We start from the raw sequence: 57,671 nt of genomic DNA on the forward strand, positions 1-57,671 counted from the left end.
CGTCTGCGCCAGCCACGCGGCATAGCCGTCCGTGTCGATGCTCCCGTCGAAGAGGCGCCGCGCCGCCGGGTGCGTGTCCAGGGTCTCCACCAGCGCACGGGCCTCGTGCTCCAGCGTGCTCGTCCAGTCCATCGGGTTCTGTCTCTGCGTCTGCATGTACGTCTCCTGTTCGGGACCGTCGCCGGTCCCGCTCGAGTGGGGTGAGGGTGAAGGGGAGAGGGTGCTGCTCAGGCGGCGCGGGGGGCGCCAGCCTCCAGGGCATCGAACAGGGCCAGGGTATTGGCCGGGATCTCATCCAGCGCGGCGATCAGCGGCATGGAGAAGCGTCGGAAGTGGGAGTCGTAGTGGGGCTCACCGATGAAGCGAGCGCCCATCCGGTGCGCGAAGAGCGCCAGGGGCCGAGGCATCCGCAGGCCGTCGAGCTGTCCCGCGCGTGCACGGGCGCGCGCCGAAGGGGAGTAGAGCTCGGCGCTGGGGCTGGCGGGTGGCGCCGGGTGCTCGCGAGGCTGCACCTTCCAGCGCTCGCTCACCCACTTCTTGTGCGCGGCCAGCTGGAAGACGAGGGAGGCGTCCTCGGCCGAGTCGGTCTCCGTGTTCGCGGAGGCGATCCAGTGCGTCACTCCGAGGCGTCGGCTCTCCTGATACAGGCCGGCCTGCAGGTGGACGAGCGCCTCGGAGTGGCGCCATTCCTTGAGGATGCAGAAGCGAGTGCTCTCGGCGAGCTGGATTCCCGGTCCTCCTACTCCCGACAGATCGAGCTTCTGCTCCAGGGCAATGCCGAGGGGGGCGCCGGTGGACTGGGCCACCTCGGGGCTGGGAAGCAGCAGGCGGGAGGTGGCCACGGGCCGGGAGCCCGCGTACACGACGAGGTGCACGGTGGTGTCCAGGGTGTCGAAGCAGTCCACCTCGCGGGGGGCCGCGGGCAGTGGGCCGTCGATGAGCCGCAGCTCTTCGCCGAAGACGGCCCAACGAACGCGGAGCGCATCGTCGAGCTGACGTTGGGTGGTAGCAACCAGGCAATACACGGGCGTCACGGGTCCTCTCCTCCAGAGGGCACATGGGTGAGTACGGAAATGGAGCGACGAGAGATGGACGGAGCGCGCGCGGGCACGCTCCGCCCGAGAGGGCGCGGTTCATGGCCGCGGCCCTCTTGCTCTCTTCGTCGTCGGACCCGAATTTCGTGGGAATTATTTCTGCTTCGTGAAGGACACGTGATCCACGTACACGCCCTTGGGCGCAGCGTCCTTCAGGGGTAGGTCCCTCTTCAGCGCCTCCATGGCCCAACCCAACTCGAAAGGCTGGGTCGAGTAGAGCGCGTAGACGTCCTCGCGGCCGAGGGTGCCGTCCAGGATGATCTCCACAGGCAATCGCGGCTGGAGCGCATCGAAGGGGACCGCTTCCTTGCCGTCGTAAGGGTGGTAGACGCTGACGACACCTTGGGCGTTCCTGCTCAGCACCGCGACGAAGCCGCTCGCTGCGGCGCGCACCTTGAAGTGCAGGGAGGTCTCGGGTGCCAGCGGCACGTCGGGAGAAACCGGGACGAAGCTGCCGTCGGAAGCTACGTAGAACAGCGTGAGAATCACCGAACCCTTCGCGGTGTACGGACTGGAAGGGAGCGGGCGTACCAACCAGACGGCTGTCGCGGCGAATGCGGGAACGAGCAGCGCGAGCCACATCCATCCCCCCGACCGCCAACGTTTCTTCTGGAGACGCTCCACGATGGTTCGGGAGGGGTGCTGGAGGAGGACCGCGGCCGAGTCCGCGCGCAGCTCCGCCAGGCGCTGCTGGTCCTTGGGCGAGCGCTCCAGTGTGGCTTCCAGGCGCGTCCTGGCCTCGGCCTGGAGTGAGTCCGTGAGATAGCGCTCCAGCAGTGCATCCGGGATGCGTCTCGTTCCTGTCGTCATGGAGAAGCCTCCTCGAGCCGGGAACTACGCCTGCGGGCGCGCTCGGCGAAGTCGCGAAGCAGGTCCGCCACTTGCTTACGGTCGAGATCCAGGATCTCGCCCACCTCCGACTTCGTATGTCCCTCCACGAAGTGGAGGACCGCGGCGGTGAGCACCTGAGGAGACTCTCCCTCGGTGAGCAGCGCCAGGTCTCTCAGCGCCTCGACTCGCGACAGTCCTCCTTCGTGTGACGTGGCCCACGAGCCTGGGCGCCCATCGTCGTCCTCCGATGGCTCGAGCGAGCCCAGGACGCCGGACCAGCGGGCGTTTCGGCGCAGCCGGTCCACCGCTTTGTAGGTGGCCATCTGGTAGAGGACGGTGAAGGCAGAGGCTTCACCGCGCAGGGACGCCTGGGTGCGCATGTACGCGAGGAACGTGTCGTGCGTCACATCGAAGGCCTCCTGGTCGTCTCGAAGCAGCGCACGGGCGCGGCGGTGGATGGTGGGCCCGAAGCGCCGGTACAGCGCATCGAGCGTGTCGATCTGTGAGTGAGCGAGCATGTCCTGCCGTGGACTGGGAGCGAGTACCTGAGGGGAACCAATCGGCCGGAGTCAGGGCTGATACAGCTCCGCGCTGCTCAGGGGCGTACTGCCGTTGCGTCCTCCAACGATCAGCACTTCTCCCGTGCGAAGCAGGGTCGCTGTGTGCCGGGTGCGAGGCGTCGCCATGTTGTCGGTGGGGGTCCATGTGCCTGAAACCGGGCTGTAGACCTCCGCGCTTGCGGCAGCCTGGTCGTTGCGCCCCTCTCCACCGACCACCAGCACGGCGCCCGATGGCAACACCGTGACCGAGTGAGCGCTGCGGCCGATGCTCATCTTGGAGATGCCAGGGGTCCACGCCCTCGTGTCAGGATCGTAGATGACCGCGATGGTCTGTGTCGTCTTGCCGTCATCCCCGCCCATCAGCAGGACCCGGTTCGAATGCAGCAGGACGGCCCTGTGCGCGAACACCCCCGCGCTCAGCTCTCCGGGCACGGGCGTCCAGGCACCCGAGTCCTGCGCGTACAGCTCCGCGCTGGCGAGATTGCCATTGCTGGAGACACCGCCCACGACGAACACTTCGCCAGACGGCAGCAGGACCGCTTCGTGATAGAGGCGCTCGGACGACATGTTGCCGGTGCTCGACCAGCTGCCTTTGGCAGGATCGTACACCTCCGCGCTCGCGAGCTTGTTATCGGAGGCGTCCTCTCCGCCGGCGAACAGCACCTTCCCTGAAAGGAGCGCGGTGGCCGTGTGGTGCTGCCGGCTGGTGAGCATGTTGCCCGCGGGCTCCCAGGTGCCCGTGTCCGGGTCATACAACTCGGCGCTGGACAGAACACCTTCCTCGTTCTCACCTCCCGCCACCAGCACCTTTCCAGAGGGGAGCAGGGTGGCCGTATGGTGATGACGGCCAGTCTTCATGGTGTCGGTGGGTGACCAGGTGCGCGTGGTGGGGTCGTAGAGCTCGGCCTCGGCGAGACTTCCACTCGAGTCCACTCCCCCAGCGACCAGCACCTTGCCCGAGTTCAGCAGGGTGGCCGTATGGCCTTCACGGCCTTTGACCATGCTGCCCGTGGGCACCCAGTGGAGCTGGGCATTCGTCGCGACGGTGGCTGCAGGAGTCTCGAGCTCTTTTCGGACGCGTATCCGCTCCTGCTCGAGGACGCGCCCTACTGGAGGGGAACTCACCACGGGCGTCTTGATATCGGGGAACAACTTGAGCGCCTCACGAAAAGCTTGCGTGGCTCGGGCTTTTTCGTGCTCCCCCGTGATGGCGTTGAGGACTCCTTCGTAGAGGGTCAAGGTGACGCGTTGTTCGTCGTGCCGGACAAAGGGTTTGGCCTCCTCGACGTTCTTGAAGCAGGCGTCATACTCCCGGTTCTCGATGCACCGGTCGAGTTCGTCCTTGGCATTCCCGAAGTTCTTCTGCACGTGGCCGCGGATGGGGGGGACAGAGAAATCCTGCATGGAGGACTCTCGTGGATAAGTGCCCGCGTTGACGTCTGCCTGTGCCTGTTCGAACTCACGCTCCACCTCGGGGGAGATCGATGTCTTCGTCGGCAGCTTCGCCCGGGGAGACAGAAACAGCGCTTTTCGAAAGGCAGCGGCAGCGCGAGCCTGGTGTTGGTACCCCAGGCTCGCGAGCACGAGCCCTTCATAGAGGGCCACCGTGGCGATCTGCTGCTCTCCCTTGGCGAGCTCCCTCGCTTGTCCCAGGCTCTTCAGTGCCTGGTCGTATTCCTTGGTTTCGAAGAGTTGCCTGCTTTCGTTGATGGCGGATTCGAAGGTTGCCTGGGGCTGGGCCTGGGCCTGGGCGGCAGGAGCGTTCATAAGTAAGAGCAACCCACTGGCTATGACGGCTGGGACGTGACGTAATAGGTAGTCCATGAGCCGATGCTATGAAGAATGCAGGAGCGCGTCCACCCCTCGCGAGAAGGGTTGGCCGCTGCGGAGAAGAACACCCGGTGGATTCAGCGGTGGGAGAGCACACATGAGGGCCCAAGCGTTCTGGGGGCTCTTTCTGCTCACCTTCCTGCTCTCTGGGAATGCGCTCGCAGCCAATCGCCTGGCGGTGGTCGTGGGGGCCAACAAGGGTTCGACGGCGGATCTCCCGCTGCAATACGCCGAGGAGGATGCTCGCCGAGTCGGTGCCGTCCTCACCGAGCTGGGAGGTTTCGCCGCCGAAGATGTCGCGATCCTCAATGGACCAGACGACAAGCGCCTTTTCGAGAAGCTGGACGAGGTGGGGAAGAAGCTCGCCGGTGCTCCCGCGGAGGGCAGCTTGTTCGTCTTCTACTATTCAGGCCATGGGGATGCCGAGCAGCTGCACCTGGGCGGAACTTCGGTGCCCTTGGACAAGCTGTACCATCGCCTGCGTCAGCTGCCCGCGAAAGTGAAGGTGGGAATCATCGACGCCTGCAGGAGCGGCTCCATTCTCGCCACCAAGGCAGGGCGCCGCGGCACCTCGTTCGGCGTCAGCATGACCGATGAACTGAACGCCACGAGTTCCGAGGTGAGTGGCACCGTCTTTCTGACCTCCTCGGGAGAGGACGAACTGTCGATCGAGGTTCGTGCGCTCAAGGGCTCGTTCTTCACGAACCACCTGGTGAGCGGACTCCGCGGCGTGGCGGATAGCAATGGCGATAAGCAGGTCAGCCTCGAGGAGGTGTACACCTACGCCTACGAGCAGACGGTCCGCGACACGATCGATGCGCCCGCTGGCGCGCAGCACCCGTCCTATAAGAAGGAGCTGAAGGGACACGGCAACCTCTATCTCGCGGCGTTGCCGGCCCGCTCGAGGCTGCAGTTCCCAAGTGGAAGCCAGCGTTGCTACGTCACCTCGTCGGACGAACTCCAGCTCGTCGCGGAGGTGATGGCGAGGCAGCAGCGCAGCACGGAACTCGCACTTCCTCCGGGGAACTACCTGCTCAAATGCCGCGAGGACACGACGCTCAAGGTGGCGTCTTTTCGGGTCAAGGCAGGAGAGGCAGTGGACACCACCCAGCTGTCCTTCAACCAGCAGAAGCCCTTCTCGGAGGGGGTGCTCAAAGGGGCTCTGGGGAGGCTGGACAAGCTCACCGCGATCAACTTGATGCGTGATGCCAGGCAGATACTGACCTCGGATCCCCAGAACATGGACCGCGGAGTGCTGCTCGCCGTGCAGTCGCTGAAGGTGAATCCGTCTCCAGAAGCTCATCAGGTCCTCGTCCAGGGACTGGAGCAGCTGCCTCGCTCCAAGCTCTGCTTCAGCCACGACGCTCCCGTGCTCGCTGCCGCGTGGAGCCCGGACGGGGAGCGCCTGGCCACTGTGACCTCGGGCAATGTCGTCCGCGTCTGGAGTCTGAAGACTCGTGAGACGCTCGCCGAGCTCTCCCTCGACGGCAAGGTGAAGGAGCTGGCCTGGCGCAAGGATGGAACACGCCTCACCCTTCGAGACCCCGAGAGCAGGGTCATGTACTGGGACGTCAAACCGGGGCAGCGGGATTCGCATACGCAGAAGGAGAGTGCTCTCTACGCTGTCGCCTTGGATCCCACAGGCGTGCATGAGGCCCTCATGGATCCGGGCGAGGCGCTCCTCCTCAGAAGGCAGTCGGACGGCGTTGGGGTGCTGCGAGAGAGTTCCATGCGGCCGACCGCGCGCTTCAGCGCGAATGGACGGTTCCTGGCGGCCATGAGCATCTCTGGCCGGGCGCGGGTCTGGGAGGTGGGCACCTCCTGGAAGGAGGAAGTGGCTGTGAAGCCCTTCGAGTCGTCCTCCAAGGCCATGCTGGCCATCGGTCCTGACAGCAGGTTTCTGGCACTGGGGCAGGAGGGGGAAAGAACGGTGCAGGTCTGGGATGTACCCGGTGCGCGCCAGACCTCGCCTCTGAATCATGATGGGCCCGTCACCGCCCTGGCCTTTGCTTCAACCATCAGCCTGCTGACCGCGAGCGAGGACAAGACAGTCCGGCTCTGGGAATCAACCACGGGACACGAACTCCGCCGGTTGTCTCACGAGGCGGCGGTCAACTCCATGGCTGTCTCTTTGGACGGACAGTGGCTGGCGACCACGTGGCAGGAAGGAAGCGCGGCCGCTCTCTGGAACCTCCGCACCGGCATCCAGACGCGGCTGAGCCATGGTGGCGCTGTGACGGCTGTCGCCTGGAGCCCTCGTGAGGAGCGGGTGGCCACAGCCAGCGAGGATGGAACGGCTTGCGTGTGGGAAGTCCCCAAGGCGGAGGTGGCACGGGTGACGAGCCTGGGCCAACACACGGGCATGGTCTTCGCCCGGGGAGGACGGCTTCTGGTGATCGCCAAAGCGGCTGAACCCACCTGTATCCTGGATGCTTCCACTGGCAACAAGCTGGCGTGCCTGAACGACTCAGAGGGGGCACACCTCCTCACGGTCAGCCCGGATGGAAAGCGCCTGGCCACCGCGTCAGGAACTCTTGCGCGGGTGTGGGATGCGTCTTCGTCAAAGGAGGTCTCCCGCATGCAGCATGAGGGCTTCATCCATGCCCTGGAGTTCAGTCCGGATGGCGCTCGCATGGCGAGCGCGAGCCGGGACGGGACGGTACGGCTCTGGGATGCAACCACGGGACGCGCGTTGCCATGGGGGATGAAGCATGAGGGGCCCGTGAAGACCGTGGCCTTCAGCGGGGACGGCAAGCGTCTGGCCACGGGAGGGGAGGACACGACAGCCCGTGTCTGGGATGTGGAGACAGGCAAGGAACTGCTCAAGCTGGCGCACCCGGCCTTGTCCTGTGATGAGCCCATCGGGGTGGCGCAGGAGTCCTGTGAGCAGCCGCACATGGCAGGCACCCCCGCGGCGGTGGAGTCCGTGCGCTTGAGTCCTGATGGACGGCGTCTGGCCACCGCGACCCTGGATGGTGTGGTACGGCTCTGGGACACCCAGAGTGGGAGGCTGGTGCTGGATCAGCCCCAGGCCACGCGCATCCGGAGCATGGTCTTCACCCCGGACGGCCAGGGGCTGGCCATCGCCAATAGCGAGCCCGTGGTGAGCATCTGGGAGGCGGAGACTGGACGAGACCTGCCTTCCGTGGAGGCGCAGGAGAGCATCTCCTTCCTGGAGTACAGCCAGGATGAGAAGTACCTGCTGACTCTGAGCGAGAAGGGGACGGTGAGCGTCTGGGAGGCGGGTTCTCGAGTAGAGATCTCTCGGACCTTGGAAGGAGTGAGTACGCACCCCCCTCTCCTCAGCCCGGACGGCCAGTTCCTGGCCACCGTGCATGATCCGGGCACCGGGAGAGGTCTGACCTACTCCATCCACTCCTGGCGTACGGAGGACCTCATCAAGAAGGCCTGCGAGCGCCTCGAGCGTAACTTGAGCCAGGAGGAGTGGAACTCACACGTGTTGGAGAAGAATTACGAGAAGACGTGCGCGAATCTACCTTGAGTGCGTTCAGCTCGCTCACGACTCCAGGGCCAGCGCCACTACCGCCTCGGTCACGTCGCCCGGGTGGTAGTTGGCGAAGCCCGGCAGCCCCACCAGCGTCGGCTCCGCGTGGTCCATGTCGCTCAGCCGCACCACCCGCGAGCCCGGAACCTCCGCGTCCACCTGCGCCACCAGCCCGTCAGTCGCCAGCCCGTAGCGCTCGGACATGTAGCGGGCCACCGGCCACAGCATCGAGCGGCGTGAGGAGCGCGAGGTGGCCAGCGACACCGTGGGCACCTCCCCCGCGTACGGGTAGCGCCCCACGAACTCCCTGCGCGCCGAGTAGCTCAGGTCCTCCACCGAGCGGGACACCCCGTAGAACAGCAGCGGGAACGCGAGGCTCAGCATGCGCCGCAGCTCCGGCGTGTCCGTCAAGTCATGCGCGATGGGCGAGCCCCCATACGGCGCCTGGATGGCCACCACCGCGCGCACGTGCCGCCGCAGCTCCGGGTACATCGCCAGCGTGGACAGGCTCTCCACCGCGCCCTTGCTATGGCCCACCAGCACCACCGAGCGCTTGAAGAAGGCCGCGTCCTCCAGCGCGTGGCGCACCACCTCGATGTTGTCCGCCAGCGAGGCCTCCGTGTCCACCTGCACCTCGCGCGTCTCCAGCCCCCGGCGCTCCAGCCTCCGCTGGTTGTCCTCCAGGTAGCCGAACATCTCGTCCCCCAGCAGCCCCTTCACCATCAGGTACAGGTGGCCGCGCGCCTCGGACGGCAGCACCGGCTCGCCCCGGCGCACCCGCGTGTAGAGCTCCTGGAAGCGGGGCGTCACCTCCCGGGTGGGCGCGGACTCGGCTCGGAACCAGCCGGCCATCCCCGCGCAGCCCGTCCCCCGCCAGCCCTCGGCCGGCGGCAGGCCTCGGATGGCCTGTACCAGCCGTGCGATGGCTCCGGGGGCGGGGGCCGGAGCGGCGGCCGGCTCGGCGGAGGGCAGCGGCTCGGCGGGACGGGGCTCCGGCTTCGTCATGACACCCGCAGCGTACCGGGTGGGGGCCCACATCCGCCAACCCCCCTCCGCAAGCCCTCGCCCCTGCGGGCCGGGCTCGTGCTAGAAAGCCCTCAGTCTGGGAGGTTTCCACGCTGACCACGGGACAGGAATGGCTGGTGGACGCGAGCGGCTGCGTGCCCGAGCGCCTCAAGGACCGGGCGGCCCTGGCCGGCCTCTTCGAGGAGCTCATCGTCCTCTTGGAGCTGAAGGTGGTGGGACAGCCCCAGTGGCATGTGTTCCCCGAGCCCGGCGGCATCACCGGCCTGACGCTCCTGGCCGAGAGCCACCTGGCCATCCACACCTTCCCCGAGCACGGCTTCGCCGCGCTCAACGTCTACTGCTGCCGCACCCGCCCTCGCCCGGACTTCGAGGCGCTGGTGGCCCGGTACCTGGGCGCCCGGGAGTGCGTGGTGCGTGAGCTCGCACGGGGGGTGAAGGCGTGACGCAAGGGCCTTGTCCCTCGTGTGGTGCTCCGGTCGAGTTCACGGCGGGCTCCGCGCAGGTGGTCGTCTGCAGCTACTGCCAGACGGTGGTGGCCAGGAAGGGCATCAACCTCGAGGCGCACGGGAAGATTGGCGCCATCGTGGACACCGACTCGCCGCTGCGCCTGGGGCTCGAGGGCCGCTACAACAAGGTCGGCTACAAGCTGGTGGGCCACATCCAGAAGGACCACGGCGCCGGCCCCTGGGACGAGTGGTACGTGGAGTTCGACGACGGCCGCACCGGCTGGCTCAGCGAGTCCGAGGGCGCCTTCCACCTCATGTTCGAGTCCGGGGTGGAGCGGGGGCTCCAGCTGGATGACATGCACCCGGGCCAGCGCCTGCGGCTGCAGAACCGCCCCTTCGTGGTGGAGGAGCGAGGCCACGGGCGCGTGGTGTCCGCCGCCGGCCAGCTCCCCAGCGACGTGGATCCGTCCCAGGACGGCTACTACGTGGACGCCACCGGCCCCAAGGGCGTCTTCGCCACGCTGGACTTCGGCACGCGCCTGCAGGATCCCGAGCTGTTCCTGGGCCAGCGGCTCAAGCTGGAGCAGCTCGGCATCCCCCTGGACCAGGTGCGCCCCCGGGTGCGCAAGGTGTCGCTGCAGCAGGCGCGGTGCACCCAGTGCAACGGCGCGCTGGAGCTGCGCGCCCCGGACAAGACCAGGCGCGTGGCGTGCCCGTACTGCGGCGCCCTGCTCGACGCCAGCCACGGCAAGCTGGCCTTCCTCCAGCTGCTCGAGAAGCCGGACCACCCGCCGCTCATCCCCCTGGGCGCCAAGGGCCGGCTCAAGGAGGTGGAGTGGATCTGCATCGGCTACATGGTGCGCTCGTGCACCGTGGAGGGCACGCGCTACCCGTGGGAGGAGTACCTGCTCTACAACCGGGAGCACGGCTTCACCTGGCTGATGCTCTCCAACGGGCACTGGGTGCACCTCACGCCCATCGACGCGGGAGACGTCGCCCTGGTGCCGCAGGTGGCCGCCCACTACGATCACCGCCGCTACAAGGCCTTCCAGTCGGTGTCGGCCGTCACGGAGACGGTGCTGGGCGAGTTCTACTGGGAGGTGCACGAGGGCGAGCGGGCGCAGGCCATCGAGTACGTGGCGCCGCCCTACTCGGTGAACGAGGACGCCACGGACACCGAGGTGTCCTTCACCCACGGCGAGTACCTGCTGCCCTCCGTCATCCAGGAGGCCTTCAAGCTCAAGGAGCCGCTGCCGACGCCCCACGGCATCGCTCCCAGCCAGCCCAACCCCCACAGCTCCGGCTCCTCGTGGAAGTGGGCCGGCATCTGGGCCACGGTGCTGCTGCTCCTGACGGTGCTCGTCCACGCGAGCGCCGCCAACCAGCAGGTGCTGGACATGACGGTGAGGCTGGGGCCCGAGGCGGCGTCCGGAACGCCGAGCGCCATGCAGTTCAGCGAGCCATTCCGCATCGAGAGCCGCGGCAACGTGCGCGCGGACGTGGTCGCCGGCGCCTTGAACAACGACTGGCTGGGCGTGCAGGGCGATCTGGTGAACCAGGAGACGGGCGAGGTGACCAGCTTCTACGAGGAGCTCAGCTACTACAGCGGGCGGGACTCGGAGGGCTCGTGGTCCGAGGGGAACACGATCGGGACGGCGTACCTGTCCGCGGTGGAGCCCGGCACCTACGTGCTGCGCACCACGGCGGCCTTCCCCGGGGGCGGAGCGCTGCAGCAGATGGCGGGGCGCAACTACCGGGTGGTGCTCACCAGCGATGTGCCTCGCGGCATGTGGTTCTTCTTCGCGCTGGTGCTGCTGCTGGTGGGGCCGCTCATCGCGTTCATGCGCCACTCGGGCTTCGAGTCCACCCGGTGGTCCGAGAGCAACCTGACGAATTCATGAGGAGGGGAGCAAGGAGATGAAATTCTTTGGCGGGCTCGTGGTGCTGGCCTACGCGTTCATGGCCTTCACCGGCTGGGAGCCCTTCGCGACAGAGGAGCGAGGCAAGGTGCCGGATGACGTGCGTCGCGGGCCGGGCGGTGTCCTGCTCTGGACCGGTGGATTCCAAGGAGGCAAGTGATGCTGCTACTGGGTGTGGTGGTCAGCTGGCAGGGGCTGCTGGCGAGCGTCATCTACTCGCTCATCGGCCTGGCGGTCTTCGTCCTGGGCTTCTTCGTCATGCGCTTCATCCTCCCGTATGACATCCACAAGGAGATCGAGACGGACCAGAACACGGCGCTGGGCATCGTCATCGGCTCCTTCATCATCGGGCTGGCCATCATCATCGCGGCGGCCATCTCGGGCTGAGCGCGCGCCGTGGAGTGAAGTGAAGACTTGAACAAGACGCTGCTGTTCGTCACCGTCCTCGTCATCGCCACGTGTGGGCTCATCTACGAGCTCATCGTGGGGGCGCTCGCCAGCTACCTGCTGGGGGACTCCATCACCCAGTTCTCCACCGTCATCGGCGGCTACCTCTTCGCGATGGGGATTGGCAGCTACCTGTCGCGCTTCCTGGAGAAGGGGCTGGCCCAGCGCTTCGTGGAGATAGAGCTGGCCGTGGCGCTGGTGGGCGGCCTGTGCGCCCCGATTCTGTTCCTCACGTTCACGGTGACGAACGTGTTCCAGGTGGTGCTGTACGGCAGCGTGTTGGTGATTGGCACGCTGGTGGGGCTGGAGATTCCCCTGCTGCTGCGCATCCTCCAGGACCAGGTGAAGTTCAAGGACCTGGTCAGCCAGGTGCTGACGTTCGACTACCTGGGGGCGCTGTTGGCGAGCGTGGCCTTCCCGCTGTTCTTCGTGCCGAAGCTGGGGCTGGTGCGCACCTCGCTGTTCTTCGGGCTGCTCAACGCGCTGGTGGGCCTGTGGAGCACGTGGCTGCTGGCGCCGGTGCTGGGCCACCCGCTGCGGCTGCGGGTGAAGGCGGTGGGCCTGTCGCTGTTCCTGGTGGTGGGGCTGGCGCTGGGCGATCGGCTGACGACGTTCTACGAGGAGCAGCTGTTCGCCGACGAGGTGGTGAGCGCCTCCAGCTCGCCGTACCAGCGCATCGTCCTCACGCGGGGCAAGCGGGGCTTCTCGTTGTTCCTCAATGGCAACCTGCAGTTCGCCAGCGTGGACGAGTACCGCTACCACGAGTCGCTGGTGCACCCGGCCATGGTGCGGGCCGGCTCGGTGGCGCGGGTGCTGATTCTGGGCGGCGGGGACGGGCTGGCCGCGCGCGAGGTGCTGCGCTACCCGGAGGTGCAGTCGGTGACGCTGGTGGATCTGGATCCCGCCATCACCGGGCTGGCCACGAAGTACGAGGAGCTGGCCCGGCTGAACCACCATGCGCTGACGCACCCGAAGACGCGGGTCATCAACACGGACGCGATGAAGTTCCTGGAGGAGGGGGACTCGCTGTTCGACGTGGTCATCGTCGACTTCCCGGACCCGAACAACTTCGCGCTGGGCAAGCTGTACACCACGGGCTTCTACAAGCTGCTCAAGAAGCGGATGGCCAAGGATGGGGTGGCGGTGGTGCAGAGCACCAGCCCGCTGTTCGCGCGGCGCTCGTTCTGGTGCGTGGAGGCCACGCTCAAGGCGTCGGGCTTCTGGACGCTGCCGTACCATGCGCTGGTGCCCTCCTTCGGCGAGTGGGGCTATGTGCTGGTGGCTCACGAGCCCGCGCTGAGCCGCCGCTCGCTGCCGGAGGGCCTGCTCTTCCTGGATGAGCCCACCATGGAGGGGCTCTCGCGGTTCCCGCCGGACATGGACCGGCTGCCGGCGGAGGTGAACCGGCTGAACAACCAGGTGCTGGTGCACTACTACGAGGAGGAGTGGCGTCGGTGGAACTGACGCGGCGGGAGCTGGTTGCCGCGTTCCTGGGCTCGGCGGTGGCGGCCAGTGCGTGCAAGCGGACGCGGCCTCGCGAGCCGGTGCCGGGCGCCATCGTAGACAAGGCCGTGGAGGTGGGGCACCGCCTGCGTGGGGGGCCGCTGCCACGGGCCGAGACGGTGGAGCCGGTGGAGGTGCTCATCGTCGGCGCGGGCGCGGCGGGCCTGTCCGCGGCGTGGCGGCTGATGGGGGCGGGGCTGAAGGACGTGCGGGTGGTGGAGCTGGAGGATGAGCTCGGGGGGACGTCGCGCTCGGGGAAGAACTCGGTGTCCCAGTACCCGTGGGGCGCGCACTACCTGCCGGCGCCGATGACGGAGCAGGGCGCGGTGCTGCGGCTGCTGCGGGAGATGGGCGCCGTCACCGGGGCGGATGCCGAGGGCTACCCCACCTTCGCGGAGGAGCTGCTCATCCGCGAGCCGGACGAGCGGCTCTTCTACCAGGGCGAGTGGTACGAGGGGCTGTACCTGCGAGCGGGCGCGAGCGCGGAGGACCTGGCGGAGGTGCAGCGCTTCGAGGCGCGGATGAACGCGTTCGCGGCGGCCAGGGATTCAAAGGGGCGCAAGGCGTTCGCGGTGCCCACGGCGCTGTCGAGCGATGACGCGGAGTGGACGGCGCTCGACAAGGTGAGCATGGCGCAGTGGATGGAGGCCGAGGGCTTCCGCTCGCCGCGCCTGAAGTGGGTGGTGGACTACGCCTGCCGGGATGACTACGGCACGACGGCGGAGGGCGTCTCCGCGTGGGCGGGCATCTGGTACTTCGCCGCGCGGCAGGTGGGGAAGGGCGAGCGCAGCGAGGGCTTCCTGAGCTGGCCCGAGGGCAACGGGCGGCTGATCCGGCAGTTGCTGTCCTCGCTGCCTCCGGGGCGGGTGGAGCGCAACGTGCTGGTGCACACGGTGGAGCCGGGCGCGGAGGGCTGCCGGGTGGAGGCGCTGGAGGCGGGGACGGGGAAGCCTCGGGCGTTCCAGGCGCGGCAGGTGGTGTTCACGGGGCCGCGCTTCGTGGCGGGACGCGTGGTGGCGCCGTGGCGGGAGCAGCGGCCCGAGTGGATGGGCGCGTTCGAGTACGGGCCGTGGGTGGTGGCCAACCTCACGCTGTCGAGCCCGCCGAAGTCCAGGGGCTTCCCGCTGTCGTGGGACAACGTCTTCTACGAGAGCCGGAGCCTGGGCTACGTGGTGGCCACGCACCAGACGCTGCGGCAGTACGAGGGCGGCCCGACGGTGCTCACGTGGTACCTGCCGATGGCGGGCAGGGACGTGAAGGCCGAGCGCGAGAAGGTGCTGTCGGCGGGGTACGGGGAGTGGGAGGGGCTGGTGATGGCCGACCTGATGCTGGCGCACCCCGGCATCACCGAGCAGGCGCTGCGGCTGGAGGTGATGCGGTGGGGGCACGCGATGATCCGGCCCTCCCCGGGCTTCATGTGGGGCCCGGCACGCTTCGCGGCGCAGGAAAGCCTGGGCCGCTCGCTGCACTTCGCTCACACGGACCTGGGAGGCATGGCGCTCTTCGAGGAGTCCAACTGGTTCGGGGTGAAGGCGGCGGAGCGGGTGCTGAAGGAATTGGGGCACTCCGCCGCGAGCTGGCTGTAGTCCGGGGCTCGCCGAGGCCACCCTCCCGGCTCAGTTGGACTGAACCTGTCTGCTTGTATGACAGGTTGGTCCAGCAGGCGGCACCGAGGCGTACTCCCAGTGGATCCAACCGGCCTCAAGTTCTTCAATGACACCGAGAAGGCTCCGCGCGGCATCCCTGCGAGTGGAGCAAGAGTCGTGGGCTGGTAGCTTCGCGGCACTCGGGAGGCACTGGGATGAAAGCAGGGCGTGCGAGTCAGACGGCGTCGTTGGTGGCGTTCCTGCGAGCGCTGGCGGATCTCGGCTTCTCCTCCGTGCCCGGGTTTCGCGACCCCACCGCTCGCCACCTGCTGGCTCCTCCCTGGTCGCTCCTGCTCCGCCTCGCCGAGCGGCGGCGGCAGAGGGCTGTTGCCATGGCTCGCAAGGGCTCCTCGGTGGGGGTCGATCAGCTCGCGCTGCGGACCATGCTCATCGATGCGTACCTTCGCGAGGCGCTCGCGCGGGGGGTGCGTCAGGTCGTCATCCTGGGCGCGGGGCTGGATGGCCGTGCCTACCGCATCCAGGAACTCGCGGGCGCCGCGGTCTTCGAGGTCGACCACCCCGCCACCCAGAGCTTCAAGAGGGCACGCCTGGGCTCGCTGACTCCGACCACCCAGCGCCTTCACTTCGTCACCGTCAACTTCGAGAAGGACTCTCTCGACGAGGCGCTCCAGCAGGCCGGCCATCGCCCCGATGAGCCCACGTTCTTCATCTGGGAGGGCGTGGTGATGTACCTCACGGATGAGGCGGTGCGCCGCACGCTCCAGCGGGTCGCCGCTCGCGCTGCTCCCGGCTCTGGCCTCGTCGTCAACTATGCGACCCCCGGCGCAAGCGGCGGAAGAACGATGAGCTTCGTCCTTCGCCTGTGGAGCGAGCCCATGCTGGGTGAGCGGCCCACGTCCACGATGAAGGCCCTGCTCGAGGAAGCCGGCTTCGAGGCGGTCGAGGATTCCGGTATCCCCGAGTGGGCAAAGCGCTTCGGCGCCCAGTCCCATGGCGCGACCCACTACCGGCTGATGCTGGCTCGGACTCGAAGCTCCGACGCGAAGCGCTGAGGCGCTCGGTCAGCCCTGCTCCGCCGCTCGCCGGAGTTCACGGAACAGGCGCGCCAGATCCTTCAGCTGATAGTGCGCGTTGAGCCCGCTCGGGTTGGGCAGCACCCAGAGCCGCGAGTCCTCCAGCGTCTCTGGCTGGAGCCCCAGCGTGGCGTCAGGCCTCCCGAAGGCGGCGCGGTAGGCGCTGATCCCCAGCAGCGCGATGAAGCGCGGACGGTAGCGTCGGACCTTGGTGACCAGGCGCCGGCCGCCCTTGACCAGCTCCTTCGGCGCGAGCTGGTCCGCCGTCGCCGTGGCGCGATCCACCACGTTGGTGATGCCGTACCCGAGCGCGAGCAGCTCCTCCTGCTCCGAGGGCGCCAGCAGCCGTCGAGTGATGCCGGCGGCGTGCAGCGTGGGCCAGAACCGGTTGCCCGGCCTCGCGAAGTGGTATCCCACCACCGCGGAGTACAGGCTCGGGTTGATGCCGCAGAAGAGGACCCGCAGCCCTGGCGCGATGAGGTCCGGCATGCTTCGCCCGATGGCGGCGCGCAGCTCTTCCGGAGTGGGTTTTCGAGGTGAGGGCATCGGCAGGCAACCTAATGGGTAGGCGGGCTGGCAGTCTACCGGGTCCGTTTCCTGGTCGACGTCTGGCCGGGACATGGGTTGCCGGTGACATTCCGTGCCCGTGCCGCATAATCGGCCGCGCATGTCACGCCTCTCGCTCCTTTCGCGCGCCGGCCTCGTGTCCGTGCTCGTCCTCCTGGCCTCGTGCCGCATCGAGTCGGCTGCGCCTTCGGATGCGTCCGCCTCGACGGCTCGCGAAGGGACGCCCGAGGGCGATGTGTGGGTCTACACCTCCATGTACCAGCACGTGCTCGATGCGTTCGAGCCGCTGCTCAAGGAGAAGCTCCCCAACGTGCGGGTCCACTGGTACCAGGCGGGCAGTGAGAAGGTCGCCAGCCGCCTCGAGGCCGAGCGGGCCGCGGGCGCTGTCCGCGCGGATGTGATCGCCACCTCAGACCCCTTCCTCTACGAGCGGCTCGCTCGCGAGGGGGCCTTCCTCCGCTACGCTTCTTCAAACGTGCTCCGGGTTCCTCGCTCGCTGCTGGAACTCGATGCGCACTACGCCGCGATGCGGCTATCCACCATGGTCCTCGTCCATCGGACGGGCGCCGCGGCTTCGCCCGCCTCCTTCGCCGGGCTCGTGGGGGAAGGGTGGAAGGGGCGCGCTGCCATTGGAGATCCGCTCACCTCGGGCACAGCGTTCACGTGGGCCGTGTTCATGCAATCGAAGTATGGCGACGGGTTCTTCTCCCAGCTGCGCGCCAAGGGCGCCATCGTCGCGGGTGGCAACGCCGCCGTTCTGCAGAAGGTGGAGAGTGGAGAGGTGGACGTCGGTGTCCTGCTGCTCGAGAACGCTCTCACCGCCAAGGCACGAGGCAGCCCCATCGAGATCGTCTGGCCTGAGGACGGTGCTGTCGTCATCCCCGGTCCCATCGCCATCTTCCGCTCGACGCGCAATGCAGTGGCTGCCAAGGCGCTCGTGGACCTGCTCCTGTCGCCCGAGGGCCAGCGCATCATCGCGGAGAAGGGAGACATGCATGCCGTGGATCCCCGGCTCGGAGGGCCTCGTGGTGAGTTCGGGCTGGAGACGCTGATGTCCCGCTCCCAGCCGTGGAGCCCCGCCCTCGTCGAGCTGGGCCTCACGCGCGGAGGGGCTCTCAAGGAAACGTTCAGCAAGGCGTTCTCGCGATGAGTGTGCGTGCGCACGCCTCACGGTGGCTCGGGCTCGGCGTCTGGCTGGTGCCGCTCGTGTTCTTCGCCATCGGTCCGGTGGTCCTGCTGATCCTGCGAAGCGTGGGCTCTTTCGATTCCGTCCCGCTCTCCTCCCTCTCCGGCGAGGTAGGGGCATTCGTGAACACGCTCAGCACTTCGCTCGGGGCAGCGTTGTTCGCGTTCGCGCTGGGAACTCCCCTGTCGCTGCTCCTGTTTCGGACCGACCTTCCGCTCCGAGGCGGCTTTGCCGTGCTCTTCACGCTGCCCTCCGCCATCCCGCCGTTCATCTGGGGCATGGGGTGGATCTCCCTGGCCAGCCCGCGTGCCGGCTATCTGAACCGGCTGCTGGGGGAGGGAACACTCGACATCTATGGGCCGGTGGGAATCGCGTTCGTCATGGGCCTGTCGGGGCTTCCGCTCGTGCTGCTCGCGGGAGCCGCCGCGCTCCGGCGAGTCGATCCCGCTCTGGAGGAGGCCGCGCGGGTGTGTGGCGCTTCTCCCGTTCGTGCGCTGCTCGCGGCGACGGTTCCTCTCACGATGCCATCGCTGCTCTCGGGCGCGGTGATGGTGTTCCTCATGGCGGCGTCCGCGTTCGGCGTCCCGTACATCCTCGGCGTGTCCGCGACGCCCCCCACGCGCGTCCTCACCACGCGCATCTTCGAGCTCGTCCTCATGGGCGGGGAGGGGAGCCTCTCTCGTGCCGTGGTGCTGTCCACCGCGCTCCTGGTGCTCACTCCCGTCGCGCTGTGGGCCACCTGGGCACTGGGGCGCTCCGGCCGTGTTCGGCTGAGCGCGGGCAAGGGCGTCTCTCCCCGGCTCTTTCCCCTGGGGCGGGCCCGGCTCCCCATCACCGTCGCGGTGGGCTTGGTGTGCACGCTCCTCGTCCTGCTCCCGCTCGGCGCCGTGGCCCTCACCTCCGTTCAGCGCAGCTTTGGCGCCGCGCTGGCGTGGGAGAGCTTCACGCTCAAGAACTGGTCCGGTGTGCTCCTCGAGCCGCGAACCCTGCACGCCACTGGACGCAGCCTCCTGCTCGCCGCTGGCGCGGGCCTGCTCGTCTGTGGCTTCGGGCTCGCCAGTGCCGTGCTCCAGCGCCACTTCAGGCGCCTCGGGGCTGGCATCGAGGCGCTCGCTGTGTGGCCCTACGCCGTCCCCGGGACGGTGCTCGCCATGGCGCTCCTCATCGTGTTCTCGAGGGACTTGCGGTTCATCCTCCTCGATCGGGTCGCCTTCGTGCTGGTGCTCGCCCACACGCCCTGGCTGCTCCTCATCTCCTATGCGGCGAAGTATCTGGCGCTGGGGACTCGCAACAGCTCTGAGGCGCTGGCGCAGATTGATCCCTCGCTCGCGGAGGCCGCGCGGGTCAGTGGTGCCGGTCCCCTGCGGGCCTTCCTCGACGCGCCCCTGCCGCTGCTCCGGCCCGCTCTCTTCGCCGCGTTCCTCCTGGCCTTCCTGGCTTGCGCCACGGAGATCACCATGTCCGTCCTCCTCGTCCCGGCAGGCTCCCAGGTGCTCGGCACGCTCCTGTTCGAGCTCCAGAGCTACGCGGACCCCGCCGCCGCCGCCGTGCTCGCCTGCGCGTTCGTGGCGCTGGTGCTGGTCGGACAGGCTCTCCTGGCGCTCGCTCGGCGCCGAGCCTTGGAGGTGCGGTGATGGCCGCCATCGTCCTCGAAGGCCTGTTCAAGGCGTTCGGCGCCACGCCCGTGGTTCGCGGCCTCTCCCTCGAGGTGAGTGAGGGGGAACTCGTCTCGCTCCTCGGGCCTTCCGGGTGTGGCAAGACGACGACGCTGCGGATGCTGGCCGGCCTGGAGCATCCGGACTCGGGCGTCATCCGCATTGGCGGTGAGGTGGTGGCGGGCCCCGGCGTCCGTGTTCCTCCCGAGCGGCGCGGACTCGGCATGGTGTTCCAGAGCTATGCCGTCTGGCCGCACCGCTCCGTGGAGGCGAACGTCGCGTATCCCCTCTCGTTGCGCCGCCTGCCGAAGACGCAGATCGCCGAGCGCGTCCGGGAGGCCCTCCGCTGGGTGCGGCTCGAGGCGCTCGCCACCCGGATGCCCCACGAGCTGTCCGGCGGGCAGCTCCAGCGCGTCGCGCTCGCCCGGGCGCTCGTGTCCAGCCCTCGGGTGCTCCTGCTCGATGAGCCGCTGTCGAACCTCGACGCCGCGCTCCGTGAGGAGCTGCGCGCCGAGATCGCCGCCCTGCGCTCCCGTCTGGGCACCACGATGGTCTTCGTCACGCACGATCAGGCGGAGGCGCTCGCGCTCTCGGACCGGATCGCGGTGATGAACCGCGGCGTCATCGAGCAGGTGGACACTCCCGAGCGGTTGTATCGAGAGCCCCGGACGCCCTTCGTCGCCGCCTTCGTGGGCGGAGCCAACGTCTTCGCAGGAGAGGCTCGCCAGGGCGCGTTCCACTGCTCAGGCCGGGAGGTCGTGTTCCCACTGCCGGAGGAGCTGCGCGGCAGCACCGGGCCCGGCACGCTGATGTTCCGCCCGGAAGACGTCGAGCTCGGTACCGAGGGCACGCCGCTCCCGCTCTCCGCGCGCCTGTTCCTCGGCCACGCGGCGGAGTACCGCTTCCCCGTGGGCGACACGCTCCTGCGTGCCGTGGGTCCCTCCATCGAGGCCCGCGCCGGGCAGGTGCTCCAGGTCCGCATCCGCAAGGCGAAGCTGTTCCCCGCCCAGGGCTGAGATCCTCGGCCACGAGCCTGCTCCTGGTGGCACAATGGCGCCCGACGCCCTCCGCGCCTTGTCCTGGGAGCCTGCCATGTCGAATCACCTCGAACAGATCTTCTCCGCCGCGGTCGAGCCCCCGGCCTCCGCTCGCATCCCCGACTTCACAGAGCAGCGCGAGTACCTGATCGACGGAAAGCTCCTGACCTGGCAGGGCGACCTGGCCCCGGTGCGCAGCCCCATCTGCGTGAAGACGGACAAGGGGCTCGAGCAGAAGATCATCGGCTCCACTCCGCTGCTCACCTCCAAGGAGTCCCTGGCCGCGCTCGACGCCGCCGTGCGCGCGTATGACCTTGGTCGCGGCGCCTGGCCCACCATGCGCGTGGCCGAGCGCATCGAGCACGTGGAGCGCTTCATCGCGCGCATGCAGGAGCAGCGGCAGCTCGTCGTGAACCTCCTCATGTGGGAGATCGGCAAGACGCAGAAGGATGCGGAGAAGGAGTTCGACCGCACGCGCGACTACATCGTCGAGACGCTCAACGCCCTCAAGGAGCTGGATCGCAACTCCATCCGCTTCGTCCAGGAGCAGGGCATCATGGGGCAGGTGCGCCGTGTGCCGCTCGGCGTGGCCCTGTGCATGGGCCCCTACAATTACCCCCTCAACGAGACGTTCTCCACGCTCTTCCCCGCCCTCCTCATGGGCAACACCGTCGTCTTCAAGCCGGCCAAGTTCGGCGTGCTCCTCATCCGCCCCCTGCTGGAGGCCTTCCGCGACAGCTTCCCTCCCGGCGTCATCAACATCATCTACGGCCGGGGCCGCGAGACGGTGGGAGCCCTCATGGAGAGCGGCAAGGTGGACGTGTTCGCCTTCATCGGCACCAACCAGGGCGCCAGCGAGCTCAAGAAGATGCACCCCAAGCCGCACCGCCTCAAGGCCGTGCTCGGCCTGGACGCGAAGAACCCGGCCGTCCTCCTGGAGGACGCGGACCTCGACAACGCCGTGAGCGAGTGCGTCACCGGCACGCTGTCCTTCAACGGCCAGCGGTGCACCGCGCTGAAGATCCTCCTGGTGCACCGGAAGATCCTCCAGCCCTTCCTCGAGAAGTTCACCGCCGCCGTCGGCAAGCTCAAGCCCGGCATGCCCTGGGAACCCGGTGTGGCCCTCACGCCGCTGCCGGAGCCGGGCAAGCCCGCGTTCCTCAAGGGGCTCGTCGACGATGCCCTCCAGCACGGAGCCCAGGTGCTCAATCCCCACGGCGGGGAGATCCACGGCTCCTTCTTCTCCCCGGCCATCGTCTCGCCGGTGAACGAGCGCATGCGCCTGTACCACGAGGAGCAGTTCGGCCCGGTCATCCCCATCCTCCCCTTCGATGACGATGAGGAGGCCATCCGCTACGTGGTGAACTCGCAGTTCGGCCAGCAGCTGAGCATCTTCGGCAAGGACTCCAAGCGCATCGCGCGCCTCATCGATGCCAGCGCCAACCAGGTCGGTCGCATCAACCTCAACACCCAGTGCCAGCGCGGGCCCGACACCTTCCCCTTCAACGGACGCAAGGACTCGGCGGAGGGCACGCTCTCGGTCTCGGACGCGCTGCGCGTGTTCTCCATCCGCACGCTCGTCGCGACGAAGACGACGGCCGAGAACAAGGCCATCGTCCACAACATCCTCACCCAGCGCGAGTCCTCGTTCCTCTCGACGGACTACATCTTCTGAGGCACTCGCCGCTCGGCGCTCAGTCCCGGTAGCCCGGGTCGAAGCTCATCGCCGGCTGGCCCGGCAGGCACATCGGCCCGGGCCCGAGCGAGCCGTACCAGGCCGCCGCCATCATCGGCCGTGCACGGTGGCCGGGCCTCTCCGCGGGCTCCAGCTCGCGGGTGGCCGGGTGGGGGGCGAAGAGGCTCTGCTCCTTCACCCAGGCCCCCAGGCGGCTCAGTGCCAGCAGGAACTGGGACTCACGCCGGGGCAGCGGCGGCGCAAACCCCGGAGAAGTGCTCGTGGTGACATGACTCATGGGAGGGTTCCTCGAATCTGCCCAGTGGTTCCAATCGCTTAACGCGGTGCGTTAGCGCCTTCAACCCATTATCGGGCGACAGCCACGTGGGTTTCGTGCTGTCGCGGAAGACGGGTTTTACTGGATTGGGCTGACATCACACCGGCCGGAGGCCTGGCGGGTGAGGTCCTCGGCCACGGTGCGCAGCAGGTTGCGAGTGACGGTGGAGCGCTCGTCCTCCGCGGAGGGGCTCTTGGTGAGCCAGGAGGCCACCTTGCCCAGGCTGGACGCCGTCACCACCTGGAGCCGTACGCTCACCTGCACCACGAAGGCTTCGCCGGGCTCGGGGGGCTCCTCCAGCGTCCAGGCGGTGCGCTCCAGCTCCAGCGTGGTGGTGCTCGCGGGCAGGGGCCGGCCGTCCAGCAGGTACACGCCCTGCGTGAACGAGAGCACCTGGGTGAGCCGCGCGGTGTCCACCTGCTCGTCGAACCACAGCTTGCGGCGGCGCAGCAGCGTCAGCTCCACCTCGAGCCGCCCCGCGAGCCCCAGCCGCAGCAGTCGATCCAGCTCCGTGGGCAGGAAGGACTGTGCCTCGGGACGCACCACCACGCGCCTGCCGCTGAGCGTGGCGGTGCACTGCGCGCGGGGCTCCTCCGCCCAGGCCTCGGGCGCGAGCAGCCCCAGCGTGGCGAGCAGCGCCGCGCGGAGTCCTCGTGCCTGTGTCCCGAGCCGTCCCATGCGCATCAGAAGGGCCGTGTGAAGAGCAGCCGGGCCTCGGGGACCCAGTCCGCGCGGTCGTCCAAGCGCCAGGCCGCGGTCAGCTCCACCTCGTCTCCGAGGTGCAGGCTCGCGCCCAGTCCCAGCTTCGCGTCCGTCCAGCCCTCCTCCTGCCGCACCGAGCCCACGTCCACGAAGGCGCCCAGCGCCTCCCACCGGTACTCGGCGCTGGCGAGCACCGAGGCGTCTCCGCGCAACTCCTTGAAGCCGTAGCCACGCAGCGCGCTCCACCCGCCCAGGCCCTCCAGCTTCTGCAGGGGCAGGTCCTCGCCTCCCGCGGCGCGCAGGCGCAGGCGCAGGGACTCGTCATGTCCGGTGGGCACGTAGAGGACGGTGTCGCTCACCAGCTTCCAGAAGCGCGTGCCCTCGTCGCCTCCCAGGGAAGGATTGCCCACCTCCACCGTGGCGAAGCTCCGCAGCGTGGGCCGTCTGGGCCAGTCGTCCTCATGGGAGAGCAGGGAGAGCTCCGGGCTCCGGAAGAGCGAGCCGAGCTCCTCGCGCTGCGTCCCGTCGCTGGCGTACTCGAGCCGGGCGATGACGGAGGCGAAGCGGCCCTCGGTCGCCGGGGCGTTGGGGAAGGCCGGAGAGTCCCTGCGGAAGAGGGACAGGGGCGGCGAGAGGCTCACCAGGGTGGCGTAGGTGTCCCGGCGGTACTCGCCTCCCAGCAGCCAGTGGCTCCCGAGCCGCCACGTCGCGAAGGCCGCGGCGCCCTTGCGGCGGAAGTAGTCCGCGTCCGGACGGTTGAGCAGCGCCGAGTAGAGGAACGAGTCGATCGCGCCCATCCGCCAGCGATCCAGCGTGTCGGTGAAGTCGTGGAACTGGCCGCCCAGCTCCGCCAGGCCGAGCGAGGGCACCCGGCCCTTGGCTCCCATCAGCCAGTTGAGCCGGCGCTGGCGGCGCGTCTGCTCGGGATCCTCCGGGATGCGCTGGCCGCCCAGGCGCCAGGGAAGGAAGAGGGCCGTCTCCAGCGTCAGGTGCGCGCGGTCTCGCGGATCCCATAGCTGGAGCGCTCCCTCGAGCCCCGGCGCCAGCCCCGTCACCTGCGTGTGCACCGGGAGCAGGTCCAGCTCGAAGTCCGGCCGGCGGGCCCGGACGCCCACCACCACGCGACGGCCTCGCGTGACGAGGCCCGAGCTCGTGCCGTGCTCTCCCCAGTCGTTCCACCACGCCTCGGCGAGCTCCTCCCAGTTGAACTCGGCATGCTCGCGTCGGCGCTTGCTCCGCGGCTCCTGGCGCTCCTGGCGGAGGGTGCGGTAGCGGCGCGTGCCGTCCTCGGCCTTCTCCTCGACGAGCTGGACCTCCTCCGAGGGCCGCTCCACGGTGCTCACCCGGAGGAAGGGCAGCGTCTTCTCCAGGCGCCTCACCGCCTGGGAGGCATCGCTGCGCAGGAAGGTGTCCCCGGGCTGGAGCCCCAGCGCCTCCCGGACGCGCGGCACCATGTCCGCGTCCACGCCCTCCACGTCCACGCCCTCGATGCGGCCCTCGTCCACCTCCACCTCCAGGCGGCCGTCCGGGTGGAGTGTCGCGGCGATGCTGGCCAGCAGGTAGCCGTCGTCGCGCAGCTCATCGAGCGCCCGCTCCAGGGCTGCCTTCAGCCCTCCCGGGATGATGCCGGGCAGCAGCTCGCCTCGCTCGTCGAGCCGGGCGAGCCACTCCCGCGGCGGACGGGGAGGAGGACACAGGGGAGTGACGGGCGTGACGTTCACCGTCAGGCTCCGGTCGGTGATGCGCAGCACCACCTCTTCGTCATCCTCATCCGGAAGCCTTCCGGGTGGCGGCCACGTCCACGTGCGGAACATCTCCTCGCGCAGCTCGCGGGGCGTGACGTCCCGCGGGCCTTGGAAGGAGATGGAGGTGATGAAGGGATGCTCCTCGAGGGCTACCTCCAGCGATGGCGCCGAGCCCTCCGCGAGGCGCAGCGTGGGCGTGATGCGCGCGAAGAGCTCCGTGCGCGCGAGGCGGCGAAGACCTCGGGTGGCTTGCTCCACGGTGAGCGGGCCTGTCTCCGGGAGTCCGGTCAGCGTGCGCACCTGATCGACCGTGAGGCGCTGGAGCCCCTTCCAGTCGAGCCCCGAGAGCGTCTGGATCTGCCCGTCGATGCGGAGCTGGAGCGTGCCGAGCTGCCCCTCCGGCGTGTCGTCGTCGTCACGGCACACCTCGGCAACCGTCGAAGGCCCGGTGGTCGCGGGAGCCTGAGTGCCGGCAGCGGGCTCACCGCTGGTCGTTGGGGAGCTGGTAGGCGTGGGGACCGAGGCCGGGCCCGCATCGGGGCGCTCGGTCTGGGCGCCCGCCACGAGCGAGAGGAGACAGGAGAGAAGGAGTGCGATGCGGTTCATGCCCACCTGGAGAGCACGCGCCGTTCCAGCCGAGGCCGTGCCGTAAGTGCCCGGAAGGACGAGGAGCGAGTGGCTGGACAGATGTCATTTCCACATCGCGATGTCACGGCGTGATGTGAGGGTGACATCGCCCTCATGACACCGGTAGGCCCAGGGCCTTGATGCGGCGGTGGAGGTTGCCCCGGTCCATGCGCAGCAGGCGGGCCGCCGCGGCGATGCTGCCTCCCTCCGCCAGCGCGGCGCGGATGAGGTCCCTCTCGAAGTCCTCCACGTGCTCGCGGTAGCCCTTCTCTCCGAAGGTGAGGGGGCCGGTGCGCGGAGGCTGCGGCGCGGAGCCCTCGAGCGACTCGGAGGTGAGGGTGAGCGGACCCGTGCCGCGCAGCAGGTTCAGGCGCTCGATGTAGTTGCGCAGCTCGCGGACGTTGCCCGGCCAGCGGTACGCGCGCAGAGCCATCTCGGCGCCGGGGGCGACCTCCAGCGCCACGTGCGGCCCGGCGATCTCGGCGGCGAAGGCTCGGGCGAGCGGGAGGAGATCCTCGGGGCGCTCGCGCAGGGGCGGCACCGCGAGCGGCATGACGTTGAGCCGGAAGAAGAGGTCCTGCCGGAAGCGTCCCTCCTTCACCGCGCGGGAGAGGTCCTGGTGCGTGGCCGCGAGGATGCGGACGTCCACGGCGATGGGGGCGGTTCCGCCCAGGCGCTCCACCTCCTTGGTCTCCAGGGCGCGAAGCAGCTTGGCCTGCAGCTCCAGCGGCATGTCGCCCAGCTCGTCGAGGAAGAGGGTGCCCCCGTGGGCCTGCTCGAAGCGGCCGGGGCGACGCGCGGTGGCTCCAGAGAAGGCGCCCTTCTCGTGGCCGAAGAGCTCGCTCTCCAGCAGCGTGGCGGGGATGGCCGCGCAGTTGATGGCCACGAAGCGCCCCTTGCGCCCCGAGGCCAGGTGGAGGGCTCGGGCCACGCGCTCCTTGCCGGTGCCCGTCTCGCCGGTGATGAGGACGGCCGCGTCGCTCGGGCCCACGCGGGCGATGAGCCTACGCAGGTTCTCCATGGCGGGGCTCTCGCCGACGAGGTGGCCGGGGCGGGCCAGCTCCTCCAGCAGCCGCTGGCGCTCCTCTCTCAACGAGTCCAGCGCCAGCGCGTTGCGCAGGGCGGTGAGCAGGCGCTCGGGGGAGGGCGGCTTCTCCACGAAGTCGGTGGCGCCCAGCTTCAGGGCCTGGACGGCCTCGGCGGGAGAGGCCTCGCCGGAGAGCACCACCACGGGAGCGGGCAGGGGACGAGGCAGCCGCGCGAGCAGCTCCAGTCCCGTCTCCCCGGGCATGCGCAGGTCCAGGAGCACCAGGTCCGGCGGGCCCTCGGGAGCGTCGAGCAGGCGCGAGGCCTCGGCGGCGGAGCGGGCCTCCAGGGGCTGGAATCCTTCGTCCGACAGCAGTCCGCGCAGGCCCTTGAGGACGCCGGGGTCATCATCGACGAGGAGGATGCGAGGTCCGGGCTTCATGTCACGGCCCTGTCAGGGAGAGGTCCACGCAGGCCAGCGTACCCCCATCGGAGGCGAAAGCCGTGCCATGTGGTGCCCGTCGGTGGCCGGCCTCGACACCCTTCGGACGCGACAGAGGCCTCCGAGGGCCCGGTGGCGGCGAGCATCCGCCGAACTGGTATGCCTGTCATACCAGTTGGGCCAGCTTTCGGCCGGCAGGGGGAGGCGAGCATCCGCCGAACTGGTATGCCTGTCATACCAGTTGGGCCAGCTTTCGGCCGACAGGGGGAGGCGGAGGGGGCCACCCGGTGGCTCGTGAAGCCCGTGCCCTGGCCTCATGGCGTGGGCGGTGCCAGCGGCAGGTCCACGAGCGCCAGCGTTCCGCCTCCGGGGGCGGGCTCGAGGCGCAGGGTGCCGCCATGCTCGTGGGCGATCTTCTGCGCGATGGGCAGGCCCAGCCCGCTGCCCTCCGGCTTGGTGCTGAAGAGGCCCCGGGTGAGGGCGGCGCCTTCCAGCACGGCGGGGATGCCCGTGCCCCCATCCCGGATGGTGACGCGGAGCCTGGACGGCTGGGGCTCCACCGCGATGCGGACCGGAGAGGCTCCCGGAGCCGAGGCCTCCGTCGCGTTCTTCACCAGGTTGCCGAACAGTCGCCGCAGCCCGTCTGGATCCGCTTGGAGGGTGAACTCCCCACCCGGCGCCAGCTCCACGGGCACGGGCGAGGTGCCCTGGTACAGCGTGCACACCTCGGCGAGCAGCGGCCTCAGGGCCACGGGCTGGAAGCGGGGCGCGGGCAGGCGGGCGAAGGCGGAGAAGCTCTGCGTCATCCGCATGAGCAGCTCCACCTCCTCCTGGAGCAGCGCGACGGCCTCCGAGATGCGCGCCGCGTCGGGAGGTGAAGACCCATCCGAGCGGGACAGTCGGGCCAGCGAGAGCTTCATGGCCGTGAGCGGGTTCTTCAGCTCGTGGGCCAGCGCCCGGGCGATGTCCTGCCAGGCGGCGATCTGCTCGGCGGCCTTGAGGCGCTCGCGCTGGGCGAGCAGCTCCTGGCCCATGCGGTTGAAGCCGGCGAAGAGGAACTGGAACTCGTCACGCGGGTGCTCGGGCGCCGGCAGGCGGATGGACAGGTCTCCCCGCGCATAGGTCGCCATGCCCTGGGTGAGCGTGGTGACGGGACGCGAGAGTGCCCGCCCGAGCAGCGCCGCGGCCAGGGCGAGCACCACCGCCGAGACCAGCACGAGCGCGGCGATGAACATGGGCACCCGCCGCACGAGCGCCCCTCGCGCCAGCTCCGCCTGCGCCAGGTTGAGGCGTGCCTCGTCCAGCGGAGCCTGTGAGATGCCCCGGCGCTCCAGCTCGCCCGACACCTCATCGAGGACGCGCTCCACGGGGGCCACGGACACCGACAGGAGCCGCTCCAGTGCGCTCCGCGCGAGCAGCCCCATCAGCACGAGCGGGACGAGCCCCGCCACCAGCATCACGGCCAGCAGCCGACGACGGAAGCGGTGAGGAGGCGCCGAGAGGGCGGGAGGAGCCATGGAGGACACACGGACCGCGCAGGAGAACGCGGCAGTGCTACCACCAAGTGCCCCGCTTCAGGGCTCGAACGGTGCTCCTCCCGAGAGGGCCTCGCGGCTCAGGCGGCCTTCAGGCCGGGCCGGGTAGAGGCGGTGGTGGCCTTCGTCGTCTCGAGCAGGAAGTCCACCAGGCTGCCCACGGTGTCCTGCCCGGGGCGCAGGGCTCGGATGAACCACGGGGTGAACGCGCGACCCTCGCCTGTTACCTCGGTCTGGAGCCGAGACATCAGCGAGTCCAGGTGGCTGGGGGTCAGGTCGAGATCGCCCGTCAGCGAAGCCGCCTCGGTGACGCGGCTCGGGTGGAGGCCCGGGCGGCTGTCCAGGATGATGCGGCGGACGTGATCGAGAGTCTTCTGCCGGTACATAGATTCCTCAGGTTGTGGTGCAGGGGCCGTCCCCCCGTGCAACCGGGCACATTTCTAAAAATTCCTCGAATTCATGTCAAACCAGTAATTTGAGGAAAATTAGCCAGACTTGCTCAGTGGATAATTCCAGTAAGACGGGTGGCGCTGCACGCAGGTGGGCTGCCCTCGTGGGGCTGGGACGCGAGGCCTGATAGCCTCGGAGCGGATGGCTCGCCTTCTCGCTCCGTCCCAGAGTTGGCTGTTCGGCCGCGGAGTGGATCTCACCGTCTTCGCCGGGGTTGCACTCGTGTCCGTGGCGCTGGTGCTCGCGGCCCCGTGGCTCGGCGCGGTGGGCGATACGCCCCTGTGGGCCTGGGTGCTGCTCGTCGTCTGCGTGGACGTGGCCCACGTCTGGTCCACGGTGTTCCGCACCTATCTCGATGGCGAGGAGCTGAGCCGACGGCCCGCGCTCTACATCATCGCCCCGCTCGGGGCCTATGTGCTCGGCGTGCTGGCCCACCTGGTGTCCGCCGGCCTGTTCTGGCGGCTCTTCGCGTACGTGGCCCTGCTCCACTTCGTGCGCCAGCAGTACGGGTGGGTGGCCCTCTATGATCGGAAGGCCCGCGTCTCGGACTTCGAGCGCCGCCTGGATGCCGCCGCCATCTACGCGGCCACGCTGGGGCCCGTCGTCTGGTGGCACGCCCACCTCCCGCGCGCCTTCTGGTGGTTCGTGGAGAACGACTTCATCTCCGGGCTGCCCGCGTGGGTGGGGACGGTGGCGCTGGCCGTCCACGGGCTGGTGCTGGTGGCCTGGGCCGGCTTCCAGGCGGCTCGGGTGGTGCGCGGCGAGGGGCTCCAGGTCGGCAAGGTGCTGCTCGTGCTGGCCACATGGGTGACGTGGTTCGGCGGCATCGTCCTGGCCCAGGATGACTTCACCTTCACGGTGATGAACATCCTCCTCCACGGCGTGCCGTACTTCGCGCTCCTGTTCCGCTACGCGCGCGGGCGGCAGGCCGAGGGCGGGTATGGGCCCTTCTCCCTGCTGGTGCGCGCGGGGCTGCCCGCGTTCCTCCTCTTCCTCGTGGCGCTGGCCTGGGGGGAGGAACTGCTCTGGGATCGGCTCATCTGGCACGACCGGCCCGCCCTCTTCGGCGACAGCGGCCTGTCCCTGCCCCCGGACCTGCTGGCGCTCGTGGTGCCGCTGCTCGCGCTGCCCCAGGCGACGCACTACCTGCTGGATGCCTTCGTCTGGAAGCCGAGCCGGGATCCAGCGCTCCTGGCCCGCCTGGGGTGGGCTCCCGGGGCGCGAGAAGGTTCGCCACGTGGCACCGTGACACCGTCGCCGGTAGCCATGGCGCGTCCCGCCGAGTAAGTCGGAGGTCGCCTATGTCGCGACTCCTACTGGTCTCCAATCGCCTCCCCGTCACCGTCAAGGCCGAGAAGGACAGTGTGTCCGTGGTGCGCAGCGCCGGCGGCCTGGCCACGGGCCTGAGCCGTCCCCATGAGCGCTCCGGGGGCCTGTGGATCGGCTGGCCCGGGGACGTCTCGCGGCTGTCCGGTGCGCAACGCGCCAAGGTGGAGTCCCAGCTCGCCGAGCTCCGGTGCGTGCCGCTGTACCTCAGTGCCAGCGAGGTCAGCCGCTACTACGAGGGGTACTCCAACCGCGTGCTCTGGCCGCTGTGCCACTACATGCCGGACCGCGTGCCGCGCCAGGACAGGGACTGGGAGGCCTACGCCAAGGTCAACGAGCGCTTCGCGGAGCTGGTGGCCCGGCACTATCAGCCAGGCGACACCATCTGGGTGCATGACTACCAGCTCATGCTGGTGCCCGGCCTGCTGCGCCAGCGGCTGCCCGAGGCGCGCATCGGCTACTTCCACCACATTCCGTTCCCGTCGAGTGAGATCTACCGCATGCTGCCGCACCGCGAGGAGCTGCTGCGCGGCCTGCTCGGCGCGGACGTGGTGGGCTTCCATACGCCCAGCTACGTGCATCACTTCTCCAGCACGCTCTTGCGGCTGCTCGGGCTGGAGACGGACCTCGACCACGTCACCTACGAGGGGCGCGCCGTGCGGCTGGGCGCCTTCCCCATGGGCATCGACGCGGCGGCCTTCGAGGGGCTGGCCACGCACCCGGCGGTGCTCGAGGAGGTGCGCGTCCTGAAGGAGCGCAGCGCCGGGCAGCGGCTGCTGTTGGGCATCGATCGGCTGGACTACACCAAGGGCATCCCCCGGCGCCTGCTGGCCGTGCAGCGGCTGCTGGAGCGCGAGCCGTACCTGCGCGGGCGCCTGAGGTTCATCCAGGTGGCCGTGCCCAGCCGCACCCAGGTGGAGGACTACGCCGCCTACCGCGACAAGGTGGACGAGCTGGTGGGCCGCATCAACGGCCTGTACGGCACCGTCCACAACGTCCCCATCCACTACCTCTACCGCTCCTTCAACGAGCGGCAGCTGGTGGGGCTCTACAGCGCGGCGGACGTGATGCTCGTCACGCCCGTCCGGGATGGGATGAACCTGGTGGCCAAGGAGTTCTGCGCGTCCCGGCCGGATGAGAATGGGGTGCTCATCCTGAGCGAGTTCGCCGGCGCCGCCACCGAGCTGCGCGACGCCGTCATGGTCAACCCCTTCGACGTGGAGTCCATGGCGGACGCCATCCTCCAGGCGTTGGAGATGTCGGAGGAGGAGCGCCGCAAGCGGATGCAGTGCCTGCGCGCCCAGGTGAAGTCCCGCGACGTGCACTGGTGGGTGGGCCACTTCCTGGACACGCTCCAGTCGGTGCCCACGCCCACCGTCCGGTCCACCCCCGGAGTCGCGGAGGTGAGCGCGCGCCTGAGGCAGGCCCCGCGGCGCGTCCTCCTGCTGGACTATGACGGGACGCTCGTCGGGTACGCGCCCCGGCCGGAGCTGGCCGCGCCGGATGCGGAGCTGAAGGAGCTGCTGGCTCGGGTGGTCGCCCTGCCGGACACGGCGGTGCACATCGTCAGCGGTCGGTTCCGGGACAAGCTGGAGGCGTGGATGGGAGACTTGCGGGTCGGGCTCCACGCCGAGCACGGCCTCTGGTCCCGCTCCGGGCCCGGCGCGCCCTGGCGGATGCTGGAAGGCGTCTCCCCCGAGTGGAAGGAGCAGGCGCGTCCGATGCTGGACCTCTTCTCCTCGCGTGTCCCGGGCTCGTTCGTGGAGGAGAAGACGGCGTCGCTCGCGTGGCACTACCGGCAGGTGGATACGGGCTTCGGCGCGTGGCAGGCGCGCGAGCTGCGCCTGAAGCTGGGCGAGGTGCTGGCCGGCGGCCCGCTGGAGGTGCTGCCCGGGGACAAGGTGGTGGAGGTGCGTCCCCGGGGCGTCAACAAGGGGCGCGTGGTGGCCCAGGCGCTGGAGGGCATGGCGCCCGGGACGGTGGTGGCGGCATTCGGAGATGACCGCACCGACGAGGACCTGTTCGCCGCGCTGCCCGAGGGCGCCCTCTCCGTGCACGCGGGGGGCAAGCCCTCGCGCGCCACGTACCGGGTGAACGGACCCGCCGAGGTGCGCAAGGTGCTCGCCGCGCTGCTGGAGCCGTGAGCGCGCTCAGCCGAGCTTGTAGCGCTTGAGCTTCTCGTAGAGGGTCCGCAGGCCGATGCCCAGGCGCTCGGCGGCCTCGCGGCGGTTGCCGCCCACGCTCTCCAGCGCCTGGACGATGGCGCGCCGCTCCAGCTCCTCGAGCGACAGGCCCTCGACTCCGGGGACGGCCTCGGCGGCAGGCGGGGGCGTCCGCGCCGGCTCGATCAGCAGGTGCCGGGGCTCCAGGGTGTCGCCGTCCGCGAGGATGGCCGCGCGCTCGAGTGCGTTGGCCAGCTCGCGGATGTTGCCCGTCCAGTGCCCCCCGAGCAGCGCCTTCCGGGCGGGCTCCGACAGCTTCAGCACCGGCCGCTTGAGCTCGTGGCAGGCGCGCGCCAGAAGCACCTCCGCCAGCGGGAGGATGTCCGCCGGCCTGTCCCTCAGCGGTGGCAGCCGCACCGGGAACACCGACAGCCGGTGATAGAGGTCCTCGCGGAACGTGCCCTCGGCGATCTTCCCGCGCAGATCCTGGTGCGTCGCGGCGATCCACCGCACGTCCACCTCGAGCGTCCGCGTGCCGCCCACCCGCTCGAAGGCGCGCTCCTGCAGCACGCGCAGCAGCCGGGCCTGGAGCGCCGGCTTGAGCTCGCCCACCTCGTCCAGGAAGAACGTGCCGCCGTCGGCCAGCTCGATGCGCCCGCGCTTGCGCTCCGTGGCGCCGGTGAAGGCGCCCTTCTCGTGGCCGAACAGCTCGCTCTCCAGCAGGTTCTCCGAGAGCGTGGCGCAGTTGATGGCCACGAAGGGGCCCCTGGCGCGATCGCTCATGCGGTGGATGGCGCGCGCCGCCACCTCCTTGCCCGTGCCGCTCTCGCCCAGCAGCAGCACCGTGGCGTGGGTACGCGCCACCTTCTTCAGCGCCTCCACCACCGGCTGCATCGCCGGGTCTCCGTGGCTCAGCACCGGCTCGCCCGCGGTGGCCCGCGTGGCCTCCGCGTGGTCCCTCAGCTTGCGCCGCTCCAGCGCCCGCGCCGCCAGGAGCCTCAGCTCCGCCGGGCCGCTCACGGGCTTCTGGATGAAGTCGAACGCCCCCAGCTTCATGGCCTGCACCGCGCTCTCCACGTTGCCGTGCGCCGTCAGGACGATGAACTCCACCTCGGGCTGCTCGGCCTGGACCTTCTCCAGCAGCTGCATCCCGTCCATCCCCGGCATGCGCAGGTCCGTGAGCACCAGGTCGAAGCTCTTGGCCCGCAGCAGGGCCAGCGCCTCCTCGCCGCTGGCGGCCTCCTCCACGTGATGGCCATCGAGCTCGAGGCTCTCGGCCAGGAAGCTGCGCACGCCCTCTTCATCGTCGACGACCAGGATGCGACCCATGAGAACCACCTCCCGCCCGGCGGCACCCGCTCAGGCCGTCTGGGGAATACGGACACGGAACAAGGCTCCACCCTGGGGGTGGTTGCTGGCGTGGATGCTGCCACCATGGAGCTCCACCACCCGCCGGGCCACCGCCAGGCCGAGCCCGTTGCCCAGCGGCCGGTGGGTGTGGAACGGCTCGAAGATGGCGGCCTCCTGACCCGGGGGGATGCCCGTGCCGACATCCCGCACCTCATAGAGCAGCGCCTGCTCTTCCGTGGAGATGCGCGCGAACACCGGCGCGCCCGCGGGAGAGGCCTGCACCGCGTTGCGCAGCAGGTTGCTGAGCACCTGCTGCATGCGCGGCGCGTCCAGGGACCAGGAGGCAGGCGCGGACTGGGAGTCCAGCTCGATGCGCCGCGGGTCCACCTCCTCGGCCGCGGCCCGGACGATGGCCACTGGATCCGTCTGCTGGCGGTGGATGGTGCCCGTGCGCACGAAGGCCAGCAGGCTGCTGGTGAGATCCTCCAGCCGCACGGCCTCCTTCACCACCCGCTCGGCCTTGGTGCGCGAGCGTCCCTCGGGCAGCGCCTCCGCGAGCAGCTGCGCGTGGCCCTTGAGCGAGGCCAGCGGGTTGCGCAGCTCGTGCGCGAGCACCGCGGACATCTCTCCCAGCATCGCGAGGTGCCGCTCGCGGGCCAGCTGGTGCTCCATGGCCTCGCGTCGCTTCAGCCACCGGAAGGCGAGCCCCGCGCCCAGCAGCATCGCCAGCGCCACCACCCCGCTGATGAGCAGCGAGCGGCGGGAGCTGGAGACGAGCTCGCGGGCCAGGAGGGGCTCGAACTCGAGCACCGTGGGCGGAAGCTCCCGCCTGCGCGGACGAGGCTGCGCGGCGGGGGGCGGCCGAGGCTCGTCGGGGGGAGGGGGCCTGGCGACGGGCGGAGGAGGCGGAGGCTCCCCGGGGGGAGGCGGGGGCGCGCGGAACACGAGGCGGATGCGCGTGCCTGCCTCTGACAGGAGGATCTCCGGCTCCGAGCCCGCGGGCACGAAGTCCGCGCGAGGGGGACCGCCGAGAGCCGTCCCGGCCTCGACAGGCCTGGAGGGCGCAAGCAGGGCCAGGTAGCGCAGCTCCTGGTCCTGAAGGTTGGCGAGCAGCCGGGCCGTGCTCTCAGCAGTGGGCGGACTGCCCACGTCCCGCAGTCCCTGGCGGACCCCGTCGAGCAGCACCTGCCCCTGTCCGCGGATGAGGTTCCAGGCGATGTGGTGCACGCGGGAGTGGTTCACCGCCGCGGAGAGCACCATGCCGCTGCCCAGGAAGAGCGCGGCGATGAGGATCCCCCAGCGCGACCATCTCATCAGGCGCACGGGATCGCCGACACGCATGTGGGACATCCTAGCATCCCCCCTGGGCGTCTCTGGAGGAGGCGGAGCCATTGCGACAGGCGGGCTGCTTCATGGCGGGGCTCCGGAGGGGGACGGCGTCCGATCATCCGAGTCGGGCACCCCACCTCTGGAGCAACCGTCGTTCCAGCGCTCCGGTAGTCCCGAAGCCAAGTCTTTTCCAGGGTTTTGCCCGGCGAGGGCAGAAGCCTCCCAGGCACGTGCTGCGCAATCCGCAGTCCGGTGGTGCGGGATTCGCATGCCCCCGGCTCGGCGGCTCCCATGGGGCGAGGGCCGCGCGGGGCACCTCGAAGCAGAGGCTACAACCTGGTGAGTCGTGCTCCAGGCGGGCTACCGTAGACGTCATCTTTCGTCCCCAGGCAGCGCCAGAGTCGGTAAGGTGGCCCCGTGTCCACCACCGCCATTCCCGACCTGTTCGGCCGTGTGCCAGCGGCGCTCTTCGCTCCCCTCTCGGGAGCGCTGGCGCCGCTCTACTGGGCCATTCTCGCTCGGTACTACCAGTATGAGTTCGAGCGTGAGCCGGTCGCGCTCGTGAAGCCGGCGGCCATCGAGCTCGCGGAACAACTCCTCCAGGCTTCCCCGGCCTGGCAGGGGCGCCACGAGGAGTTGCTCTCGCTCGAGGAAGCCGGCGCGCCGCCCGAGGCGGAGCACGGGCTCGAGGAAGGTGCCATCACGAGGACCATGGCCCGTCGGCTCGTCTCCCGCCTGGAGGCCACGGGGTGGTTCCACTTCGAGTACCGCAGCACGCTGGGCCAGGTGCTGAGCTTCCACCCCTGGGCCGCCCGGGTGCTCGACACGCTGGTGCGTGTGGCCCGGGACGAGCAACCCATCTTCCAGGGCTACGCGCACTCCATCGCCATCCTGCTCAAGCCCGACACCTTCGCCAGCCGGCCGGGCGTCTCCCTGCGTGAGGCGCATCGCCACACGCTCGAGCTCGTCCGGGAGCTCAAGATCCTGAACCGCAACATCCACGCCTTCACCCAGCGGCTCCTCGAGGAGGTGACCACCGCGTCTGGCGTGCTCGAAGAGGGCCTCGACCGCTACCGGCAAGCCGTCATGGCCAACTACCACCGGCTCAAGACGGTGGAGAACCTCTATCGCTGGCGCAGCGACATCCTGCTGAGGCTCGACGCCATCGAGCACGACGCCGGCTCCATCGCCGCCGCGGCGCGCTGGTACGCAGAGCAGCTCGCCCTCGACCTGGCCGCCGCGACGCGGCAGGTGGAGGAGGATCTGCGGCTGATGCGCATGCGGTTCGAGACGCTCCCGGAGATCACCGACGACATCGACGCACGCAACGCGCGCTTCAGCGGCGTCGCCCTGCGCAAGCTCATGTACCTGCTGAGGCAGGACCGGCGGACGGAGGGGCAGCTCCAGTATCTCGTCGAGAAGCTCGCGCGGGACGAGGCGCCGGAGCTCGAGTTCGATGTGTACCGGTGCGAGCTGCTGCGAGATGGCTTTCTCTACACGCCGCCCACGCGCCGCGCGAAGGCCGCGCCGCAAAAGCTCCCCATGCGACGACGGGCGTTGTCCGAGGCGCAGCGGCGGCAGCTCGCCGAGCGGTTGCGCAGCCCGTACGCCCGAGCGCGGATAGAAGAGTTCGTGAGCGAGCTGCTCGGTGCGCGGCAGGCCGGGACGATGGAGGAGCTGCCGCTGCGAGACGATGAGGACTTCGTGCGGGCCATCCACCTGGTCGGCTACGGGCTCGACGGCAGGGGCCGCTATCGCTTCCGGCCGGCCGAGGCGCCCGCGGCCCACGTGCGCGGCGGGGCTTATGGGGTGCCAGGTGGGAGGTTCGAGCGCTCCGGGAAGAAGGGGTGACGTGCATGGACTTCTTTGTCGAATATCCCAGGCTCGAGCCCGCCCAGCAGGAGCGCTTCCGGCAGGTCATCACCCGGCTGCTCTCCGGGGAGGTGCTCACTCCGGGCGAGGCGCTCCGGCCGGACGGAGACTGGCGCTTCGCCGAGCGGTACCGCGAGCTGCTGGAGGCCTATCTGCGCATCGGAGGATGGCGGCTCGACATCGATCTGGGGCTGCGGCTGTGCCGGGCCGTCCACGAGGCGGGCGAGCAGCGGGTGCGGTTCAACAAGCTGGAGAGCCTGGTGCTGTGCATCCTGCGGCTCATGTACCACGAGCGGATGCAGCAGGCGACCGAGGAGGTCCGCTGCGAGGTGGTGCTGGGGGAGCTGCGCGAGCGGCTCATCCAGAGTGGGCGGCCCGTGCACCAGCTGCCTCGCCGCGCCCTCGTGAATGCGCTGCGGCGGCTGGAGCGGCACTCCCTCGTCTCCCTGGGGCGTGGCGTGACGGGTGAGGACACGGAGCGCTTCCATGTCCAGCCGCTGATCGAGAAGGTCCTGCCGCCCGATCGCATCGCCGAGCTCTTCGAGCGTGTGCGTGCCTATGTCAACGAGAAGCCACGAGAGGCCACTCCCGGGGCCGAGGCCACGGAGGGCCGGGGGCCAGAGGCGGAGGGGGAGCTCTCGGCGGAGGAGGGGGACGTCCCATGATGCGGCTCGAGGCGGTGCGGCTCATCCACTGGTACCACTTCCAGCACGAGCTCCTTGCGCTGGACGGCAGCTGCCTGCTGTTTGGAGACAATGGCAGCGGCAAGTCCACGGTGCTGGATGCCATCCAGCTGGCCCTGGTGGCGGACATGGGGGAGGTCCGGTTCAACAAGGCGGCCAACGAGAACAGCCGGCGCAGCCTCCATGGCTATGTGCGACACAAGCTCGGCTCGGAGGATGAGAGCCGGCCGGGCCAGGTCCGGTATGGCCGTGGCGCCTGTACCAGCTATGTGATGCTGCGCTTCCGAGACGACAGCGGCAGCCGCCCGCCCTTCGTCTGCGGCATGGTGCTCGAGGCGGGCGAGGAGGACACCGCCGTCCAGAAGTGGGGCTTCGTCATCCCTCACCTCGCCCTCGGGGAGGTGCCGGCCCTCGCGCCGGATGAGGTGGTCCGCACCGCGCGAGACTTCCGTGTCCAGCTGCGCGCCCTGCCGGGGGCGCAGCACTATGCGGATGTGGGCACGTACCGGGACGAGGTGCGGCACCGCCTGGGGTTCCTGCCGCCCTCCTTCCATCTGCTCCTGGTGAAAGCCCTGGACTTCAAGCCCATCCGGCAGGTGCGTGAGTTCGTGTTCCACTACCTGCTGGATGAGCGGACCGTGGACACGGTCGCCCTCCAGGCCAACATCGAGCACTACAAGCGGCTGGAGGCCGAGGCCCAGGAGGCGGAGCGGCGCATCGCGGCGCTCGAGACCATCTGCGTCCAGGGCGAGCGCATCCTCCAGAAGCGGCGCACCGCCGAGGCCCACGAGTTCCTCACCCTGCGCGCCCGGCTGGAGCTGGCCGAGGAGCGGGAGCGGCGGGCCGCGGAGAGCATCGCCCACCTCGAGAGCGAGCAGCGCGGCAACGCGGCGCGGATGGAGGCGCTCACCGCCGACCTGGTGTTCCTGGGACGCGAGCATGAGCGCATCATCGGGCTGCTCCAGGGCCACCCCACGTTCCACCAGCTCCAGGCGCTGGAGTCCGATCTGGAGCGGACGCGGGAAGAGGTGAAGCGGGCCGAGCAGAGCGCCACGGAGGCCCGGCGGCTGCTCGGGCAGCAGACGGAGGTCCTCGCCCTGCTCCTCTCGGAGGCGGCGAGGGATCTCCGCAGGAAGCGCCCGGAGCTGTTCCGGGACGATGAGCTGGTGGGCGCCTCCGAGGAGCCCGCCATCATCCAGCGCCTGCGGGAGACGCTGGCGCGAGAGGGGGCGCTGGCGGGCCGCGACCTGTCGACGTGGAGTGGGCGGCTGGACAAGGCCGCCTCCGTGCTCGGGCTCGCGCAGGTCACCGTGGAAGAGCTCCTGCGGCGGGCGCGCGAGGAGGGGGCGGGGCTCGAGGCCGAGCGGGAGGAGCTCGAGCAGGGGCGCCTGCGGTACGACGAGGGGGTGGAGGCGCTCCTTCACCTGCTGCGCGCCCGCCTGAAGGGCAAGCGCGAGCCGGCCCCGCTCTGCGAGCTGATCGAGGTGCCCAACCCGCGCTGGCGCGACGCCGTCGAGGGGTACTTGAACACGCGCCGCTTCGATGTGCTGGTGCCCCCCGAGGACTTCTCTCGCGCGCTCGCCCTCTACGAGAAGAACAAGCGGGGGTATGCGCTGCCTGGCCGCAAGGCGCCCATCTTCATCTCCGGCGTCGGGCTGGTGGATCTCGAGCGCATCCGCGAGCGCGCTCCGTCCGCCCGCCCGCGCTCCCTCGCCGAGCAGGTGCACGCGGAGGATCCGCTCGCTCGCCTCTACGTGGACTTCGTGCTGGGCGAGGTCATCTGCTGCGAGGACGAGCAGGAGCTGCGCCGCCATGCGCGCTCCATCACGGACTCGGTGATGGTGTACCAGAACTTCACCGCGCGGCAGACCTCGCCGGCGGTGTACTCCAAGCACTACATCGGTCAGGCGGCACGGCTGCGCCGCAAGGACGCCATCGACGCCCGCCTGGGAGCGCTGCACCAGGAATTCGTCACGCTCGCGGAGGAGCTCCACTGGCTGAAGCTGTCCCTGAAGCGCTGCACCGAGGCCCGGGTTCACGCGGCGCAGCTCGCGCGGTTGATGGAGGACGCGGAGCAGGCACCCACGCTGAGGGCCCAGGTGGCGCAGCTGGAGCGGCGGCTGTCCCAGCTCGATCGCGGGGAGCTCCAGCAGCTCGAGCAGGATCGCCGGGAGCTGGAGGCCCGGCGCAGGGAGCGGGAGCAGGAGCGGACGCTGGCGGCCGAGAAGAAGGGGAGCCTGGAGTCCGAGGCCGTGGGGGCCGCGACGGAGCTGCGGCGCGCCGGGGAGGACGGGCAGCGGGCTCGGGAGGCGCTGGAGGCCACGGCGGTCGCCCAGAGCCCGGAGCGTCGCGCGGAGGCTGAAGCCCGCTACCAGCACGAGCGAGCCGAGAAGGAGGCCCCGCGCATCGTCAGCGTGTTCGAGCACCAGCGCGGCATCCTCATGGGCGAGGTCACCAACCTGGTGCACAGGATGGTCGAGCTCAAGACGCGGTTCGCCAATGACTATGGCTTCGCGGCGGAGACGCTGGGAGAGGGCTTCGCCGAGCACGCGGCGGAGCGGGAGCGCTGGCGGGACAGCCGGCTGCCGGACTATCGCGAGCGCATCGCCGAGGCGAAGCGTCAGGCCACCCAGCAGCTCGCCGAGGACATCATCTTCAGGCTGCGCGAGAACCTGCTGCTGGTGCAGCGGCAGCTCGATGAGCTCAACCGCGCGCTCAAGGACGTGCCCTTCAACGGGGACCGCTACAGCTTCACCCGCGAGATCGCGCCCACCCACCGCCCCTTCTACGAGCTCATCATGGCGGCGGGGCAGCTCGGACGGGACTCGCTGTTCGGTGCGCAGACGCTGGCCAGCGAGGAGGCTCGCCGCACCCTGGAGGAGCTCGTGGACAGGCTCCTCGAGGGCGAGGCCCGGGAGGTCAAGACGGAGCTGGAGGCGCGGGCCGACTACCGCGAGTACTTCAACTACGACATCCGCATCACTCAGCCGGACGGCACCTGGTCCTCCTATGACAAGGTGTCGGGAGACAAGTCCGGTGGGGAGACCCAGACGCCCTACTACATCGCCATCCTGGCCTCGATGTACCGGATGTATCGCGCTGGCGTGTCGGAGGCAGGGCCCGGGTGCGGGCTGGTGCTGCTGGACGAGGCGTTCTCGAAGATGGACGAGCAGCGCATCGCGGCCATGCTCCGCTTCGCTCGCAACCTGGGGCTGCAGCTGGTGATGGCGACGCCCAAGGAGCGGGTGGCGATGGTGGCTCCCTGGGTGGAGCGCTCGCTGCTCATCTACAAGGACCTCGAGTCCGGCGAGCCCACTGTGGCGGACTTCACGAAGGAGCTGGCCCGCGATGAAGCCGAGCGAGCCGTCGGCGCGGTGTGAGCTCCTGACGCGCCTGCTGGAGGCCTACGAGCGCGGCGCGATGTACGGCCGCAAGGGCCCCTGGCCACGACACGTGTGCCTTCGCCTGAACGCGGGCACGTTCCCCGAGGCCTTCGCTCCCGAGGGGCGCGAGTGGCTGGCGGAGCTGCGCGCCGCGGCGGACGCGCTCGAGCGGGCCGGGGCGGTGACGGTGGTGCGAAGCAAGGGGGGGCTCTACGAGTCGCGGGAGCCCAAGGAGGTTCGGCTGGGGCCCGAGCACGTGGACACCGCCTACGCGCTGGCGCGTGAGTTCGGGTACGAGCCTCTGGCATCCATCCTGGCGATGCTCGCCGAGCACGTGCGCGACCTGAGCGCGCGGGCGGAGGTGCCCTGGGCTCGTGCCTTCTTGGCGGCGGCCTCCGTCGAGCTTGCCCGCGGCGAGGGCGGCAGGCTGGGGGCCTCGCGCGAGCGCCTCAAGCGGGACTGGCGGGACTGGCGCGATGCGCTGACCGCGGCGGCGGCGCTGGCGGGGGGCGCGCAGGGCTGGGAGCGCGTGGTGAGTGAGCGCCTCTTCACCGACTCCAAGCGGCTGGCGGCGATCCGGGGGCAGGTGGCGGGGGTGCTGGTGCGGATGGATCCCCGCCTCGCCGAGGCCGCACCGGAGGAGCCGCAGGAAGTCCTGGAGGCATATGGACTGCGCCGCCGTCCGGGGCTCGTGCGGTGCGCCGGCTGCGCGGAGCTGCGCGTGGGAGGCAGGCAGTACCGCCTGGAGGACTTCGCTCCCTCCGCGCATCTGCCGGAGGGTTGGGCCGAGGCGTGGGTGGAGGGGGTCTCCGCGGCGGCGGTGGACGTCATCACCACGGTCGAGAACGAGTACCCGTTCCTCTCGTACATCGAGGAGGCGGGGGGGCCTTGGGCGCTGGGAGCGCGCCGGGAGCTGGTGGTGTACACGGGGGGCTTCCCGCCGCCCGTGCTCTCGAGGGCGCTGGGCCTGCTCTCCGCGCGGCGAGCCGACGTGCGCTTTCGCCACTGGGGGGATGCGGATCTGGGCGGGCTTCGCATCTGGTGGCATCTGCGCCGCTCGCTGGCGCGTCCGCTGGAGCTCTTCCGGACGACGCCCGAGTGGCTGTTGCGGCACCATCAGCGAGCGCAGGGGCTGTCCGCGTCCGAGCACTCGGAGCTGGAGCGGCTTCTGCAGGCGCTGCGCGGCTCCGCCGAGGCGGACTGCCCGGATGTGCGCGAGGCCTGCCGGCTGGTCGAGCTGCTGTTGTCCCTGGGGTTCAAGGTTGAACAGGAGCGGTACTGAGCCGCTGGAGTGTGGCGACGACACTACCTATAAAGTAGAGACGAGGGAGGACAACCCAGGGCATGAGACGGGACGACTGGTTCGAGACACTCGCCTTCGCCCACGAAGGTGCCAGCCAGCGGAGGGACGGAGAGGCGCGGAAGCGATTCCTCGCGGTGCTCGCGTCCGTGGAGAGGATGTTGGGGGACGCGACAGGCCGGCGGGACTTCGGCCGCATCTCGGGGCTGGGGGGCTTCCACATGGCGACGCGCCTGTCGGCCAGCGAGCGCAAGCGGGCCGAGCAGCTCTGCGAACGGGTGTGGCAGACGACGGGCGCAGGACGGACATACGCCGAGGAGGCCCTGCTGGGGCAGGTGGGCGCCCAGGCCAGCCCGGACTCGCTGCCTTTCTTCCGTGCCGCGCTGGAGACGAGCCGGGAGCGAGATTCCTTTCAAGCCCGGCGAAGGCGCATGGCCGTGGCGTCGGTGGCCTTCATCGCCCATCAGCAGGGAGATGCGGCGGCGAGCGCTCAGCTCGAGGCCTGGTTGACGCACTCGGATGTCACGGTGCGCACCGAAGCCACTGCGCTCTACGGGCGCCTGCACTTCCGGGAGGAGGGTGGGCTGGACGTGTCGGCTCGTTCGGCGCTCGAGCGCGTGGCATACAAGGACCGGGCCTTCGCTCCCCGCTTCCTCGCTCGGGGCTGGCTGCATGCCGCGGGCGTCGCGGTTCCTGTCGAGCCACCGGAAGGAGTCTACGCCTTCCAGGCGTCTCTGGGGCGCGTCTCACGCACCGTGGAGCTGACAGCCTCCCAGGGGCTCGACGAGCTCGTCGACGCCATCCTGGGGGCCTTCGGGTGGGACCACGACCACTTGTACGAGTTCGCCCTCACCGGGGACCTGCGCGACGGCCGCTTCATTCTCCCGGACAGGGAAGAGGAGGCGCTCGGTTTTGACTGGAGCTTCGACACCGATGCCGAACAGGGAGATGCCGAGAGTGACGAGCTCCCTGCTCCTCCAGGGAGACCGAGCCCGATGAGCCTTCCCCTGGGGGCATTCGGGTTGCCCAAGGGCCATGAGTTCATCTTCCGTTACGACTTCGGCGATGACCACCGTTTCCGCGTGAAGGTGCGGGACATCCACGCGCACCGCTCCCCTCGGACGAAATACCCTCGAGTGGTGGACAGCACGGGCAAGGCCCCCGAGCAATATCCTCGCTTCGGTTGAGAAAGGCCGTAGAGCCCGCCGAAAGAGGCCATTACCTGGCACCCCAGGGCGTGGTGGCCTGGAGCACCGCCTCCTTCAAGGCGCGGGTACGCAGGTGGGTGATCTTCTGGTACTCCGGATCCGCCACCATCTCGAGGAAGGCGGTGCGGCTCGGGTAGCGCACCAGCAACACCGCGTCCCAGGACTGGCCGGGTTCGGCCACCAGCGTCGTGGAGCCATCGCCCGCGTACACCACCTGGCCTCCGACCTTCTTCAGGAAGGGGCCGATGGCGCGCGCGTACTCGTCATAGGAAGCCCGGCCGCCTTCGGTGAAGCGCAGCAGGTTCAACATCACCACGGGGCCTCCCGGGTCTTCCTGCTTGTAGCGCTTGAGGTCTGCTCCGCGTGGATCGATCGCCATGGTGCCTCTCGTAGGAATGAGCACCCATCATGACTGACTCCAGACGGGGGAAGAGCCTCAGGCCTTCGCCCAGAACAGCGCGGCGCAGCCCTGCACCGTGACGCGGGACTCGGCGAAGCGCTGGCGCAGCGCCTGCTTCAGGTCCTCCACGGTGTCCCGCTCGTTGTGGAAGACGCCCTTGCGGTTGTACAGGTCCATCAGCTTCTGGGCCCACACGCTCCGGGGCACGTCGCCCTGCACGAGGGTGGCGCCGAAGACGCGGCCACCCGGGTTGAGCAGCGGGCGGACATGGTCGAACACCACCGCCTTTTCCGGCAGCGCGCCCGGCATGCAGTGCAGCAGGTAGTTCATCCCGATCGTGTCGAACTTCGGCACGTCCAGCTGGAGGGGCTCCAGGACGTTGCGCTGGTAGCGCTCGGGCTGGTAGCGGGCGGTGCGGCGCGCCGCGTACTCCAGGCTGTTGGGGTTGAGATCCATCAGCGCCAGGCGAGGCCGAGGCGATGGGAAGCGGCAGCGCGCGAGGAAGTAGCCCGTGCCCACTCCGATATCGAGGTGGTTGCTGGAGACGTACTCGTCGTACATCTCCAGCAGCCGCTTCGTCTGGCACTTCCAGAGGAAGCGGTTGGAGTAGCCCAGGACGACGGGGTCATACGCGAGGGCCAGGCTCCAGCGGGTATAGATTGCCTGGCCCGCGTGGACCTCCTGGGCGGACGGGGAGCCGTGGGGAGCTGTCATCGACATGGGGTCAGCCTCTCTTCGTGGCCGAGGGCGGCCGCCCGGGTGTCAGCGCTCGGCCGTCTTCCCCATGGGAGGACCCTTGAGGACCACCTTGCGCCCGAAGGCCTGATCCACCCGGCCCAGGAAGTTGCGGAACGCCGTGTACTCGTCCGCCTTCACGCGCGCGGAGGTCATCGCCACCTCACCCTCGGCGATGAGCTGGGTTCCCTCCTGGCGGTAGGCCAGGCGCACCCGGCCCCAGGGGTGCTTCTCCTCCATCGTCGGCGGCAGCTCCGCCACCGTGTAGCCCGGCGGCAGCGTGTAGCGCAGGGTGAAGGTGTTCATCCACGGGCCCTGCATCACCAGGTCGAACCGGCGCTCCACCAGCGTGGCGTAGGCCTGCTGGTAGGTGCGGCCCGTGCCGAACGGCAGGAAGCGCAGCGCCCCATTCGGCAGCACCTCCGAGTAGCGAGGGATGGACATGTGGAAGTCCACCTCCACGTCGTTGTCCAGCACCGTGGTGTCGTTGAGCTTCACCTCGTTCACCGTCAGGCCCGGGAAGCTCTGCGCCCACGCCCGCTCGAAGGTGGACTTGCGCGAGGAGGCCGTGCGGTAGGCCCGCCGGTACTCCGGCGCCGTCTGCCCCTTCACCGTGCTGGCCCCCTTCACCTCGGCCGAGCCGTCCGGCTTGAGCGTCACCGCCATCGCCAGCTGCGTGGAGTTGTTCTCCGCCTTCGCCTCGGGCGTCACCAGGAACCTGCTGGTGCCGTCCGGCTCGACGATGAGCACGTTGGCGCGGTGGTCCGCGCTGGGCAGCTCGCGCGCGTTGTGGAACTCGGCCGTCCCGTCCAGGTACAGCTCGTACTTGGGCACGTAGACGATGGCGTGGTTGAAGGCCGCCAGGCTCGCCACGTCCTCCGTCAGGTTGCCCAGGTTGCGCATGCGCAAGAGCACCATGCGGCTGTCCACCCCCGCCAGCTTCAGCATGGCGTGGATGAGGCTCGCCTTGTCCTTGCAGTCCCCGAAGCGCCGGGCGAGCACCCGGTCCACCCGGTACGGCTTGTACCCGTGGATGCCGAACTCCAGCGCCACGTAGCGCGTGTTCGTCACCACGAAGTTGTACACGGCGCGGATGACCGCCTGGTCGTCCTTGCGGTCCACGCCCTTGAGCACCTGCTCCACCGTCTGCCGCAGCTCGTCGTTGGGCGTGAGCTGATCCCTCACCAGCCCCCACCAGTACTTGCTCACCTGGTTCCACGTCTTGTACGTGGACACGTGCAGCGGCGGGGCGATCTCCGCCCAGCCCGGCATGCCCGGCTCGGGCACCACCTTGGGCACGCTGTTGGCCACCCACCGGTAGAGCTGACGCCCGCCGTCCAGCTCCTCCTGGGTGCTCTTGAGCCCCGGCAGCTTCGCGGAGTTCGAGTACAGGGGCCGCTCCTTCGGCATGTCCACCATGTACTGGAAGTGCACCTTCGGATAGACGCCCTGGATGTTCTCCACCATGCCGAAGTAGTCCGACAGCAGGTTGTCCTTCGCCGTGTCCTCAATCCGGTACTGGAGATCCAGGATGTCCCCCGGCGCCAGCGCGGGGAAGTTCAGCATCTTGGCGCGGGCGTCGTAGTACATGCCCGTCCACGGCTCGTTGATGTTGCGCTCCGTGTCGCCGTAGCTGTCCACGATGGAGCCGTCCGGCTTGATGACGCGGGCGCGCATGATGTGCACCTCCTGCCGGTCCGGTGAGTACGCCACCGGCTGGGTGCGGAAGTCCTCCACGCCGCGCTGGTTGAGCACCTTCACCACCAGCTGGTGCTGCTCGCTGGTGAGCCCGTTCTTCTGGACGCGCACGTAGGTGCTGTCCACCAGGTACACCGCGTCCTCGTTGGGGTAGGCGTCCGCCTCCTTGAAGTACTTCGAGGCGTCCACCAGGAAGCGCGTGCCGGAGCTGCCGGACTCGCCCTTCAGGGTGCGCACCGCCTCCTTCAGGGCGGGGTTCTGCGGCCGCAGCGCCAGCGAGCGCTCCATGGCGGCCATGGCCGCGTCCTGGCGCCCGGCGGCCAGCAGCGCACGCCCTTCGCGCTCGTACACCTCCGGCTCGTCCGGTGCGAGCGCCCGGGCCTCGGCGAACGTGGCCACCGCCGACTCGAGCTGCCCGTTGGCCGCGCGCAGCTCCGCCAGCCGCACGCGCGACTCGTTGTCGAAGGGGTTCAGGGTGAGCTGCGTAGAGTACTCGCGGATGGCCGCGTCGATCTGCCCCATGTCCGCCAGCTGCGAGGCCAGCACGCGCCGGCTGGGCGAGTCGTCATAGCGCAGCGCCAGCGCCACGCGCAGCCGGTCCAGCACCTCCTGGGTGCGCTCCATCTTGCGCGAGGCGGTGGCCGCGGCGCGCACCACGCGGGGCACGCGCGGCAGCTTGCGGAACGTCTCCTCCACCATCATCTGCGCGCGGACGTTCTCGCCCAGCGCCTCGTACGCGCGCGACAGCGTCAGCCACGCCGAGGCGGACTCGGGCTGCTTCTTCACCACCGGATCGAGCAGCGAGGGCACCCTCTCCGGGTGGCCGCGATCCAGCTCGTGCTCGGCCAGTGCCAGGCGCGCCTCCACGGACTCGGGCGCCGCCTTCAGCGCGTTCTCCAGGTACTGGCGTCGCAGGTTCTGGTCGTCCCGCTGGTTGGCCGCGGCCAGCAGCTGCAGGCCCGCGTCGTTGGGGGCCGCCTTCGCCGCGCGCTCGGCCTCCACCGTGGCGGTGTGCTCGCGCTCGTCATAGGCGCGGAAGAAGCTGAGCACCGTGACGTACTCGCCGCGCAGCGTGGCGTCGTCCGGCTTCTTCGTCACCAGCTCGCGCATCGCCGAGGTGAGGGTCGGCAGCGCCTGGGGCGAGGGCATCGTGCCGCGCTCGATGGCGGGCGGCGTCGCCGGGAGCACCACCTTCACCGCGCCGCGGCCGCCCATGGGCTCCTGGCGCAGGTAGAAGCCCAGCGGGCCCGACTCCTGGCACACCTTGAGGAGCACGCGGTTGAGCCCCTTGCGCAGCTTCACCGCCACGCGGGACTGGTCCGGCCGCGGCAGGTTGTAGCGGTCCTCGCGCGTGGCCAGCTGCCCGTTCACCCACAGCCGGAAGGCCCCGGAGGTGCCCAGGCTGAGCGCCACCTGCGTCTCCGCGGGCGCCTCCAGCCACGTCAGCGCGTAGGCCACCGCCTCCTTGTTGGGGCGCACCGCCGCCGCCAGGTCCACGTACCCGTCCGTGGGCGCAACCGCCAGCTTGCGCCAGGACACCTCGCGGCCCTTGGCGCCGGCGAACGTCGCGGACAGGTCCAGCGTGGCCGCCTCGGGGCCGAAGTCGGTGTCACACCCGCTCTTGCCCTCGTTCTCGAAGCCGCCCACGACGTAGTAGTCGTTGATGAAGCCCAGCGAGCGATTCACCTCGGCGGCCCGCACCGTGCGGCCGCGGGTGCGCTCCAGGTCCATCAGCAGCATGGTGGCCGTGGCGCGCGTGCCGGGATCAGCGCTGCGCTTGCTGGCGATCTGCGCGTAGGTGGACACCAGCGGGGTGATGTCCTCCAGCTCCTCCACCAGGCCATGCAGCCGGATGAGGTAGGCCGCGCCGCGGGGCGAGGAGGCGAGCTCCAGGGCTCGCGTCGAGGAGTGCTGGGCCGCCTCGGCGGCGGGGTCCGTGGGTTTCGCGGAAGCCAGCAGCGGGCTGGTGAGCAGGAAGACAGCGGCGAGCCATGTGAAACGCGACATCCGTCGTATCCCTCGTCCTTCAGTGGGGTGGGCCATGGGAACCCGGGTGGGAGTGACGCCGATGAACAGGCGGCACGAGGTGCGCCTTCCCCTGCATGCGGCCTCGGACGGCAGTCAGGCAACCGAAAAGGAGACGGGGCGTGAAAAACACGTCGCCCCGGGACACTTCTCCAGGAGGGAGGAGCGTCAGCCGGGGCGTGAGGGCGGGGCAGCCCGCCTGCTTCCAGGGGTGGGGAGCGAGCTCAGACCGGGTGGAGCTTCCGGTCGTTCGGGGCGGCGTCGGGGGCCTCCGCGCAGGCGGCGAACTCATCGGCCGCGAGCAATTCGGACGCGGAGAGGATGCGGTCCACGTCCAGCAGCAGGACGAGCCCGTCCCCATGGCGGCCCATGCCGGCGATGAAGGAGTCCATCGGGCTGGCGGCGCCGAAGGAGGGCGCGGCCACCACGTCTCGGGAGCTCAGGTGCACTCGCTGGCCCACCGCGTCGGCCGTGAGGCCCAGGAGCATCGGCTGCCCCTCGCGCTGCACCTCGACGAGGAAGACCACGGTGCGCGCGGCGGTGGAGCGGAAGGCCTGGCCGAGCCGGGGGCCGAGATCCACCACCGGCACGGGCTTGCCATTCACGTGGATGGCACCGCGCATGAAGCGGGGCGCCGCGGCGACGTGGACGACGGCCGCGTCCTGGAGGACCTCGCGCACGCAGCCCTCCGGCACCGCGTAGTGCTCGCCGCCCAGCATGAATGTGGAGTACCGCTCGGCCTGCCCCGGAACCAGTGCCAGCGCCATGAAGAGTCACCTCTGCGAAAGGCGTGAGGGCCTATCTCACATGCAGTGATGCTGTGAAAATATATACGACCTAAAATCTCAGGAAACAAGCGAAACCCTTGGGACTCGCCAAGCCCAGGCCATGCCGGAAGACGAGGAGAGTCCGGGGTGGGAGATGTGAGTCCCCTGTGAATTCCATGGGTTGGGCCTGCTCAGGTCGAGAGGCTGAAGGCCCGGGCGATGGTCAGCACCTCGATGCGGACGGCGCCGGCTTCCCGGAGCGCCGCGGCCGCGGCCCGGGTGGTGGCCCCGGTGGTGAAGACGTCGTCGATCAGGATCAGCGACTGGCCCGCCGCGGCGGACGAGGCGGTGAAGGCCTCGGCCACATTGTGGGTGCGAGCCTCTTCGGACAGGCCGACCTGGCGCTGCGTCTCGCGGGTGCGGGCGAGCAGCCCCACGGGAGCGCGGCGGCCGGTGGCCTTGGCGAGCGCGCCGGCCAGCAGCTGCGTCTGATCGTACTTCCGCTCGCGGAAGCGGCGGGTGTGCAGCGGCAGCGCGACGAGCAGCGAGGGGGCCCGGCTGAGGAACGAGTGCGCCTCGAGGGCGAGCAGCTCGCCCAGCGGCGCCGCCAGCTCGGGGTGGTCCTCGTACTTGAAGCGGTGGATGGCGCGGGCCACGGGCCCCTCGTGGGCGAAGGGCGCCCAGGCCCGAGCGAAGGGCGGCGGGTGGAGGTGGCACCGGGGACACTCGCCGGAGACGAAGCGGCCCGGCTCGGCGCAGGTGCGGCAGCAGGCGGGCGGGACGCGCTCCACGGCGGTGTCACACGTCTCGCAGAAGAAGGCGCGCGCCGGCAGCACCTGCGCGCAGGCCAGACACGAGGGCGGGTAGAGCAGCTCCAGGAGTCCGCCGAAGAAGGATGAGCGCATGCGCCCGCGCGCGAGGAGCACGACGCGCGCCAACCTGTGGTCCCCTGAGAGGACGGGCACTTGCGATGGCGGTGCTCCCGGTCGCGTCTCCGGACAGGGACGGCGCCGTCCAGCTTCCGGTCCGTACGGTTCAGTGGCGCACCGTCCTGTGACACATGCGCCCACGGGTATGGGAGGGGGAGTGGGGTGTAGCCCGCGAGTCCACCTTGATGACGGCCTGGCCCATGGCGAACTTGGGCGGCTCGTAAGGTCAGGCGGGAAGGGGGCAAGCGGGATGCGATGGGCGAACGGTCGGCAAGGCCTCGGCGGCGCATGCGGAGTGCTCACGTGCCTGCTTTTGAACGCCTGTGAGCCGGCGACGCAGACGGAGATGCGCATCTCCGATGTGCAGTTCCCCCAGCGGGTGGAGCTCCCGCCGGAGAAGCCGGTGACGCCGCCCGAGCCCACCGGGCAGAGCTGGTACGTGAGCCCGAAGGGCTCGGATGGCGGCAAGGGAACACTCGAGGCTCCGCTGCGCACCATCAGCCGGGCCGTGGCGCTCGCCAGCCCTGGGGATGTCATCCGGGTGCAGCCCGGCGTGTACGCGGAGCAGCTCGTGCTGGAGTCGCGGGGCTCCGGGGCCGCTTCCATCACCCTGCGCGGAGAGGGCTCCCCGAGGCCGACCCTCGTACCGGGTGACAGGAGCCGCGGCTCCGTCATCCGCGTGCGGGGGCGCTGGCGCGTGGAGAACCTGGAGGTCGACGTCGACGGCGCTCCGATGGTTGCCCTCACCTTCGAGGCGGGCGCCACCCAGGCCGCGCTCGTCGACAGCGAGCTCCACGGTGGAACCGCTGGCGCGGGCGTGCTCGTGGAGGGGGGGCAGGACATCACCCTCCAGCACAACGCCATCCACCACTTCATCAAGTCCGGTGACGACTCGCATGGCGTGGCGGTGGTGGGCCCGTCGCGCAACGTCGTCATCCGGGAGAACGACATCCACCACAACTCGGGCGACTCCATCCAGTGCCAGGCGGGCACGGCGCCCGCGGAGACCCTGCTCATCGAGGGCAATACGCTGCACGACGAGGGCGAGAACGGGGTGGACATCAAGCGGTGCCACCAGGTCACCGTGCGCCGCAACGAGCTCTACGGCTTCCCCAACACCGCGCTGCGCGCGCTCGGCACGTCGGCGGGCGAGGCGGTGGTCATCCACGGCGGCGCCCGAGGCATCGCCATCCAGGGCAACCTCATCTCCCGCGCGGGGCGCGGCGTCTCGGTGGTGGACAGCGCCGAGACCGAGCAGGTGTGGGTGGAGGGCAACGTCATCCAGGACATCCGCAACGTCCCGGAGGGCAACGGCCATGGCATCCGCATCGCGAGTGGCAGGAACGTGCGGGTGGAGGACAACACCATCGAGAGCACGGCCAGCTACGCGCTGATGCTGGCGGCCGATGGGCAGGTGGCCAGCGGGCTCACCGTGCGCAACAACACCGTCCGGGGAGGCACGCAGCTGCTGCGGCTGGGGCGCGCCTCGTTCCGCCCGGGCTTCGTGCTCCAGGACAACCAGTATGCCCGCGGCGGCGTGCTGAAGGCCGACGGCGTGCAGGAGCTCCTCACCGGCGCCAACGGGGACTACCGGGACGACTTCTCCGGAGAGCAGCTGTGGCTGTCCTCCCCGGAGAAGCTCGGGGCGTGGCGGCAGGTGCTCCAGGTGGACCAGGGGTCCGCGCTGCTGGAGTGGGCGCCCGGCCGCCACGGGGGCCTCATCAGAGGAGGCCCTGGCGGTTCATCTCCGGGGGCTGGGCCAGGCCCATCACCTTGCAGAGCGTGGGGGCGATGTCCGCCAGCACGCCGGGGCGCAGCTTGTGGCCGCGGAAGTCCGGGTGGATCAGATGGAAGGGCACCGGGTTGAGCGTGTGCGCCGTGTGCGGCTCGCCCGTCACCGGATCCTTCATCTGCTCGCAGTTGCCGTGGTCGGCGGAGATGGCCAGGACCCAGCCGTTGCGCTGGCACGCGGCGCCGAGCTGCCCCAGGCACTCATCCACCACCTTCACCGCCTGGATGGCCGCGTCCAGCCTGCCGCTGTGGCCCACCATGTCCGGGTTGGCGAAGTTGACCAGCGCGAAGTCGTACTTGCCCGAGTCGATGCGCTTGACGAGCTCCGCCGTCACCTCGCGCGCGGACATCTCCGGCTTCAAGTCATACGTCTTCACGTCCCGGGGCGAGGGCACCAGGTGCCGCTCCTCGCCGGGGTACACCACCTCGCGGCCGCCGTTGAAGAAGAAGGTGACGTGCGCGTACTTCTCCGTCTCCGCGGTGCGGAACTGCTTGAGCCCCGCGCGCGCCAGCAGCTCCGGGAAGATCTCCTGCGGCTGCTCCGGCCCGTAGGCCACGGGCAGATCGAACGTCTCGTCGTACTGGGTCATGCAGACGTAGCGCCCCAGCACCAGCCCGCCGCGGTCGAACTCCTTGAAGTCCGGGTAGGCCAGCGCGCGTGTCATCTCTCGGGCCCGGTCCGCGCGGAAGTTGAAGAACATGGCCACGTCCCCGTCGCGGATGCGCCCCACGGGCGTGCCGTCGCCCTGGGTGATGACGGTGGGGTGGACGAACTCGTCGGTGATCTTCTCCGCGTACGAGGCGCGGATGGCGGACAGCGCGTCCGGCGCCTTGGCGCCCTGGCCGTGCACGATGGCGTCATAGGCCTGCTTGACGCGGTCCCACCGCTTGTCGCGGTCCATGCCGTAGTAGCGCCCGCCCACCGTGGCGATGCGCGCGGCGTGCGTCTCCTTGAGGAAGCGCTCCAGCTCCTCCACGTAGCCCAGCCCGCTCTGGGGCGGGGTGTCGCGCCCGTCCAGGAAGGCGTGGATGTAGACGTGGGGCAGGCCGCGATCTCGAGCGGCCTTCAGCAGACAGTAGAGGTGGTCCATCGACGAGTGCACGCCGCCGGGAGACACCAGCCCCAGCAGGTGGAACGCCTTGCCGTCCGCCTTGGCCTTGTCCATGGCGGCGCGGATGATGGGGTTGTTGCCCAGCTCGCCGTTCTCGCAGGCCCGGTTGATGCGCACCAGGTCCTGGTAGACGATGCGGCCGGCGCCGATGTTCGTGTGGCCGACCTCCGAGTTGCCCATCTGCCCTTCGGGCAGGCCCACGGCCAGGCCGGACGTCTGCAGCTCGGTGAAGGGAAAGCCGTTGGAGATGCGGTCGAGGTTCGGGGTTCCAGCGATGAGGATCGCGTTGTCCTCGCGCTCCTTGCGGATGCCCCAACCATCCAGGATGCAGAGCAGGACCTTGTGCGCAGGTTTCATGGGCACAAAGCTATCCACCTGGACGCCGGGAGGGAGGGAAAAGTGCGGGGCCTCGGTCGGGCCGTCGCCCGCCGGACGGCGGAGCACCCCCTACCACCGGAGGCAAGAGGTGGGGCGCTACGCCACCGACTCCGCCGCCGGGGCCTCCTCGTAGAGGGACAGGCCCAGTCGGGTGGGTACCGGCTCCACGCGGAACCAGGCGGACTGCCAGCTCAGCATCTGGCGCACGGCCGTCTCGGCCTGCGAGGAGCCGCAGACGGCGTGGGTGATGTGGCCCGAGCTCAGCTGGAAGTAGCCGGAGCGCAGGCCAGCCTTCACCCGCAGGATGCAGCTCGACCGCTCGTGGGCGAGGATGCGGAGCAGATCGTGGAGCACCACGGGCCGGTAGTCCCCGCGCTCGACATCCCTCAGGCCATCCTTCACCCGGCACATCAGCGCGTGCGGCTGGATGGGCCGGGCCACGTGTCCCCTCCAGCAGAGCACGTCTCCCATGCTCGGCGTCTGCCTGGCGTGGCTCAGCGTCAGGACGGGCACCTTGGAGCGGTAGTTGGCCATGTAGGTCAGCAGATCGAAGCTCTGGTGCTCGGGCATTCCCATCTGGATGAGGACCAGATCCATCTCCTGCTCGCACAGGGCCCAGAGCGCCTCCAGGTAGCTGGAGGCCATCATGAGTTGGAACCCCGTGTGTGGCGCGAAGGCACTGCGCATCACGGCTCGGGTGAAGCGGTCATGGTCCACGATGAGGATGTTTTTCATACCGGTGAGAGGAGCAACACCGGTGCCACGCTTCTGCCGCTGGCAACCTCTCGGAATCCCAGCGCCTGGGAAGTTCGTGTGGCGGCCTGCCCCGCGCCGGGTTTGTGCACCGAGGCGTCCTGCCACAGTGTCGCGAGGGGAAGCAAAAACCTTCTGCTTTCCGCAAGGTAGCGGGCCGGGCAGGGGGCAGTGGGGGATTTTGCCTCGCCTGCCCGGCCAGCTTCGTCGGGTACAGCGCTACGGCAGCTCGTCCGCGGAGCGGGTCATGAACTCCACCCGGCGGTTGGCGGCGCGGCCCTCGGGCGTGGCGTTGCTCTGCACCGGGCGACTCTCGCCGAAGCCGCGAGCCTCCAGCCGCTCGCGCGCCACGCCCTTCGAGGCCAGGTATTCGCGCACCGCCTCCGCGCGCCGCTGGGACAGGTTCAGGTTGTAGGCGTCCGGGCCCTTGTCATCCGTGTGGCCCTCGATGCTCACCGAGGTGAGGTTGGGGTGCTCCTGGAGGACGCGGGCCACCTGGTCCAGCAGCGGGTACGAGCGGGGCTGGATGACGGCCTTGTTGAACTCGAAGTGGATCGCCTCCTTGATGGAGATGTGGTCGTGCCGCAGGCCCACGAGCTGCTTCTCCGTCTCCGGGCAGCCCTCGTTGTCCTGGGGACCGGGCTGGCAGGGGCAGTTGTCCAGGTCGTCCGGCAGCGCGTCGCCATCCGTGTCCTTGGGGGGGCAGCCGTTCAGCTCGGGCAGGCCCGTCACGGTGGGGCAGGCGTCCTGCTCGTCCAGCAGGCCATCCTCGTCCGAGTCCTTGGGCGGGCAGCCCAGGTGGTCCGCGGGGCCGGGCTCGTTCGGGCACCGGTCGATCGTGTCCTGCAGGCCGTCGAGGTCCTGGTCCGGGCAGCCCTGGAACCTCGCCAGGCCCGGCTCGAGCGGGCACAGGTCCACCCGGTCCTCGAGGCCATCGCTGTCGGAGTCCTCCGGCGGGCAGCCCTTCTCGTCCACCCGGCCGCCCTGCCGGGGACAGGCGTCGTCTCCGTTGCTCACCCCATCCTCGTCGTCGTCCAGGTGCGGGCACTCCTCCAGCGTGTGGCGGCCTCCCGCAATGCAGACGGGGGGTGTGCGGACATAGGCCATGCCGAGCAGGAGGCGGAAGTCCGGCGTCCCGGGCGCGGTGCCGTAGCCCAGCCCCGCCAGGCCATAGGCCTCGAGCGAGGCGCTCAGCGGGACTCGCAGCCCAGCCAGGGCCTCGAGGGAGGAGCCCTCGCGCCGCAAGGGCAAGGCGGCGATGACGGCCGTCTCCGCGCGCAGGCCCTCTCCGGTGGTGGCGAGCACGCCGCCCAGCCGCAGGGCATAGCCGAGCTCGTCCTGGACATTCGCGTCCGGGGTGAGGATGGTGCGAGGCCGCAGCAGCACGCCCGCATCCAGCGCGGCCCGCAGCAAGCCCTGGCGCCGGCCCACCATGATGCTGGGGATGGCGCGCAGCTCCCGGGCGAGCGCCTCGGCGCGGCCCAGCTCCGGGCCCGCCTGCACTCCCACCGAGAGGTCCACGGGATCCTCATGGCGCTCGGAGAGCAGCTTCCAGCGCAGCGTTAGCATCGGCGTGCCCATGGCCGGGCCCCCCTCGGGGCTGATGAGCCCTCGCGCCGACAGATCGTCCCCGCGCTGGCGGAGCAGCAGGGGCACCTGCACGCCGAACTCCAGCTTGTCCTGCACGCCATAGGCCGCGGAGACGTGCGCCGTGGCGCGGTAGCGGACCACCGCCCCCAGGTGCTGGCCGTCCTGGACGAGCACGAGCGGGTTGTTCTCGTAGTGGCCGGTGAGGGCGAGGCGGTAGGCGCCGTCCGGCAGCAGCTCGCCCGTGCCGAGCAGCAGGGAGCCCGTGGCGCTGGGGTTGAGGCTCAGCCGCTCCATCTCGAAGGCGGGGAGCCGCTGGGGCTGCGCGGAGGTGGTGGCGCCGAGCAGCGGCACGGCCAGCCCGAGCAGGCGCATCCGCGTGCGGGGGCTCCGGCGGGGGAGCCGACGGCTGCGGCCGAGCAGCGCCAGGACCAGGCCCAGCAGGCCTGTCACCAGCGGGTTGCCGCCCGCCGACGCGCAGCCGTGCCCGCCTCCCAGGACGGCGCGGTCCCAGTCGATGGGCAGCGGCACGACCGTCCACGTGCCGCTGGCGGGAGTCGGGTCCACGTTGCCCAGGCTGTCGCGGGCGCGCACGAGGAGCTGGTGGGGACCCTCGGAGAGCCCGTGGAAGGCGGTGCTCTGCGAGCACTCCTCGAAGTCGCTGCCCTCCAGGCTGCACTCGAACGTCACCTGGGGCTTGGAGGCGGCGAACTCGAACCGGGCGTGGGTGTCCTTCGTCTCCTCGGGCGGGCCCGAGACGATGTACGTATCCGGCAGCAGGATGAGCAGCACCGTGATGGTGGACGTGCAGCTCGCCGTGTTCCCCGAGCCGTCCGTCGCCGTGTACGTCAGGACCGTGGTCCCCAGCGGGAAGCGCGTCTGCGAGGGATGGGACACCGGCACCGCCACGTCACACGTGTCCGTGGCGTGGGCCGCTCCCGGCGTGACGGTGGCCTCGCTCGCCTCGAGGACCTCCGTGACGATGGGGGCGGGGCAGGAGATGTGAGGCGCCTGCGTGTCGACCACCGTCACCGCCCGGTCCAGCTCCGCCGTCAGGCCCGAGGGATCCGACACGGAGTAGTGGACCGCGTAGCTTCCCGGCGCCGAGGTGTCGACCGAGCCGGAGCGCACGATGTGGAACGTCAGGTCTCCCGCGCAGGCGTCGATGGCCGTGGCGCCGGGGTCGCTGTAGGGCGAGCCGCACTCCAGCGTCAGGTGGGCCGGGCCGTTGATGGAGAGGGCTGGCGCGAGGGTGTCCGTCACCGTCACGGTGCGCCCGGTCGCCGCGGTCGCCAGGTTCCCGGAGGGATCCGTGACGCTGTAGCTCAGCGTGTAGGTGCCCTCCGTGCCGGGGTTCACCGCGCCCGTGACGAGGATTCGGGCGCTCACGTCGCCAGCGCAGGCATCCATCGCCTCGGCGCCCGGGTCCACATAGTTGGAGCCACACTCGAAGCTCAGCGCCAGCGGCCCCTTGAGCGCGATGGACGGCGCCAGCGTGTCGCGGATGTCCACCACGCGGTGGACCGAGCTGCCATGCCCGCTGGGGTCCGCCACGCTGTAGCCCAGCGTGTAGCTGCCAGGCACCCGGGGGTCCACCGCGCCGGTCCGGACGATGGAGCCCGTCAGGTCACCCGCGCACACGTCCTGGGCCGTGGCGCCGGGGTCATCATAAGGAGTGCCGCACTCGAGCTGCTGGAAGGCGGGGCCCTGGAGGACCAGGCTCGGAGGCAGCGTGTCCGTCACCGTCACGGTGCGAAGGGTGTCGGAGGTGCCCGTGTTCCCCGACGGATCCGTGGCGCTGTAGGGGATGCTGTAGCTGCCGGGCACGTCCGGGTTGGCCACCGCGCCAGGCACCGCCGGCAGTGCCCCCGCGCAGGCATCGCTCGCCGTGGCGCCCGGGTCCGTGTACGCGTCGTCGCCGCACTCCAGCCGCACGTCCCGCGGGCCGGTGAGGGTGACGAGCGGAGGCCGCGTGTCGCGCACCGTGACGGTGCGCAGCAGGGAGAGCGAGTGGCCCGCACCGTCCGCCACGCTGTAGGTGAGCGGGTAGGCGCCCGG

At 69.9% G+C, this 57,671-nt stretch carries 42 protein-coding genes and 1 pseudogene (2 of these 43 running past the window's edge); 20 read left to right on the forward strand and 23 right to left on the reverse strand.

Annotation, left to right across the window (positions count from 1 at the left end):
- The 5 genes from KY572_RS09855 to KY572_RS09875 form a co-directional block, all read right to left on the reverse strand.
- A protein-coding gene (locus KY572_RS09855; protein ID WP_224242291.1) for an iron-containing redox enzyme family protein crosses the window boundary here: on the reverse strand, positions 1-156 show its start. 549 nt of this gene lie to the left of the window's left edge; the window shows 156 of its 705 coding nt (coding positions 1-156); its start codon is at positions 154-156; its stop codon lies off the left edge, out of view.
- A 71-nt stretch (positions 157-227) separates the two neighbouring features.
- Positions 228-1,034, reverse strand: coding sequence for a GNAT family N-acetyltransferase (locus KY572_RS09860; protein WP_224242292.1), 807 nt, complete (start codon positions 1,032-1,034; stop codon positions 228-230).
- Positions 1,035-1,187: 153 nt separating this feature from the next.
- Positions 1,188-1,904 carry an MFS transporter gene (locus tag KY572_RS09865; RefSeq protein ID WP_224242293.1) on the reverse strand — a complete coding sequence of 239 codons (717 nt, stop codon included), beginning with the start codon at positions 1,902-1,904 and terminating at the stop codon, positions 1,188-1,190.
- A complete protein-coding gene (locus KY572_RS09870) occupies positions 1,901-2,443 on the reverse strand; it encodes an RNA polymerase sigma factor (protein ID WP_224242294.1) in 543 nt (180 codons plus the stop codon). Before KY572_RS09870 ends, KY572_RS09865 begins: the two co-directional genes overlap by 4 nt.
- A gap of 51 nt (positions 2,444-2,494) precedes the next feature.
- Positions 2,495-4,252, reverse strand: a complete 1,758-nt coding sequence (locus KY572_RS09875; protein WP_224242295.1) for a kelch repeat-containing protein — start codon at positions 4,250-4,252, stop codon at positions 2,495-2,497.
- Positions 4,253-4,412: 160 nt separating this feature from the next.
- Here KY572_RS09875 and KY572_RS09880 point away from each other — a divergent pair, with 160 nt between their 5' ends.
- Positions 4,413-7,817, forward strand: coding sequence for a caspase family protein (locus tag KY572_RS09880; RefSeq protein ID WP_224242296.1), 3,405 nt, complete (start codon positions 4,413-4,415; stop codon positions 7,815-7,817).
- 15 nt (positions 7,818-7,832) lie between these two features.
- Here the strand turns inward: KY572_RS09880 and KY572_RS09885 are convergent, their stop codons facing one another.
- The gene (locus KY572_RS09885; RefSeq protein ID WP_224242297.1) at positions 7,833-8,825 is read right to left on the reverse strand and encodes a GPI inositol-deacylase; all 993 of its coding nucleotides are present in this window, start codon (positions 8,823-8,825) and stop codon (positions 7,833-7,835) included.
- 137 nt (positions 8,826-8,962) lie between these two features.
- Here KY572_RS09885 and speD point away from each other — a divergent pair, with 137 nt between their 5' ends.
- The 7 genes from speD (at position 8,963) to KY572_RS09920 (ending at position 15,820) form a co-directional block, all read left to right on the forward strand.
- Positions 8,963-9,289 carry an S-adenosylmethionine decarboxylase gene (speD, locus tag KY572_RS09890; RefSeq protein WP_407659925.1) on the forward strand — a complete coding sequence of 109 codons (327 nt, stop codon included), beginning with the start codon at positions 8,963-8,965 and terminating at the stop codon, positions 9,287-9,289.
- On the forward strand, positions 9,286-11,193 hold the full coding sequence (locus KY572_RS09895) for a DUF4178 domain-containing protein (RefSeq protein WP_224242298.1): 1,908 nt from the start codon (positions 9,286-9,288) through the stop codon (positions 11,191-11,193). The genes speD and KY572_RS09895 overlap by 4 nt, the downstream gene beginning before the upstream one ends.
- A gap of 16 nt (positions 11,194-11,209) precedes the next feature.
- The gene (locus KY572_RS09900; protein ID WP_224242299.1) at positions 11,210-11,371 is read left to right on the forward strand and encodes a hypothetical protein; all 162 of its coding nucleotides are present in this window, start codon (positions 11,210-11,212) and stop codon (positions 11,369-11,371) included.
- Positions 11,371-11,598, forward strand: a complete 228-nt coding sequence (locus tag KY572_RS09905) for a DUF350 domain-containing protein (protein WP_224242300.1) — start codon at positions 11,371-11,373, stop codon at positions 11,596-11,598. Before KY572_RS09900 ends, KY572_RS09905 begins: the two co-directional genes overlap by 1 nt.
- Before the next feature lie 27 nt (positions 11,599-11,625).
- Complete coding sequence (locus KY572_RS09910) at positions 11,626-13,122, forward strand: polyamine aminopropyltransferase (protein WP_224242301.1); 1,497 nt, start codon at positions 11,626-11,628, stop codon at positions 13,120-13,122.
- A complete protein-coding gene (locus tag KY572_RS09915; protein WP_224242302.1) occupies positions 13,113-14,747 on the forward strand; it encodes an FAD-dependent oxidoreductase in 1,635 nt (544 codons plus the stop codon). The genes KY572_RS09910 and KY572_RS09915 overlap by 10 nt, the downstream gene beginning before the upstream one ends.
- Positions 14,748-14,962: 215 nt before the next feature.
- Entirely contained in the window at positions 14,963-15,820 is an 858-nt protein-coding gene (locus KY572_RS09920) for a class I SAM-dependent methyltransferase (RefSeq protein ID WP_224242303.1), read from the forward strand.
- 9 nt (positions 15,821-15,829) lie between these two features.
- Here the strand turns inward: KY572_RS09920 and mug are convergent, their stop codons facing one another.
- Positions 15,830-16,330: a G/U mismatch-specific DNA glycosylase gene (gene mug, locus KY572_RS09925; RefSeq protein ID WP_224242541.1), complete on the reverse strand. Its 501-nt coding sequence runs from the start codon at positions 16,328-16,330 to the stop codon at positions 15,830-15,832.
- Between the two features lie 178 nt (positions 16,331-16,508).
- Between mug and KY572_RS09930 the strand changes: the two genes are divergently transcribed.
- The 4 genes from KY572_RS09930 to KY572_RS09945 all read left to right on the forward strand — a co-directional run bounded on the left by KY572_RS09930 (position 16,509) and on the right by KY572_RS09945 (position 21,961).
- Positions 16,509-17,558: an ABC transporter substrate-binding protein gene (locus tag KY572_RS09930; RefSeq protein WP_224242304.1), complete on the forward strand. Its 1,050-nt coding sequence runs from the start codon at positions 16,509-16,511 to the stop codon at positions 17,556-17,558.
- A complete protein-coding gene (locus KY572_RS09935) occupies positions 17,555-19,228 on the forward strand; it encodes an ABC transporter permease (protein ID WP_224242305.1) in 1,674 nt (557 codons plus the stop codon). The genes KY572_RS09930 and KY572_RS09935 overlap by 4 nt, the downstream gene beginning before the upstream one ends.
- Positions 19,228-20,265, forward strand: a complete 1,038-nt coding sequence (locus tag KY572_RS09940; RefSeq protein WP_224242306.1) for an ABC transporter ATP-binding protein — start codon at positions 19,228-19,230, stop codon at positions 20,263-20,265. The genes KY572_RS09935 and KY572_RS09940 overlap by 1 nt, the downstream gene beginning before the upstream one ends.
- A gap of 76 nt (positions 20,266-20,341) precedes the next feature.
- Positions 20,342-21,961 carry an NADP-dependent glyceraldehyde-3-phosphate dehydrogenase gene (locus KY572_RS09945; RefSeq protein ID WP_224242307.1) on the forward strand — a complete coding sequence of 540 codons (1,620 nt, stop codon included), beginning with the start codon at positions 20,342-20,344 and terminating at the stop codon, positions 21,959-21,961.
- A gap of 19 nt (positions 21,962-21,980) precedes the next feature.
- Here the strand turns inward: KY572_RS09945 and KY572_RS09950 are convergent, their stop codons facing one another.
- The 6 genes from KY572_RS09950 to KY572_RS09975 form a co-directional block, all read right to left on the reverse strand.
- A complete protein-coding gene (locus KY572_RS09950; protein ID WP_224242308.1) occupies positions 21,981-22,259 on the reverse strand; it encodes a hypothetical protein in 279 nt (92 codons plus the stop codon).
- Positions 22,260-22,376: 117 nt separating this feature from the next.
- Positions 22,377-22,982, reverse strand: coding sequence for a DUF4390 domain-containing protein (locus KY572_RS09955; RefSeq protein WP_224242309.1), 606 nt, complete (start codon positions 22,980-22,982; stop codon positions 22,377-22,379).
- Positions 22,982-25,351 carry a BamA/TamA family outer membrane protein gene (locus tag KY572_RS09960; protein WP_224242310.1) on the reverse strand — a complete coding sequence of 790 codons (2,370 nt, stop codon included), beginning with the start codon at positions 25,349-25,351 and terminating at the stop codon, positions 22,982-22,984. Before KY572_RS09960 ends, KY572_RS09955 begins: the two co-directional genes overlap by 1 nt.
- A 133-nt stretch (positions 25,352-25,484) precedes the next feature.
- Positions 25,485-26,840, reverse strand: a complete 1,356-nt coding sequence (locus KY572_RS09965; RefSeq protein WP_224242311.1) for a sigma-54-dependent transcriptional regulator — start codon at positions 26,838-26,840, stop codon at positions 25,485-25,487.
- Between the two features lie 314 nt (positions 26,841-27,154).
- Entirely contained in the window at positions 27,155-28,357 is a 1,203-nt protein-coding gene (locus tag KY572_RS09970; RefSeq protein WP_224242312.1) for a sensor histidine kinase, read from the reverse strand.
- Between the two features lie 98 nt (positions 28,358-28,455).
- Positions 28,456-28,761: a hypothetical protein gene (locus tag KY572_RS09975; RefSeq protein ID WP_224242313.1), complete on the reverse strand. Its 306-nt coding sequence runs from the start codon at positions 28,759-28,761 to the stop codon at positions 28,456-28,458.
- Between the two features lie 205 nt (positions 28,762-28,966).
- On the opposite strand from KY572_RS09975, the gene KY572_RS09980 reads away from it, so the two are divergent.
- Both KY572_RS09980 and KY572_RS09985 read left to right on the forward strand, forming a co-directional pair.
- Positions 28,967-30,112 carry a hypothetical protein gene (locus KY572_RS09980; RefSeq protein WP_224242314.1) on the forward strand — a complete coding sequence of 382 codons (1,146 nt, stop codon included), beginning with the start codon at positions 28,967-28,969 and terminating at the stop codon, positions 30,110-30,112.
- Positions 30,113-30,126: 14 nt separating this feature from the next.
- Positions 30,127-32,295, forward strand: a complete 2,169-nt coding sequence (locus tag KY572_RS09985) for a bifunctional alpha,alpha-trehalose-phosphate synthase (UDP-forming)/trehalose-phosphatase (protein WP_224242315.1) — start codon at positions 30,127-30,129, stop codon at positions 32,293-32,295.
- 6 nt (positions 32,296-32,301) lie between these two features.
- Here KY572_RS09985 and KY572_RS09990 read toward each other — a convergent pair whose 3' ends face one another.
- A complete protein-coding gene (locus tag KY572_RS09990) occupies positions 32,302-33,642 on the reverse strand; it encodes a sigma-54-dependent transcriptional regulator (protein ID WP_224242316.1) in 1,341 nt (446 codons plus the stop codon).
- A 30-nt stretch (positions 33,643-33,672) separates the two neighbouring features.
- Positions 33,673-35,004 (reverse strand): sensor histidine kinase, encoded by a 1,332-nt coding sequence (locus KY572_RS09995; RefSeq protein WP_224242317.1) that lies wholly within the window; start codon positions 35,002-35,004, stop codon positions 33,673-33,675.
- Positions 35,005-35,409: 405 nt separating this feature from the next.
- On the opposite strand from KY572_RS09995, the gene KY572_RS10000 reads away from it, so the two are divergent.
- From KY572_RS10000 to KY572_RS10020, 5 genes are all read left to right on the forward strand, one after another.
- The gene (locus KY572_RS10000; protein WP_224242318.1) at positions 35,410-36,843 is read left to right on the forward strand and encodes a Wadjet anti-phage system protein JetA family protein; all 1,434 of its coding nucleotides are present in this window, start codon (positions 35,410-35,412) and stop codon (positions 36,841-36,843) included.
- Positions 36,844-36,848: 5 nt separating this feature from the next.
- Entirely contained in the window at positions 36,849-37,529 is a 681-nt protein-coding gene (locus KY572_RS10005; protein ID WP_224242319.1) for a DUF4194 domain-containing protein, read from the forward strand.
- Positions 37,526-40,927: an ATP-binding protein gene (locus KY572_RS10010; RefSeq protein WP_224242320.1), complete on the forward strand. Its 3,402-nt coding sequence runs from the start codon at positions 37,526-37,528 to the stop codon at positions 40,925-40,927. The genes KY572_RS10005 and KY572_RS10010 overlap by 4 nt, the downstream gene beginning before the upstream one ends.
- Positions 40,896-42,212: a Wadjet anti-phage system protein JetD domain-containing protein gene (locus KY572_RS10015; protein WP_224242321.1), complete on the forward strand. Its 1,317-nt coding sequence runs from the start codon at positions 40,896-40,898 to the stop codon at positions 42,210-42,212. Before KY572_RS10010 ends, KY572_RS10015 begins: the two co-directional genes overlap by 32 nt.
- Positions 42,213-42,274: 62 nt before the next feature.
- On the forward strand, positions 42,275-43,417 hold the full coding sequence (locus tag KY572_RS10020; RefSeq protein WP_224242322.1) for a plasmid pRiA4b ORF-3 family protein: 1,143 nt from the start codon (positions 42,275-42,277) through the stop codon (positions 43,415-43,417).
- A gap of 31 nt (positions 43,418-43,448) precedes the next feature.
- On the opposite strand, the gene KY572_RS10025 is transcribed toward KY572_RS10020, so the two are convergent.
- The 5 genes from KY572_RS10025 to KY572_RS10045 all read right to left on the reverse strand — a co-directional run bounded on the left by KY572_RS10025 (position 43,449) and on the right by KY572_RS10045 (position 49,968).
- Positions 43,449-43,817 carry a DUF1330 domain-containing protein gene (locus tag KY572_RS10025; protein ID WP_224242323.1) on the reverse strand — a complete coding sequence of 123 codons (369 nt, stop codon included), beginning with the start codon at positions 43,815-43,817 and terminating at the stop codon, positions 43,449-43,451.
- Positions 43,818-43,874: 57 nt separating this feature from the next.
- Positions 43,875-44,558: a class I SAM-dependent methyltransferase gene (locus tag KY572_RS10030; protein ID WP_224242324.1), complete on the reverse strand. Its 684-nt coding sequence runs from the start codon at positions 44,556-44,558 to the stop codon at positions 43,875-43,877.
- 42 nt (positions 44,559-44,600) lie between these two features.
- Positions 44,601-48,278: a DUF3857 and transglutaminase domain-containing protein gene (locus KY572_RS10035; RefSeq protein WP_224242325.1), complete on the reverse strand. Its 3,678-nt coding sequence runs from the start codon at positions 48,276-48,278 to the stop codon at positions 44,601-44,603.
- A gap of 242 nt (positions 48,279-48,520) precedes the next feature.
- A complete protein-coding gene (locus KY572_RS10040; RefSeq protein ID WP_224242326.1) occupies positions 48,521-49,063 on the reverse strand; it encodes a chemotaxis protein CheW in 543 nt (180 codons plus the stop codon).
- Positions 49,064-49,254: 191 nt separating this feature from the next.
- Positions 49,255-49,968 (reverse strand): double zinc ribbon domain-containing protein, encoded by a 714-nt coding sequence (locus KY572_RS10045; protein WP_224242542.1) that lies wholly within the window; start codon positions 49,966-49,968, stop codon positions 49,255-49,257.
- A 370-nt stretch (positions 49,969-50,338) separates the two neighbouring features.
- Here KY572_RS10045 and KY572_RS10050 point away from each other — a divergent pair.
- Positions 50,339-51,499, forward strand: a pseudogene (locus KY572_RS10050) (right-handed parallel beta-helix repeat-containing protein); the annotation flags it as partial.
- A 214-nt stretch (positions 51,500-51,713) separates the two neighbouring features.
- Here the strand turns inward: KY572_RS10050 and gpmI are convergent.
- From gpmI to KY572_RS10065, 3 genes are all read right to left on the reverse strand, one after another.
- Positions 51,714-53,252: a 2,3-bisphosphoglycerate-independent phosphoglycerate mutase gene (gene gpmI / locus KY572_RS10055; RefSeq protein WP_224242327.1), complete on the reverse strand. Its 1,539-nt coding sequence runs from the start codon at positions 53,250-53,252 to the stop codon at positions 51,714-51,716.
- Between the two features lie 117 nt (positions 53,253-53,369).
- Positions 53,370-54,008: a response regulator gene (locus KY572_RS10060; RefSeq protein ID WP_224242328.1), complete on the reverse strand. Its 639-nt coding sequence runs from the start codon at positions 54,006-54,008 to the stop codon at positions 53,370-53,372.
- Between the two features lie 237 nt (positions 54,009-54,245).
- A protein-coding gene (locus KY572_RS10065; protein WP_224242329.1) for an immunoglobulin-like domain-containing protein crosses the window boundary here: on the reverse strand, positions 54,246-57,671 show its 3' portion. 2,742 nt of this gene lie beyond the right edge of the window; the window shows 3,426 of its 6,168 coding nt (coding positions 2,743-6,168); its start codon lies off the right edge, out of view; it ends in the stop codon at positions 54,246-54,248.

The sequence above is a fragment of the Hyalangium gracile genome (assembly GCF_020103725.1).
GTDB classification, from domain to species: Bacteria; Myxococcota; Myxococcia; order Myxococcales; family Myxococcaceae; genus Hyalangium; species Hyalangium gracile.

Coding starts and splice junctions, on each gene's coding strand:
- KY572_RS09870 (WP_224242294.1), bottom strand. CDS start 2,443: ATGCTCGCTCACTCACAGATCGACACGCTCGATGCGCTGTACCGGCGC.
- KY572_RS09980 (WP_224242314.1), top strand. CDS start 28,967: ATGGCTCGCCTTCTCGCTCCGTCCCAGAGTTGGCTGTTCGGCCGCGGA.
- KY572_RS10005 (WP_224242319.1), top strand. CDS start 36,849: ATGGACTTCTTTGTCGAATATCCCAGGCTCGAGCCCGCCCAGCAGGAG.
- KY572_RS10010 (WP_224242320.1), top strand. CDS start 37,526: ATGATGCGGCTCGAGGCGGTGCGGCTCATCCACTGGTACCACTTCCAG.
- KY572_RS09875 (WP_224242295.1), bottom strand. CDS start 4,252: ATGAACGCTCCTGCCGCCCAGGCCCAGGCCCAGCCCCAGGCAACCTTC.
- KY572_RS09920 (WP_224242303.1), top strand. CDS start 14,963: ATGAAAGCAGGGCGTGCGAGTCAGACGGCGTCGTTGGTGGCGTTCCTG.
- KY572_RS10035 (WP_224242325.1), bottom strand. CDS start 48,278: ATGTCGCGTTTCACATGGCTCGCCGCTGTCTTCCTGCTCACCAGCCCG.
- KY572_RS09975 (WP_224242313.1), bottom strand. CDS start 28,761: ATGTACCGGCAGAAGACTCTCGATCACGTCCGCCGCATCATCCTGGAC.
- KY572_RS09960 (WP_224242310.1), bottom strand. CDS start 25,351: ATGAACCGCATCGCACTCCTTCTCTCCTGTCTCCTCTCGCTCGTGGCG.
- KY572_RS10030 (WP_224242324.1), bottom strand. CDS start 44,558: ATGTCGATGACAGCTCCCCACGGCTCCCCGTCCGCCCAGGAGGTCCAC.
- KY572_RS09885 (WP_224242297.1), bottom strand. CDS start 8,825: ATGACGAAGCCGGAGCCCCGTCCCGCCGAGCCGCTGCCCTCCGCCGAG.
- KY572_RS09995 (WP_224242317.1), bottom strand. CDS start 35,004: ATGCGTGTCGGCGATCCCGTGCGCCTGATGAGATGGTCGCGCTGGGGG.
- gpmI (WP_224242327.1), bottom strand. CDS start 53,252: ATGAAACCTGCGCACAAGGTCCTGCTCTGCATCCTGGATGGTTGGGGC.
- KY572_RS10040 (WP_224242326.1), bottom strand. CDS start 49,063: ATGGCGCTGGCACTGGTTCCGGGGCAGGCCGAGCGGTACTCCACATTC.
- KY572_RS10020 (WP_224242322.1), top strand. CDS start 42,275: ATGAGACGGGACGACTGGTTCGAGACACTCGCCTTCGCCCACGAAGGT.
- KY572_RS09880 (WP_224242296.1), top strand. CDS start 4,413: ATGAGGGCCCAAGCGTTCTGGGGGCTCTTTCTGCTCACCTTCCTGCTC.
- KY572_RS10045 (WP_224242542.1), bottom strand. CDS start 49,968: ATGCGCTCATCCTTCTTCGGCGGACTCCTGGAGCTGCTCTACCCGCCC.
- KY572_RS10060 (WP_224242328.1), bottom strand. CDS start 54,008: ATGAAAAACATCCTCATCGTGGACCATGACCGCTTCACCCGAGCCGTG.
- KY572_RS09955 (WP_224242309.1), bottom strand. CDS start 22,982: ATGCGCATGGGACGGCTCGGGACACAGGCACGAGGACTCCGCGCGGCG.
- KY572_RS09905 (WP_224242300.1), top strand. CDS start 11,371: ATGCTGCTACTGGGTGTGGTGGTCAGCTGGCAGGGGCTGCTGGCGAGC.
- KY572_RS09990 (WP_224242316.1), bottom strand. CDS start 33,642: ATGGGTCGCATCCTGGTCGTCGACGATGAAGAGGGCGTGCGCAGCTTC.
- KY572_RS09865 (WP_224242293.1), bottom strand. CDS start 1,904: ATGACGACAGGAACGAGACGCATCCCGGATGCACTGCTGGAGCGCTAT.
- KY572_RS09950 (WP_224242308.1), bottom strand. CDS start 22,259: ATGAGTCATGTCACCACGAGCACTTCTCCGGGGTTTGCGCCGCCGCTG.
- mug (WP_224242541.1), bottom strand. CDS start 16,330: ATGCCGGACCTCATCGCGCCAGGGCTGCGGGTCCTCTTCTGCGGCATC.
- KY572_RS10025 (WP_224242323.1), bottom strand. CDS start 43,817: ATGGCGATCGATCCACGCGGAGCAGACCTCAAGCGCTACAAGCAGGAA.
- KY572_RS09930 (WP_224242304.1), top strand. CDS start 16,509: ATGTCACGCCTCTCGCTCCTTTCGCGCGCCGGCCTCGTGTCCGTGCTC.
- KY572_RS09985 (WP_224242315.1), top strand. CDS start 30,127: ATGTCGCGACTCCTACTGGTCTCCAATCGCCTCCCCGTCACCGTCAAG.
- KY572_RS09935 (WP_224242305.1), top strand. CDS start 17,555: ATGAGTGTGCGTGCGCACGCCTCACGGTGGCTCGGGCTCGGCGTCTGG.
- KY572_RS09945 (WP_224242307.1), top strand. CDS start 20,342: ATGTCGAATCACCTCGAACAGATCTTCTCCGCCGCGGTCGAGCCCCCG.
- KY572_RS09940 (WP_224242306.1), top strand. CDS start 19,228: ATGGCCGCCATCGTCCTCGAAGGCCTGTTCAAGGCGTTCGGCGCCACG.
- KY572_RS09970 (WP_224242312.1), bottom strand. CDS start 28,357: ATGGCTCCTCCCGCCCTCTCGGCGCCTCCTCACCGCTTCCGTCGTCGG.
- KY572_RS09900 (WP_224242299.1), top strand. CDS start 11,210: ATGAAATTCTTTGGCGGGCTCGTGGTGCTGGCCTACGCGTTCATGGCC.
- KY572_RS10015 (WP_224242321.1), top strand. CDS start 40,896: ATGAAGCCGAGCGAGCCGTCGGCGCGGTGTGAGCTCCTGACGCGCCTG.
- KY572_RS09965 (WP_224242311.1), bottom strand. CDS start 26,840: ATGAAGCCCGGACCTCGCATCCTCCTCGTCGATGATGACCCCGGCGTC.